The following is a 55,799-nucleotide window of genomic DNA, read 5'->3' on the forward strand; positions in this document are numbered from 1 at the left end:
CTTAACAGAAGAGCGCGCTGAGAAAATGGGCGTTAAGCTTGGTACAGTTAATGAGATCGCTGCTCAAGCGGATTTCATTACGGTTCACACACCACTTACGCCAGAAACGCGTCACCTGATTTCCAGAACACAATTCGAGCTTATGAAGCCAGGCATTCGTATCATTAACTGTGCGCGCGGCGGTATTATCGATGAGCTAGCATTAGTAGAAGCAATTGATCAAGGCATCGTTGCAGGAGCTGCATTCGACGTATTCGAAGTAGAGCCGCCTGCCAAAGATCATCCTTTCCTTAATAATCCGAAAGTGATCGTAACTCCTCACCTTGGCGCATCCACAATTGAAGCGCAAGAGAACGTAGCGATCGACGTATCCGAGGAAGTGCTTCATATTCTTCGTAACGAGCCATTTAAAAACGCTGTTAACATGCCTCCAGTACCTGCAGATGTGCTTAACAAGCTACAACCATACTTCAGTCTTGGTGAAAAAATCGGATCCGTACTTGGTCAAATCGCCCAAGGTGCTGTTTCTGAAATCGTCATTAACTATGCGGGTGATTTGATGGACGTAGATACAAGTCCTTTAAATCGCTATATCGTAAAAGGGATTTTCCAGAACCAATTGGAATCCATCAATATTATCAATGCGATGCATCTTGCTAAATCACGCGGTGTGAACATCGTCGTGCAAAAATCGAACGCATCCAACAGCTTCACTAACCTTGTTACTGTAACTGTAAAAACGAAGCAAGAAGAGAAAACTCTTGCTGGTACATTACTTGCTGGCTTCGGCGAGCGCATCGTGCGTATCGATCAATACCCAGTTGACTTCGCTGCTGAAGGTAACTTGTTGCTCATTTCCCACAACGATAAACCAGGTATCATTGGCCGCGTTGGTACATTGCTAGGAAGCAACCAAGTTAACATCGCGACTATGCAGGTTGGTCGTAAAGTGATCGGCGGATCCGCAATCATGGTATTGACGATTGATAAAACAGCTCCTGCTGAAGTGCTAGCTGATCTTACGAAGCTAGATGAAATCGTGAATGTTCGTGCCCTTACACTCTAATAAGCACAAATTGTTTCACGAACAACAAGATTTTGTCTGAATATTCTACAAATAAAGGCGAATCCTGAGTTACAACTCAGAATTCGCCTTTTCCTTGTGTCGAAATTGTGACGATTTCGAACTTATTTGTGTTCACAAGGCAACCAGATCGTAAACGTGCTGCCCTGCCCCATCGTACTTTGAACCGTTACACTGCCTTGGTGTGAATCAATGATATTTTTGACAATCGCGAGACCAAGTCCCGTCCCCCCCGAGGAGCCCCTCGTACGCGCTTTGTCCGCCTTGTAGAAGCGTTCAAAGATGAACGGCAGGTCCTCGGCAGGGATCCCCTGCCCCTCGTCCGCAATCTCAATGCGGATCGCTGGTCGATCCTTGTAGAGGCCCGGCTCCGCCTTCAGCGCGATATTCGCGCTTGCAGGCGTATGCCGGAACGCATTGTCGAGCAGGTTCGTCAGCACCTGCTCCAAACGATCCTCATCCGCGCGACGCAGGATGAGCGGATCTTCCGGCAGCGCCACGCTTAGCGCGATGCCGCGCTCTTTGGCCAGCACCGAGAACTTGCGGTGCATGCGTTTCACCAGGGAGTCGATCTCGACCTCCCTGAATACAAGCTCGAGATGGCCGGCTTCCATCCGCGCCAGATCGAGCAGGTCACGGACGAGGCGCCCCATGCGGAGCGACTCGTCGTGAATGACCTGCACGAGCTCCACGCGTTCCTCCGGCGTGGAGGGAATATCATCAAGCAGGGCTTCACTGTAGCCCTGCAGCATCGAAATCGGCGTACGCAGCTCATGCGAGACGTTCGCCACGAAATCTTTGCGCAGCTTATCGAGACGTTCTTCCTCCGTGACATCACGGAGAACGGCTACAGCGCCGCGCACCTGGTCTCTGGAGTAGAGCGGTGTCATCGCTACGGACCACACGCCATTTTGAACATGAAGCTTGGTAGCTGCATCTGCCGACTCGTCGACCACAGCTTCAAAAAGCGGAATCAGCGGCACAGGAATCGGACTCGAGGATGACGGATAGTTAAAGCTCATCAATCCCCAATCACCAAGCGATGTATCCTGCTGCGGGAAGCGTCTTGGCGTCCCTTCATCCTCTGACCATTCGATCGTGCTCCACTCTTGAATGATCTTCTCCCCTTGCGGGTTGCTGAGCATAACTGAACCATTCACATCGAGTGTGATGACGGCATCAGTCATACTGCGCAGGATGCTGGAAAGATGTTCCTTCTCTTGGCTAAGCGCATGAATACTTTCCTGCACCTTCTCGCCCATGTGATTAAACGTTTTGGCAAGCTCACCAATCTCATCTTTGGAAAGAATAGGGACACGCGTACCATATTCTCCATGTGTGATAAAATCAGCCGCTTTCTTCAATTGCTGCAGCGGTCTCGTAATTTGCGAGAACAAGAAGAAGGCGAAGAAGGTTGTCATGAGAAACCCTACGATCGAAACATAAACAAATAATCTCAACATGTACGATTGCGTTGCTTCTAAGGATTGCAAAGACTGATACAACAAGGTGGAGCCAACAATGCCGCCTTCCATATTGAATAGAGGAACTGCGACTACGAGAAATTCCGTCCCCGATTTAAAACGGCCTGTTCCTAACTTGTTCACTTGCTTCCAGATCGTTTGCCCTTCAAAGACCGGTTTCAGCTCCGCAGCTGTGTAAAAATCCGATACATGAAAGTCTACGAGTTCGCTGCCTTTCGTCTCAGGAATGATCATTTCTTTCATATCTGTCGAAATGACGAGCATACGAGAATCTTGAAAACTGAGTAACTCATTGCTGAGCTCATAAAACTGCTCATTGTACATGTGCTGCGAGGCTTCTTCGGAAAATTTGTTCGCCATTTTTATCATATTTTCCGTTTGATCCGTTGCCTGCGAGAAATAATTTTCCATATAATTGACAAGGAAAAAGCCTAGTATGAGCAAGATAACCCCAACTAGGCCAATAATCGTTAACCACAACTTACCTACGACACTTCTGAAAATAAACACTTATTTAGGCACCTCTAGCTTGTAGCCTACACCCCATACGGTCGTAATCATCGCTGCAGCATCCGGGGATACTTTGTTTAATTTTTCACGGAGTCTTTTCACATGCGTATCAACGGTACGTAAATCACCGAAAAATTCGTAGTTCCATACATCCTTAAGCAGCTCTTCACGAGAGAACACTTTATCCGGAGAAACCGCCAAGTAGTGCAGCAATTCATATTCCTTTGGCGTTAGGGCAACTTCCTGACCACCAGCTGTAACACGATGTGCATCATGCTCAATGATCAAGTTTGGGAACACAATATTATTGCTGGAGCTTGCATCCTTGGACAGATAAGCTGTTGCCGAAGAGCGGCGAAGAATGGCTTTCACGCGATAAATTACTTCACGAGGTGAGAACGGTTTGACTACGTAGTCATCAGCTCCTACCTCAAAACCACTCACACGATTCGTCTCTTCGCCTTTGGCTGTCAGCATAATGACTGGCGTCGATTTCACTTGACGAAGGCGCGCACATACTTCAATCCCATCGATACCTGGCAGCATCACGTCAAGCAAAATGAGATCAAAGTCGGATTCCGTGGCCATCCGCAAAGCAGATTCGCCATCTTCTGCTTCTTCAATGAGATAGCCTTCTTTTTCTAAATACATGCGGAGCAATCGGCGAATACGTTCTTCATCATCTACAACGAGTATACTTGGCTTCAATTCCATGGAGCGTCACATCCTCTTTATAATGTACGTGCATAATTTTAAACCCCTGCATAAGAATGCAGACCTGCTATGACTAAGTTCACACCTACTAATGTAAACATAACGACAATAAATCCAATAACGGTTAACCATGCGGATTTCTTACCTTGCCAGCCTTTGGAGAGACGAAGATGCAGGAATACAGCATAGAATAACCAAGTGATCAATGCCCATACTTCCTTCGGATCCCAGCCCCAGAAACGGCCCCAAGCTTCCTGCGCCCAAATCATGGCGAAGATTAGTGCTCCAAGCGTAAAGATCGGGTAACCAATCGCGATAGCGCGATAACTGATCTCATCCAGATCCTCTGCATCCATTCCTTTCACAATCGGACCAATCGCAGCCCCTAAAGGTTTACGAGCGACTAGACGAGCCAACCAATAAAGAATTAGACCGCCAAGAATGGACCAAATAACGGTATTGAGTTTACGTCCAGCGGCTGCCCCTTCCATCCAGGATGGCGCTGTAAATAATGGCTCGGACATGCCTAGGAAAGACTTCATTTCTACGACTTTTGTGTCATACGGCTGCACAATCGGCGGCAATACGTACGTTTCGGTAGTCGTATTCGTTTCCTGCACACCTTGTGCGTTTGTGACGATGACATCTTTGGAGAATACGGCTTTGTACCCTGATCCATTGAATGTAAAGATCGACGCGATAAATGCGACAAGCATAAGGATAAAGAACAAGGTAAGCTCGACACCGCGTTGTTCCTTCTTATCCGTCTTCGACGTTCCCTTGTAATCGACAGATCGCAGCAAATACATCAAGCCACCGGCAAAACCAACGGCGAAGAAAGCTTCCCCTGTCGCTGCAGTGGTGACGTGAATTTTGAGCCAATAGCTCTGCAAGGCAGGAATTAACGGCTGTACTTCACTCGGGAAAACAGAGGCATAAGCGATAATGATAAATCCAACCGGCAACGCGAATACGCCAAGAACCGGTGTCCGATAAATGAGATACACGACCAAGAAGGCACACATGATCATCATCCCTAAGAAGGTCATGAACTCATACATATTGGACGTTGGGATATGACCCCCTTCTGCCCATCTGGTAAAAAAGAAGGTCACATGACAAGCAAAGCCGACGACAGAAGTAAGGAAAGCGACAAATCCCCACTGTCTCGTGTGATCTTCCGGCTTTCGGTTACTCCATCTTTTACCGGTAATCGATAGGACAAACAGGAAGAATGCTAGCAAGTATACAAAAAAAGCGATAAGTAAAAAGGTGCTGCTGACAGAGTTTACGTTCACCCCTGGTTTCCTCCATTTGCTAATGTTTTCTGCGAAACTTCCATGCCATTTTTATTGAGCGCTGCGGCTACCTCATTGCGAAGTCCAAACCAGTTTTTGTTCGTATGACCGCCTAGTGTAAGCTTGCCTTCATCAATTCGAATCCAGATGCGGCGGTGCTGCCAGTAGAAGCCCATGATGACCCCGATCATAAAGATCGCGGAGCCAACCCAGATATAAGGCATCGCTTTATCTACACGAATGTTCAGGTACGTTGTATAATTCGCAAACTGAACACCTTCCATCGAGCCAACGGCTATTTTCAGCTTTTGGCTAATCGCGCCATTAATCGTATCTTGCGAGAAGGTTTCTTTATCTATTTGCCTTGGGAAATACAGGTAAGGTTCACCTTTCTCAGCGAGGCCCGGTCCTGTAATACTAAAAATAAACGCAGGTGCTTTCGGCTCATTCGACTTCGAAATGGGTTGCCCTTTTTCTAAGCCAAACTCTGGGAAGAAGCCTTTCAGCGTTAATTTATAAGGTCCTACCTGATATGAATCCTTCGGATTATTCATCGGTAGATCAAAGCTTCCATACGTCTCACCCGTTATTGGATTGCTAAGCGCAGGCTTAACGGAGATTAGCAACGGTGTCGCTTTATAATCAAACTGATACGCTTGCAAGCCTTTGTAATTCAGCGGATGATTCACGATGATGTCGGCTTTATGTACCTCTTCGAGTACTGGTGTTTCTGACCCATCGCCGCAGTTCGCGGTGCAATGATACAAAACGGCTTTCGTTTCATACGTTTTAGGAACGATCTGCCCTTTCGCCTTGATGCTTTCAGGAAGATCCTGCTCATCATACAAGGTGAGCGTAAATTTCTCATTTTTGATGTAATACGACGTATGAGGGATCGGCTTGGTTTCGCCTTCAAGAATGCCCATATATTGATCCATATGCCAGCCAGGAATGCTCCGCATCAATACGCCGATTAGGAAAATAATGAGTCCAATATGATTGATATAAGGACCCCAGCGGCTAAAACGATACTTCTCAGCAAGAAGTGCTGATCCGTCAGTATGTACACGGTAATTTTTCTTACGTAAAAGCTCACCTAACTTATTCGTCCAAGCGATCTCATCTGTACCTGCTGGCAAATCAGCAACATGGGTTACATTTTGCCTTACGAGAAAGTTAATATGCTTGCGTATTTGCTGCTTGGATAATGCACGATACAGCGGAAGCACGCGATCCAAACTGCATATCACGAGTGAAGTTCCAATCATGAATAACAGCGTAATAAACCACCATGAGTTGAATGTATGTGAAAAGCCAAGAGCGTAATAAATGCTTCCTAGTGCTCCGTAGTTTTCACTGTAATATTGCGATGGGTCCATATCCAGAAATGTGTTCTCTTGTGGATAAATCGTACCTACAGCCGAAGCCAGCGTTGTGATGAAAATGATCCATACCGCTATTTTGACCGAGGAGAAGAAATTCCAGACTTTATCGAGCAGGGATGGATTCGATTTCTGCGAACGTCGAGCCATACCATCGTAACGCATTTCTAGTATATCTCTGCCATCTGTATCGATCAGCGGGTTGCCACAAGATTCACATAGCGTAGTGCCAGTGGGGTTCTGATGCCCGCAATCGCATTTGGTATTGTAGAACATGATGACCTCCTATAAAACGTTGAGCATGCGCGCGAATTGCGATTTCCGAACTACGATTTTTTCACTAAACCAGACAACGTTTCATCAATGTAAGACTCTTCCATTTGGCCTATTTTTTTCACAGCGATTTTGCCATCTGTGCCAATGAAAAAGGTTGTCGGATAGTCCATAACACCATACTGTTTACGCACAACTTCATTGGCATCCAACAGCACTGGCATATTTAATTGATATTGATCCATAAAGCCTTGAACCGTTACCTTATTCTTGTCCACGTTGACCTCTAAGAAGACTACGTCCTGACTCTTATACTTGTCATACATCTTCTGAAGATCAGGCATTTCTTCTTTACAGGGTGGACAAAACGTACCCCAGAAATTCACAAGCACAACTTTCCCCTTATAGTCGGAGAGCTCGTGCGTTTTACCATCTAACCCCATCAAGGAGAAGTTTGTTGCTTTATCCCCCTGCTGTGGATACTTCTTGCCTGCGGAAGCAGACAAATTTGTAATAATCGTAAACACACCAATAATGAGCACGATTGCAAAGATCCCAATCTGTACCCATTTCTTATTACGACCCACTGTTAATCACCTTCGCTTTTTCGACAATGTTAGTTTGGAAATATCGAATTATACCCTTATTATAACGAAAAGAAGGCCAATTCTTATTGGCCTTTTTGAACGTTATGTGTCCTTAGAGCTTCGTTCCTAAGCTCTTCAACTTCTTTAGGCGTTAAGTGGCGATACTTCGCTCTTGCCAGGCCTGTTAAGAAGATCGGACCGAATTTAATCCGCTTTAATTTGATAACGGGAAATGAAATCGCCTCAAACATCCGTCTGACTTGGCGGTTTCTTCCTTCATAGATCGTGATTTGAATGACGGACTCATTCTTCTCCATGTTGACATCCGCATACTCGACTTCAGCAGGAGCTGTCATGCCGTCTTCTAACTGTATGCCCACTTTGAGCTTATCTAATAACGTGCCGTGCGGCACACCTTTGACCGTCGCTTGATACGTCTTCGGAACATGATGCTTCGGATGCGTGAGCAAATGTGCAAATTCACCGTCATTCGTCAAAATGAGCAGACCTTCCGTATCATAATCCAATCGACCGACTGGATACACACGTTCTCTAATCCCTGGCAAGAAGTCCGTAACGACCTTCCGCCCCTCTGGATCGGTTGCACTCGTAATAACACCTTTCGGCTTATTCAAAATGACATAAATCTTCTTCTGCTGACCGATGGCTCGTCCATCGACTCTAATCTCATCTTCAGCTGTATTTACTTTCACACCCAGCGTCGTGACGACTTCACCGTTCACTTGCACGCGTCCCGCTGTAATGATTTCTTCACATTTCCGGCGGGATGCGATCCCAGCTTCGGCTAATACCTTTTGCAGTCTTTCCATTATCCGCTTTCACCTCAAGCTAATGATAACGGACTTAACCGCAAATCTCAAGCGGCAACCCACAATAACTGACAGAAGGTGACAGAATGATGGCTAAGCTCTCTTTATCATGGCTAGGCAAACACTAAATAACAAATAACAAGCGAAGCTATGAAGCCCACTGCGTCCGAAATCAAGCCGACTTTAAGGGCATAGCCTGCTTTACGAATCCCAATAGCGCCGAAATATACAGTAATTACATATAACGTTGTGTCCGTGCTCCCTTGGACGGTTGAGGCAATCCGCCCGATCATAGAATCTGGACCAAACTGTTCGATGAGATCTGTTGTAAAAGCTAAGGAGCCCGCTCCCGTTATGGGGCGCAGGATCGCAAGCGGAAGCACCTCTGTTGGCACGCCGATGCTTTCGAAAAAAGGCCGCATCCAGCCGATCAGCATGTCCATCGCGCCTGAGGCACGAAACACCGAGATCGCCACCATCATGCCGACAAGGTGCGGAATTATTTTGATCGCGGTATCGAAGCCATCCTTCGCTCCCTCTACAAATGATTCATAGACGGGAACCTTCCGATAAGCCGCGTATAGTGGAATGAAAACAATCATGATTGGGATTGCCCATGCTGAAATGAGTGAAACGAGTGCGTACATGGCTGGTTCATCCTTTCAGCGGAGGGATAGGTGAGCGCGATCTGCGGTACCATCGATCCACGAATATAGCCGCTGTGGTTGAGATGATCGTCGCAATGAGTGTTGTGCCTACGATTTCTGCTGGGTTCATGGAGTTGAAATTCATACGAATCGCTATCAGTGTCGTCGGAATTAAGGTGATACTTGACGTATTGAGCGCGAGAAGCGTGCACATCGCCGTACTCGCCTCATCCTTATTTGGATTGAGCTTTTGCAGCTCTTGCATGGCTTTAATCCCCATCGGAGTAGCTGCATTACCCAAGCCTAGGATGTTAGCGCTCATATTTGACATGATATAGCCAAGTGCCGGGTGATTCTTAGGAATGCTGGGAAAAAGGAAGCGCACGACAGGCTGCAGCAGTTTGGCCAGCTTAAGTAAAATCCCCGCATCTTCCGCGATGCGCATCATCCCCATCCAGAACACCAACACACTAATTAATCCAAAACAAACCGTGACACCATTCTTCGCCCCGTCAAAGGCCGCTTGCGTAACGGATTCCACATCACCATTGATAGCCGCGACGAGGAAACCAACGACGATAAAAAACAGCCAGATCCAATTCACCATAGCTTAGCACTCCTTACCCTTAGGCTCGAAACCAATTCCCTCTATTAATCCGCCCACTTGGAGCCTGATAAATTGAACAGTTCCTGCACGAGCATCCTGCATATGTAGCTGTACTTTGTCAGCAAAGTATCCTTATACGGACTGCTCGCTTGGAAAGAAAACGTCGCTTTTTCCGGTACTTGTAGCAATGGATTTGTCTTATCATAGATCGGGATAGTCTGAATGCGTTGGTTCTTTAAGGAGATTTGAAGCGCTCCACGCTCTGCTAATCGATACTCGGTCGTCATCGGATCCAACAACGTAACTTTATGTGTTAAAGAAGCATATTCTCCTTCTGCCAATGGATAATTAAACGTTCTGCTTGCCACGTATGGCGTACCTTCGATGGTATCGCCTTTTTTCACAAGGGTTTGCAAGGGGAAATTCTTAAAGCCGTATTGAAGCAGTCTTGCATGATCCGCCCAGTCGTCACCGTCATTCAAAGTAACCACAACGAGTTGTTGTCCATCACGCGTTGCGGAGGACACTAAGCAGCGCTTAGCCAGCTTTGTGTAGCCCGTTTTTACACCGTCTGCTCCTTCAAACATGGAAAGCATCTTGTTTTTGTTCAGCCAGGAGTAATCCCAGGCTTCATTCGGATTTGGTACTTTTTTCAGTTTCGTGGACACGATGTCTGCGAAAACACTATTTTTCAACGCATAAGCGGTTAGCTTCGCCATATCATTCGGACTAGAGCGATGACCTTCGCCTTCATCGAGCCCTGATGGATTCGTGAAATGGGAGTGATCCATCCCCAGCATGCTTGCTTTTTCATTCATTAAGTAGACGAAGCCTTCGACACTTCCTCCAATATGCTCAGCGATCGCGGTTGCTGCATCATTACCCGAACGCATCATGAGTCCGTACAGCATGTCATGCAATCGCATTTCTTCTCCCAGCTTCAAGTAAATGGAGGAACCTTCTTTGCCGAAAGCGTTTTTGCTAACTCTGACCATGCTATTGAGGTCGCCTTGTTCAATTGCAATGATGGCCGTCATAATTTTCGTCAAGCTGGCGATACGCATAGGCGTGTCCCCTTTTTCGCTATACAGGACACGTCCTGATTCCACATCAACGAGAGAAGCTCCCACTGCATTCGTATGAATGCTTGGCAGCGCGGCTTCCACATAGGACCATGGCGCAATTAGCAATCCAAGTAAGGCACAGCAAATGAAGATGAACTGGACTTTAGTTTTCATCGTTTTTGTTATCCTCCTACACGAGCAAACTTGTACACTTTCCTTCAACAAACGAATCTACAGATAAAACTTTGTACAAGTATATGCGTGTGGACGAGGGATATGTCCTTGAATTAGGCAGGTCGCTGCCTAGGCATGGCAAAAGAAAAAGGAGCTCGCGAAAGGCGGCTCCCGTTTTTCTTTTATGAAATTTCATTGCACCAACTTTAGTAAGCCGTCCAACCCGCATCAGCAGTAACCACGGTTCCATTTACAAAGCTCGCATCATCAGATGCCAAGAATAGAGCTACCTTTGCAACTTCCTCCGGCTCACCAGCACGCGGATTCAACCCCATGCCTGCCATTGCTCGTTCCATACCAAATGGATTTGGCGCTGTAATCGTTGTACCAATATTCGTGCTGACTCCGCCCGGTGCGATTGCATTGCAGCGGATGCCAAGATTAGCATACTGGAAGCCGACATTTTTCGTGAAGCCAACTACCGCATGTTTGGAAGCTGTATACGCTGCCCCGGCTCTGGACCCATTTAATCCGCCGGCAGAAGCGATATTGACGATAACACCGCTTTTTCTCTCTGTAAAAATAGGAAGAACTTTACGCGTTGTTCTCATTACACCTGTTGTATTAATGGCAAAAATCCGCTCCCAAAGCTCGTCCGTCAAGTCTCCTGCAGGAACGAAGTTATCCATAATGCCAGCATTATTAATTAGAATATCGACAGTACCGTATTCCTGAACCGCTGTATCAATTAATGCCTGAACATCTTCCTCTTTAGCTACGTTAGCTGCAATTGCTAGTGCGATACCACCTTTGGCTTCAATCCCAGACACAACGGTTTGAGCCGCCTCCACGCGAAGATCCGAAACAACGACTTTAGCTCCTTCTACGGCAAACAATTCAGCAATTGCTTTTCCCATGCCTGATGCTGCACCTGTTACGATAGCCACTTTTCCAGAAAGCTTCATGTATAGTACCTCCAGTAGTTTATTCAATATGAATATAGATCTGCTAACACTTCGAGTATAATAGAGTAGGAAGAGTGGTTACAATCAGTAAAAAGCTTACGTTTGTTAGCTAACGAACAATTGGATTCGTTTTGTTCAATAAAGTCAAAAAGGAATGTGTCATTATGACAGAAAATACGAAAAAAACAGATCGTCGCATCGTTCGTAGTAAAAGTGCACTAAGAGAAGCCCTGCTTTCCCTTATGGCACACAAACCCTTTACGTCCATTTCTATTACCGAAATCGTAGAATTTGCTAATTATAATCGTGGAACATTTTATGCGAACTATGAAAGTAAAGAGGATCTGCTCGATGATATTATTCATCAATTAACTGGGCAATTGCTCCAATCCTTCCGAGCCCCCTATGAACATGTTGATGTGTTTCGTATAAATGAATTACCTGCCAAATCGGTCATGATTTTTGAACACTTTTACCAAAACTCATCCATTTACACCACGCTGATGAAAAGTGAAGTCCTTCCTAAACTGAAAGAAAAAATGTTTAATGCATTGAAAAAAATCACCCAGGAAGAATTAATCTACCCCGACAAAGATAACGATATTGATCAAGAGCTGCTAAGCATCTATTCTATTAATGCACTTCTAGGACTCATTTTCCATTGGATTGAAAGTGATTTTAAATATTCACCTTCTTATATGCAGGATCAGCTTATTAAACTGATAAACTGGCGTCCAACGTCCGCTAAAACTGTTGTAAGAATCTCACACGAGTAAACGTTGTTCCAAAGAAAAAAGCTGTCCTCCAAGGACAGCTCATAATGACCAGATGCTAGACGATAAAATTCTGATTCTCGACATTGGTTATACTGGTTGAAGCAGATGCAGGAGGCTTCGCCGACATCCCTTTAATCATGCTCTGGATTTTGTCCACAACCTGCGGTGCAGAATCGATGAGACGCTCCAGAATGTGCGTTTGATTATCCAGCGGTACGACCTTAACGCCATTCTTACCGACGACGAGGAAAGCAATTGGTGTAATCGATACCCCGCCGCCGCTACCGCCACCGAAAGGAAGAGCGACTTTGGCATTAAGCGCATCGCTTCTGTTCATTGAACCGCCTTCGATTTCAATCTCGGAGTCTGTCACAAACTCACTACCGCCTGCAGCGAAACCGAAGCCGACTTTAGAAATCGGCATGATGACACTGCCATCAGGCGTTTCGACGGGGTCACCGACAATTGTGTTTACGTCGACCATTTCTTTTATATTTTCCATGGCGACTTTCATGAGGCCTTGAATCGGGTGTTCGGACATCTTGATATTCCTCCTTAGCGTTATTCGCCAAACGAACTGGCATCGAAAGCTCAAGCATCAAAGATCTGTTCTTGGTTCAGTTCTAGAGTGCCCTTAGAGTCATGGGGTTATGTACACTCATGATGCAGGTTTAAATCTGGCTTTCGCTTTCAAAGCAAATTGGATCCAACTGCGGATACCGCCCTTCACTTTCGCCGCTCGGTACACTAAGCGAATTCCTGCTATAACGGCATACCAAACACGTATTCGACTAGCCATGCGAAACTCCGTTGCAAATTGCTTTTCATTATACTGCGGTACGACATCGATACGCGGCTTAGCTGTAAGCTTTACAAAAGGGATCGAAAACCCTAATAGCGATGACTTAATCGCCCAGATCGCTCCTGTTGTAATGGCTGTTTCCGGTGCATCCCCTACGCCCACTCGCGTAATCCATCGAAGCTCCGTACACTCTACTCTCGCTAAGGTTTGCTTCATCCAGCCATATAAATTCATCGTATGTAGAAGGACATCCTTCGCTTCTTTAAAGAAGGTGATGACTTTATCTTTTGTAATATGATCTCTCGTCTCATCTTTGAGCGTGGCGTTATGATTGGTTATTTTTTCTGACTTGATTAAAATCCCTTGGGTGAACCCTTTAAACTGAATGATTGGGATGACATACCGATATCTGACGAGCCCAAACAAACCTCGCATCTCCACGGAAAGTGTATCGTTATCTTTCACTCGGGAGAAATAAAACTCACTGCGCAAATAGCTGCATAGCACTACAATAATTGCGATGACAACAACGAACACGGCCAATCCTACCCACAGCAACACTTACGCCTCCTTAGCTAAAATAAACGGCTACGCCGTCCTTCAAGGGCGGGAGCGTTTATGGAAAAATATAGCCGACTTATTATGTGAAACATATAAATTCTAATATTTCAAAATAAACCGTCTGACTTGCCGACAATAAAAAACTCCGCCAGCAAGAATGAAACTTCTCGCAGGTGGAGTTAGTATGACCTCTAAAAGGAAATGAAATGCATGTTTGGATAAGCTTTAACCTGACGAATATCTATTCCGAATGTTCGTCACTCACATCTTCCAGCGTCAATTGTTTCTGGTCGCCTAGTCGATCGAACAGCATACGTGTTTCTTCTTCCAAATCAAAATTACCCTGGAAGTTTGTGGAGTCTGGCAATTCTTGAATGGAGCTAAGTCCGAAATATTCTAAGAATTGTTTGGACGTTCCATATAAAATCGGTCTTCCTACCGCATCCGCGCGTCCAACCTCTGTAATCAAGTCCTTGCCAGTTAACGTGGCAAGAGCACGATCACACTTCACGCCGCGGATCTCCTCAATCTCAACGCGTGTAATTGGCTGCTTATAAGCAACAATGGATAAGGTCTCTAAAGCTGCTTGTGAAAGCGAAGAACGTGATGGCGTATAGGCCAGTCGTTCAAAATAAGGAGCGTGCTCCGCAAGGGTTGTAAGCTGATACGCACCCGCAACCTCAACAATTTGGACTCCTCGTCCTTTTCGTTTGAAGTCTGTTCGCATATCCTTCAACAAATCTTTAATCACATACGCATCTAACTCCATCACTTCAGCCAGTTGCTTGAGATCCAGTCCTTCGTCGCCAGAGGCGAAGAGAAGTCCTTCAATAATCGATTTCATCTGTTGGAAGTTGAGTGTCAAGGTCCGATCCCTCCTCTTTGGCTTGAATGACGATGTCTTCAAATAGCTGATTTTGATAGCACATAATTTTTTTCATTTTCATCAATTCAAGAATAGCTAAAAAAGTAACAACAATCTCTTCCCGCGTCATCTCATAATCGAAAAGTTTAGAGAATAACAGCTTGCCGCCTTTTATTTTAAGCAAATCAACAACCTCGCGGATCCGATCCTTTACTGAGATCTCATCCCGTCTTATCCGGGCAACCACGTTACGGTTCGTTAGTTTGCGCAAAGTACGTTGAAACGCGATCAGTAGATCGGTTACATCTAAACCTTCCACCGGGTTCTCTTGAACCTCCGGCAAATAGGGTGTTAAATCTTCCGGTTCACGGGTATAAACAAGGCTGCGTTCTACCTCTTTATCACGAAGCATATCTGCAATCGATTTATATTTTCGATACTCAATCAGCTTGGCAACGAGTTCAGCGCGAGGGTCTAGCGAATCATCCATATCATCAAAATATTCGTCAAATTCAATGACAGGCGGCTTAGGTAAGAGCATTTTGCTTTTGATGGAGAGCAGTGTCGCTGCCATGACTAGAAACTCGCTCGTAATTTCTAACTCCAGCTCCTGCATCGCTTGTACATACCCAAGGTACTGATCTGTAATTTCTTTGATCGGAATATTGTAAATGTCGAGTTCATTTTTATCAATAAGATGAAGCAATAGATCAAGGGGGCCTTCAAATACTTCTAACTTGTACGTAACCTTCATGTCGTTCTTCCCCTTGTCATAGTGAATAAAGATGCATAATTGCTTGTACTGCATATGGATAAATACCTGTGAGCGCCCATTGACCTAGGGGAGTAACAAGTAAAACGATTACAAGAATAAGTGCTTTCATTTGATACCTTGCCATCCATCGCTGTTTCGAAGGAGAAACGAAGCCTTTACAAATAAACCATCCATCTAGCGGATAGAGCGGCAGCAGATGAATTAATCCTACCATTAAGTTGACGATAACGAAATATTGTAAGTATACGCGCCATTGTTCCACAACCATCGATTCGGTGGTCATATCGAGAAGCGTGGGTAAGTAAAAATATAGCCACCAGAAAAACAAGACAAGCGCGAGATTGGTGAGGGGTCCCGCGAGATAAACCAAAGTATTCGATAGTTTCTTATGCTTAGAAAAACGATTGGAATCAACTGGAATAGGCTTCGACCAGCCATAGGGTCCAAAAATAATCATCGCCAACCCCAAAGCATCTAAATGTGCCAAGGGGTTGAGCGATAATCTTCGACTGTCTCGAGCTGTTCGATCCCCCAGCCACCACGCAACGCCTGCATGCGCTGTATCATGCAGGGTCATGGCGATTAGAAAAGCGAACAGCCTGGGCAGCAAAGTTTCCAAATGGAAATAGGCAAGCATTAGGACGTGAATTGCTTCGTCAAATTCGCCATTTCAATCGCAGTTACGGCAGCTTCCCAGCCTTTATTGCCAGCTTTCGTTCCCGCGCGTTCAACCGCTTGCTCAATGGAGTCCGTAGTTAGAACACCAAAGATGGTTGGTACACCCGTTTTCAAGTTAATCGCGGATACACCTTTCGCCACTTCACTGCACACATAATCAAAATGAGGCGTTGATCCACGAATTACCGCGCCAAGCGTGATAACAGCGTCATATTTGCCGCTTTCCGCCATTTTTTGTGCGATGAGGGGAAGTTCAAATGCACCTGGAACCCAAGCGATGTCGATTTCATTCTCTTCGACTCCGTGACGTTTAAGCGCGTCTTGTGCGCCGCCAAGAAGTTTGGACGTAATGAACTCGTTGAAACGACCTACGACGATCCCGTATTTTAAGTTTTGTGAAATTAAATGTCCTTCATAAATCGTTGCCATGTGTAGAATCTCCCTTTCTGTTGAACCGTTTTGGATGATATTACTGTGATCTAGATTAAATGCCTTTGCCGACGTCTTTAAAATTCAGCATATGGCCAAGCTTCTGTTTTTTCGTTTGTAAATAATTTAGGTTGTCTTTCTTGCTCTCCATTTGAATCGGAACCCGCTCATCCACTTCAATTCCATAGCCTTCCAACCCTTTGATTTTACGCGGATTGTTGGTAAGCAGACGGAGTTTGGTGATGCCAAGATCCTTCAAAATTTGTGCACCAATCCCGTAATCACGAAGATCTGGAGCAAATCCAAGCTTAATATTCGCTTCTACCGTGTCTAATCCCTGCTCTTGGAGCACGTAGGCCTTCAATTTGTTAATTAAACCGATGCCGCGACCTTCCTGTCGCATATATAATAATACACCATTGCCCTCTTCATCAATCTGTTTTAGTGCGGCATCCAACTGCGGACCGCAATCACAGCGATGAGAATGGAACACATCCCCAGTCAAACATTCGGAATGGACACGCACCAAGGTAGGCCTGGAAGGGTCAATTGTTCCTTTAACGAGAGCTACATGCTCCTTATCATCGAGTTGATTCGTATAAGCAATCGCTTTGAATGTGCCAAAATCGGTTGGCAAATCCACCTCGACCTCACGCTTCACTAGATTCTCTTGTTGATTCCGATATTGAATCAAGTCTTGAATCGTAATGATACTAAGCTCATGCTTCGCAGCAATTTCCATCAGGTCAGGTACGCGTGCCATTGTACCATCTTCTTTGATAACTTCACAAATGACGCCTGCTGGATACGAGTCACAAAGAATCGCAAGATCAATCGCAGCTTCTGTATGGCCTGCTCTGCGAAGTACTCCGCCTTTTTTAGCGATCAAAGGGAATATATGACCTGGTCGACGGAAGTCCTGCGGTTTCGTTGACGGGTCGATCAAGCCTTGAATCGTTCTGGAACGCTCATGCGCTGAAATCCCAGTGCTTGTATCGGTATGATCAACAGAAACTGTAAATGCTGTTCCATGGTAATCGGTGTTGCGCGCCACCATCGGAGGCAGATCCAGTTCTCTTGCTCTATCTTCCGTAATCGGCGTGCAGACTAGGCCACGACCTTCTTTGATCATGAAGTTAATCACTTCGGGTGTTGTTTTATCCGCAAGGGCTATAAAATCCCCTTCGTTTTCACGATCTTCATCGTCAACGACAATAATTACTTTCCCTAATTTCAGATCCGTGAGGGCCTCTTCAATCGTATTAAATCGAATGGGTTGTGTCATATACACCTCTCCTAACTACATAAAGCCGTTATCTGCTAAAAAGCTGGCAGTCAGCGTACTTTTCTTCGTTTCCCCGCGATGGGAAGATTCAGCCGGACCAAATTTGAGCAGTCGCTCGATATATTTGCCAAGTACGTCGCATTCGATGTTGACGGTGTCTCCTGGTTTTTTATCGTGGAGAACTGTCTGTGCAAGGGTATGCGGGATAATCGATACGGAAACATCGTGTTCTGTGACATCTACAACCGTTAAGCTGATCCCATCAATCGTAATCGAGCCACCAGGGATAATATAGCGAAAAATGTATGGATTATCCGGTTCGAATCGGTAAACAACCGCATTCTCTTCAGGTGTCCGTGAAAGTATCGTGGCTGTTGTATCCACGTGACCTTGCACAATATGCCCGCCAAAGCGGCCATTCGCCGCCATAGCCCGCTCTAGATTCACGCGCGTACCGGATTGAAGCTTGCGCAGGTTCGTCTTCCGATACGTTTCAGGCATCACATCAACGGAAAAAGAATCACTATCATACGAAATGACGGTGAGACAAACGCCGTTAACGGCAATACTGTCCCCCAGATGGACATCTTCTAGTATTTTTTTGGCGCCAATGGTAAGCACCATGGCTTGCCCTCCACTATGAATGCGGCGCATGTGGCCGATTTCTTCAACAATGCCGGTAAACATGCCACTCCTCCATTCTCTAGCTCTTATACATCGGATAGCCGGTGATGCAGACATCCGGCCCGAATTGCTCGACTTGTAGTCGGTCGAGCGTAATGGCATCATCCATCTTCGCATAGCCGTCGAAGTGGATGTTTACAGGTGCTGCGTTGCCCCCGCCGATAATTTTCGGCGCAAACATCAGCACCAGCTTATCAATCAGGCGCCGCTCCAGCATGGCGCCATTCAACCGCCCTCCACCCTCGAGGAGGATGGAGCCGATCTCGCGCTCGCCGAGCTGCTGCATGGCGAGCGTCAGGTCCACCTGCGGGCCGTCCCCGCAGGTGAGGACCGTGATGCCGCGCGCTTCCAGCGCGGCACGGCGCTCTGCGGGCGCCTGGGCGCTCGCGAGCAGGATCGTCGGCTGACGATCCTGCTCCGTGAGCACGCGGGCGCCGAGCGGGACTCGCAGCTGCGAGTCCGCGATGATGCGTACCGGCTGCACAGCCGGTACGTCGCCGCGCGTGCTCAAAAGCGGATCGTCGGCGATGACGGTCTGCACGCCGACGAGGATACCCTGATGCCGGTGGCGCAGGGTGTGGACAAAGGCACGCGACGCGGGGGATGTAATCCACTTGCTGTCGCCGGTTTTGGAAGCGATGCGACCGTCGAGGGTGCTCGCGGTCTTCATCGTCACAAAAGGCATGCGTGTGACGATGAATTTGTTGAAGGCTTCGTTCAGCTTCGCCGAAGCTTCACCTAGCAAGCCAACGCTGACATCCAATCCGTGTGCGCGCAGCTTGGCAATCCCAGTGCCCGCCACCAAAGGATTCGGATCTGTCGTTGCCACAACAACTCGAGTCACACCCGCTTCGATGAGGCGATCGCTGCAGGGCGGCGTTTTGCCATAGTGGCTGCAGGGCTCCAACGTAACATAAGCTGTGCTGCCCTTCGCTTCCTCGCCCGCCATCTGCAAAGCCAAAACCTCCGCATGCCCATGTCCGCGTTTCAGATGTGCGCCCATGCCGACAATGCGGCCCTCTTTGACGAGCACACACCCTACAACCGGATTAATGCCGGTTTGTCCGAGCGCACTCTCCGCCATCTGAAGTGCAAGTCTCATATACGCTTCGTCGTTCAGCACTTGCATGGATGATCCCCGCCTTCCAAATCCAGTCCTCAAAATCTAATGCAAAAAAGCCCCTTCCGCTTTCGGATGGGGGCCAGAGATTGTTTAGATAACACGAATAAACATCAGCTATTACGCTTGTCGCATTTTTGATCAAATCAAACAACACCGACGAAGTTGCCTTTGAAGACAGACCTGCCGAATTTTTGTTAATGTGAAAAAATGAACAAGCATGCTAGCGAATTGAGATTCGCATTTTCCTTCTCCCATCCAGACTATACTGTCGGTCCCGGAATTACACCAGGTCAACCGTAGCGAAGCTGTTGTCAGGTACCGCTAGCTTCACAACGGGTCACGGACTGATCGCAACCATATACATGTACATGCTTTGCGAATCACCGCCGGTGTGGAATTTCACCACGCCCCGAAGGTTTTGCATACTATAAACAAGAAGTAATAACTAGCATTAGCTACTAATTTCTTTGTTACACAAAAATTTATCACTCACGCATGAAAATTGCAAGGTCTTTTTTCATTTTTTCTGATAAAATTAGTCGGAATTGTTGGAATTGATTATATCCGAACAAATCGCCTCTTCCTCCCAACGGGGATTCGCATACCCAGCCGGAGCATTCAGATAAGGCAACCAAGCCGCATCGTAGCCTGTTTTCTTTTTGGCTGCGACACATGCATTTAGCGGATCCATTCCTTGCGACACTCTAGTTAAACGCTCCTTCCGAAGCTGTGAAAATCGCTTAACGATTCGTTCGAACTCAGCTCCCCTCTCGGCATTTTTCCCGCCTTCTACCCATTCGCCGTCAAAAATAAAAGCATACTCCTTGTAGGAAGTCCCCTGCATGTCAGCAGCTTCCGTATAATCTCGTAACGCCTGTTCCCTGTAACCGAGCGATTCAGCCCACAATCCACTGATAAGCTTGTGATACGGGGTAGGTGATTGTGTATAGACTCTCTGGGTTCTAACAAGTGTATTCTCTCTAATCAAATACGTCTCGGTGAATTCCTGCTGCCAAGGTCCTGCTCCAACAGAATCGATTAACCCTCCTGACAGCAGCAGCTTCCCATCGCGAATTTCTGCTTTCGATACACTCGCTACTACGGCTGAACCTTCATATGTTACAAGCTTTCTATCCAACCATGCGGATACGTTATAGGTGAAAAAAGTCGTATGAGCACCACTGTTTGTAGATACCCATATAATCTCTAGTTTACTATCACCTGTCAGATCCTGAATTCCCATGATCTTAGTTCGGCCAAAATTTTGATTACTAAAATTCAAACTTTGCTCTGTAAACTTACCGTCCTTCCAAACAATTACAACCCCATAGGATTTGCGCTGCAGCACCGCACCTGTTTGCTTATCCAGCATGTCCTCGTATAGCACAACAACCCATTCATTCGAAACCCCATCCTGATCCAGATCTGTGTGGATCACATTTAACCGCTCTTTCTCGGTATCGTAAGGCAACACCAACTTCTGCAACCATTTCGTCATATCGTTCACGGGTTCATTTAACTTACTGAGCTCTAGATCAAGCTGCTCCGTTAATCGCCTTGATACTATCGTTTCTTCAGCAGCTACTTTCATTGCTACATCTGCGGATTTCCTCACTCCTTCGGACACAGTCAAAGCACAAAAAACAGAGATTAATAAACCTGCTCCTAAAACGATTTTCAAACCCTTAGTCAACGAACATCACCCTTCACTCATCCTAATAACAAATTGACGCTAAACCTGAACGATAGGTTCTGAAAACAAAAAAACTGCTCAGACCTAAGTCTGAGCAGTTTCATCCATTTTTAATTAAACTTCTACAACTTCCACTTTTTCCATCAAGTCTCTGCCTTTGAAAGCATCAACAAGTTCCATACCTTTGGAAACTTTACCGAAAACCGTATGTCCACCGTCCAAATGCGGTTGCGGTTGGTATGCGATGTAGAATTGGCTTCCACCAGTGTTACGACCAGCATGAGCCATCGCTAGGGAGCCGCGCTCATGTTTGTTAGGGTTGATTTCACAGTTGATTTGGTAGCCAGGGCCGCCAGTTCCTGTTCCTGTTGGGCAACCACCTTGTGCTACGAATCCTGGAATTACGCGGTGAAAAACAAGTCCGTTGTAGAAACCGGAGTTTGCTAGTTTTTCAAAGTTAGCGACAGTGTTAGGTGCATCTTTCTCGAAAAGATCGATGACAACTTCGCCGCCACCTGCTAGTTTAATTTTTGCTTGTTTGGCCATTGTGGTCCACTCCTTTAGGAAAATATATCTTATTTTACTATGAATGAGGGCATTACACAAACAGCAGGAGAAACCCTAGGTATCTAGGTGCCTCCTGCCGTTTCACATAAAGCGATTATACCGTCTTCGTTACTTGTTTCATTCTCGCAGGAATGACATCATTGCCTACGATTTGATCAAAGGATTCGCGTTTCACGACGAGGTCGCTTTGCCCGTCTTTGACGAAAACAACGCCTGGTCTGCGAATACGGTTGTAGTTGCTAGCCATCGAGTAATTGTAGGCACCTGTACTCGAAACAGCTAGAATATCTCCTGCAGCTACTTTCGGCAGGTTCACGTCCCAGATCAGCATATCGCCGCTTTCACAGCATTTGCCGGCAATGGAAACAATCTCAGCTGGTTGTTCCGTTGCGCGGTTAGCTAGACCCGCTTCGTACACAGCTTCGTAAAGAGCTGGACGCGGATTGTCCGTCATGCCGCCGTCCACCGCAACATATTTGCGCACGCCCGGAATATCCTTCGTTGTGCCGACTGTGTAAAGCGTAGTCCCTGCATCCCCAACGATGCTGCGGCCTGGCTCAACCCAAATTTCCGGCAACGGATAACCGTTGCTGCCGAAGTTCGTTTTGATCGCATCCGTAATCGCCTTTACATAGACAGCGACAGGAAGCGGGGTATCTTCACTCACATAACGAATTCCGAAGCCCCCGCCAAGATTAATGACCTTGAACGTAACAGCCAATTCTGTCCGAACATGGATAGCAAATTCAGCCATTTTCTCTGCTGCCATACGGAATCCTTCAACTTCAAAAATCTGCGAACCAATATGCGAATGAATGCCTAACAGTTCAAGATTAGAAAGCTGCGAAGCCTCCTGAATCGCACGGAATGCTGATCCATTCCCAAGATCGAAGCCGAATTTAGAATCGGTTTGCCCTGTTGAAATATATTCATGCGTATGCGCCTCAACACCTGGCGTAATCCGCAGCAAAATTTTCACTTTTTGGCGTTTCTCAGCCGCAATGGCATTTAACATTTGAAGCTCGATAAAGTTATCTACAACGAAACAGCCAATTTTGGCGTCGATGGCCATTTCCATTTCGGAAATGGTTTTGTTGTTGCCATGGAAATGGATACGTTCTGCCGGGAATCCTGCTTGCAGCGCAGTATACAGCTCCCCATCGGAAACTACGTCCAGAGACATGCCTTCTTCTTCGACAATTCGGCACATTGCCATGACGCAGAATGCTTTGCTTGCATAAGCCACTTGAAACTTTAATCCAGATTGCCCGAAAGCATCTACGAATTCACGGCAACGCTGACGCACAAGCGCCTCATCAAATACATAGAGAGGTGTGCCATATTCGGCAACCAACTGAGTTGTATCCACACCGCCAATTTCGAGGTGGCCTTGGTCATTTATTTTACTGGTACCATGTAAATACATAGCTATATTTTCCCCTCTCCACTCCAACCTTCCCTATGCCAAATGCCGCTAAAGAGGTCGCACACATACTAATAAAAGTACCATAGTGCACGCATATTTGACAATACATGCGCCTAGATCAAACAAAAATGGGCAGGAAGTTTCCAGCCCATTTTCATACTATGATTTAGGTTGTCTTGTACCGTCAATCGGCTTTGTAATGCTAAGCCTAGTTTTGCTAGCTAATACAGGACGGCGGAGCAAAATGGAGAAAAAGCTCTTGGCATTAAAGGGAATAAACGGCCACATATAGGGTGCGTCATACGATTTCTTCGAAGCCAGCAAGATCAGCCAGAGCGTGGAGCCTATCACAAAGCCGGGAACACCAAAAATCGAAACAGTAATTAATAACGCTAACCTCACGATTCTATTTGCCAAACCTAACTCATAGCTCGGTGTAGCGAACATCCCAATCGACGCAAGGGCTAGGTACAGGATCACTTCATTGATGAAGAGCCCTGTCTTCACGGCTATGTCTCCGACCAGAATGGCGGCCACTAAGCCCATCGCAGTTGCGAGTGGTGTCGGGGTATGAACGGCGGCCATCCGCATCAGATCGATCCCGACATCAGCAATCAGGAACTGAAGCAACAGCGATAAAGTCCCTTCTTTCTGCGGTCCAAGGAATTCTAAGCCTGCTGGCTTTAAGGAAGGCTCCATCACCATGAGATACCATAGCGGCAGCAGGAAGATCGACATCATGATACCTGCAAAACGAACCCACCTCAAATAGGTGCCGATAAACGGGGTATTCCGATATTCCTCCGCATGCTGCACATGATGGAAAAAGGTCGTTGGCAAAATCATCACGCTCGGTGAGGTATCCACAAATACGCAAACATGACCTTCCAGTAAATGAGCAGATACCACATCAGGACGTTCCGAGTAGCGAACCATCGGATAAGGATTCCAACCCTTATTTACAATCATTTCCTCTAACTGTTTCTCACCTAATGGCAGACCATCGATCTCGACTTGTTCCATTTTATCTTTAATATCTTGGACAAGTGTCGCATCTGCAATGTCGTTAATATATCCGATACAGACATCCGTTTTGGTTCGTTTACCAATTTGCATAATTTCAAGCTTAAATCGCTCATCACGAATGCGGCGTCTAACGAGCGTCACATTCATTAGCAACGTTTCTACAAAACCATCTCGCGAGCCTCGTACAACGCGTTCCAGATCTGGTTCACCGATGGAGCGAATCGGATAACTCTTCACATCAATGGCGATGGCCTGAGTTTCACCTTCGATAAAGAAGGCGGTCCCGCCCATTAACACTTGTCCAACAATCTCAGACATTTTACTATAATGTTTCACTTGGATGTGAGGGATGAGCTTTTCTATGAACGCTTGCAAGGTATGATGTGCAACATCTTCCCTATCCGCATATGTAAGCCGCGTGATAATATCCGTCAGCACCGTATCTTTGGCAAAGCCATTGCAATAAAAAATGCCGACGCGTTTGGAGCCGAATACCATCTCTCTAAGAACAAGATCGAAGCTTCGATTCAAGCCAACCCGTTCTTCCAATACACGCTGCACATCGTGCAGATTTTTCGGAATATCTTCTTGAATCTTTAGCGCTTTTTCTTCCGGCGTCATGTTCGTAATCGGATTATAGACAGATAAATTGCCATCCTCATCGATAGCTAGCTTTTCTTCTTGACTAGCCTTATTCTCATTTCCTTGTGCTTCTTTATCTACTTCTCCTTGCACTTCTTGCACTTCTTGCATTTTTTCCTCGTCACTGTCTTGACCATTTCTAACAATAAATTTCAATGGGTAGCGCCTCCTTCATTCACCCGTTAATAAAATAACCATTCAAATAAGGAGCCAATGACTTTGCCGAATATCATAGCCATTAACAGCACGATCCGATAGGAATCCATTCCTACCCGCTTCGCCAATATCGGCAGCACATTCACAATTTCTGTCAGTGCCGCGGCAAGCAAACCGACGAAGCAACCAGCAAATAAGCCAAAAAAAGCGGCTCCCAATGGGAACAAATGCATATGCAAATCACTGAAATCCACCCATGTAAACGCCAAGGAGCCAAGTACGACTGCTGCTTCATATGCACGGATTTTGGAGAATGATTTTGTGATTTGCGCTAGTCTAGGAATGATATCCAGCACCACCAAAAAAGCGACCATGCCGCTGCCAACCGTGATCCCGCTCGCTAGGCCGATAAATGCGGCAAGGAATGCCTCCCCAAACAGCGTTATCACTTCGCGTCGCCTTCTTCATGGATTTTCGAGTACTCTTCTGTAATCACATAATGATTAATATTTTCTTGATACATAAACATCTCAACTTCCAATGGGCTTGGCTCTTCGTTGAATTTCTTTTTGAATAAGTGGTTGAAGAAAAGCACCATGCCTACTCCAATACCGATTGAATAGGGAATTTGCAAAATGAGCGGATGATCCACCTTTTTCCCCGTCATCAATTCATAAATTCGCTGATGAACCGTTAGCATAGAGACATCGGCATGAAAATTCATAATGGCCAGCCCTGACCCAATGAATAACAACAGCCAAACAACACCGATCAGCAACGGACTTGCTTTTTTATTATCGGTGTATATTTCGAGCAGCACATGCGGTTCTCCGAAATGTTCAACCTGCAGCTCTGGGTACAGCTTCTTCACTTTGCGAATGATTAAAAGCATATCGATAAGCACGCGATTCCCATCCTCATGCTGAGGCTGATGAATGACCAATTCGTTCAGGGCTTGTTCGTATTCGGGTTCCACAAATAGCTGTGCAATATGGTGCAGTCGCACGATATGCCCTTTGCGAACACGAGCTTTTCGGCGCAGTCGAATGTACAAATATTTGTTACCACCTACCTGGACCATGGTTCACCCCTCTCAGAGCTTAGCACTGTCTTATCTGCCTGCAAGCATCCATGTATAGGTGTAGTATGCAAAATATTACCTTGGCATAAACAAGTCGAGATTTGGTAATTTCTCCATGAATAAAGTCTGACTTGGCAAGGCATGTTAAATAAGGAATACGGATCACTTATTCCATATAAAGAAGGTGATAACATGGCAAAATTCGCGTTAACACTCGTCATCATTGGTGCGCTGAATTGGCTTCTAGTTGGGCTTTTTGAATGGGATTTAGTTTCTGCTCTGCTTGGGGGAGATTCACATCGTGAATCTTCAGGGTTAAGTCGTATCGTATATACCTTAGTAGGCTTATGCGGGGTATACTGCGTGAGATTTTATTCTTTCGACCGCTATTCGGTTCGATAGACTAAACGCAAGATCAGCTACGCGTACGCGCCGAAAAACCGTCCTCCCCTAGGAGCACGGTTTATTCAGGCTTTGACCTATTATTGTGCAATCTGATCTTTAATCGATTGCAATATCTTCTTTTCCAATCGCGACACTTGGACTTGGGAAATACCCAGTCTGCTCGCAACCTCCGACTGTGTCTGGTCTCGGAAATAGCGGAGATAGACAATGAGCCGTTCGCGTTCAGAGAGTGTCCCAATCGCTTCATTCAAAGCCAGCTTCTCGAACCATTTCTCTCCGGATTCATCCGAAATTTGGTCCATCAGCGTGATCGGATCTCCGTCGTTCTCAAACACGGTCTCATGAATCGATGAGAGTGGTTTATTCGCCTCTTGCGCGAATACAACCTCCTCCGGCGTAATCATTAGCTCCTCGGCAACCTCTTTAATCGTTGGCAGCCTTCCCAATCGCTTGGACAGCTCATCCTTCGTCTTGCGAATCTTGTTCGCGAGCTCCTTGAGTGAGCGGCTTACCTTAAGCGTCCCATCATCACGCAGAAACCGCTGGATTTCTCCAATAATCATCGGTACCGCATAAGTTGAGAATTTTACATCATACGAGAGATCGAATTTATCAACGGACTTCAGCAGCCCGATGCATCCGATCTGGAACAAGTCTTCGGCTTCGTAACCACGGTTCAGAAAGCGTTGAACCACGGACCACACCAAACGGATATTGCAGCTGACAAGTGTTTCTCTAGCGAGTCCATCTCCGGATTGGCTTAAGGCGATTAACCGTTTGACTTCCGAATCGTCTAAATAACTATGAGAAGCATGCTTCAGATCAACATCCATAGATCCTACCCCTAATTGTATAAAGCTTTTTTAGATTCAATTCGCTTCAACATGTTTATTTTCGTTCCGACTCCGACGGCTGTCACAACTTCCACTTCGTCCATGAAATTTTCCATAATTGTAAACCCCATACCTGAGCGTTCAAGCTCTGGTTTCGATGTGTACAATGGCTCTTTGGCTTGCTCTAAATCAGCAATACCTTCGCCTTTATCCTCAATTGTTAAACGAATAGTATCATCATCAATCTCAGCTGAAATGGTAATGACACCATCCGTTTTATTGTTATAGCCATGTATAATCGAATTCGTCACGGCTTCAGACACAACCGTTTTGATATCCGTCAATTCATCTAAAGTGGGATCTAATTGCGATACGAATGCAGCTACGGCTACACGCGCAAAGGCTTCATTCTCAGAGCGACTGGCAAATTGCAGTGTCATAAAGTTACGTTCACTCATAAAGCAACCTCCAGACTGGACATTGCATTACGTTCGTTATCCTGAATCGATACGATCTTGAACATACCCGAAAGCTCGAACAAACGATATACGGCTGGTGACACGTCACAGACGACCATTTTGCCGCCTTTGCTTGTGATTTGCTTATAACGGCCAAGAATAACGCCGAGACCCGAGCTATCCATGAAGGAGAGGTCCTTCAAACTAAGAATCAGGTGGAGCGTCTGCTCCTTCGCAATCGCTTCCTCCATCCTCGCCTTCACACTATCTGCTGCATGATGGTCAAGCTCGCCCTTCAATCTAACAATCAGCGCTCTTCTGCCTTGCTCAAACTCAATTTGCAGGCCCAATATGTTCACTCCCTTCAGGTCATGAACAGTAGTTTCTACAACTGAGCTGGTAATTCCTGCCCCCCGACAAAACTAGAAGAAAACCGCTAAAAGTAGCTAAATTCTACGATTTATTCGTTCTCAATTCGCTGTTTTCCACCATTAATCCGTGGTAAAAAGCTGCGACGTCGTCCGTTTAAACAGCTTCCACCAAGACGCTTTATCCACAGCTAGCGGAGACTCCAGAGGGTATTCGGCAAGCACATTATCACCGTTATAGACCATGATCTTACCGATCGGCTGGCCTAAGCTAACGGGAGCTCTGAGGCTTGGATCAAGCTGCAATTCATGTCGGATATTTGCCGTGTCTGTTCCTTTTTTCATTAAAATACTATAGTTTTGCTTCGCCACTAAAGGTACCGTCGATACTTGACCTTTATTAATTCTAAATTCACCTAAGCTATCGCCGGTTTTGAACAAAGAGTAATTCGTATATTGGGCAAAAGCGTAATCAAATAGCTTCGTCACTTCGGCATTCCGCGTTTTGGTGTTCGGTTCCCCAAGCACGACTGCCACGACCCGTAAATTATCACGTTTGGCTGTAGCGGATAGACAGAACTTGGCTTCGCTAGTATAGCCCGTTTTCAAACCATCAGCTCCGCTATAGAAGCGGACTAGTTTATTCGTATTCACAAGCCAGAATGGCTTCGGAGAATCTTTCCGTAAGTAATCTTGATAAGCGCCTGTAAAATTCGTAATGCCCTCGTGTTTCAACAGCTCACGAGACATGATTGCGATATCATTCGCCGTTGTATAATGATTCGCTACAGGCAGTCCATTACAGTTGGAGAAATGGGTATTTTTCATCCCTAATTGCCCTGCTCGTTCATTCATCATGGCCACAAAATTCTCTTCCGAGCCCGCAATTTTCTCGGCCATCGCCACAGAGGCATCGTTCCCAGAAGCCATGGCAATGCCCTTCAACATTTCTTGAACCGTCATTTGTTCGCCAGGCTCTAGGAAAATTTGCGAACCTCCCATTGAGGCTGCATATTCGCTAACGCTGACTTTTTCATCCATTTTAATGGCGCCTTTGTCGATGGCTTCCATAATGAGCAGCATCGTCATGATTTTCGTAATACTCGCTGGCGGAAGCTTGGCGTCTTTATTTTTTTCCACGATCACCGTTCCCGTATCCGCATCCATCAGAACAGCTGATTGGGCATTCGGTGTTAGATCCACCGGCTGAACCTTGGTTTCCGCAGCATAAAGCGCCGGCAGGAACAGCATCACACTTAGTTGTAAACAAATGAAACTGATTAGCCCTTTTTTTCGCATAGCAATTGTACCCCTCCTGTGATGTATGAAGTGAAAGTTTGGCATTTTGCAGCATGAATGACTGCTAATCAGTGTTGACGATTTCCCTCTAAATTATTCCATGTAGGTAGAAAATCGCGAAAGAAAAAGCACCCTCCCTTAGGAAAGTGCTTTTTCACTCAAAACCTATTCAATAACATCATAGATTAATTGTTTTGGAGCTGGCTTCGTCAATGTAATCTTGTAAGCATCTACAATCATCGCGTCGACTTCTTCCACATCCCGGCGATTCGCATGAATCGTACAGATAGATTCTCCTACTTGTACCGCATCGCCAATTTTCTTATTTAACGTCAAACCGACCGCGTAATCAATTAAATCTTCCTTCTTTGCCCGTCCTGCACCAAGCAGCATGGCTGCAATTCCGATGTTTTCCGCTTGAATTTCGTTAATGAAACCCGCTTCTTTCGCAGTTACCTCGATCTGATAAGCAGCCGTCGGCAGAAGCTCAGGCTGGTCAACGATACGTGCGTCGCCGCCCTGACTGGCTATAAAACGTTTGAACGTTTCCAACGCCTTCCCATTCATAATGATGTCACGGACAGCCTCCTGCGCCTCTTCAAAGGTGTTAAACACCTTTCCTAAGACGGACATATACGCCGCAACAGAAATCGCGACTTCGGTTAAATCTCTGTCACCCGTACCACGAAGTACATCTATCGATTCACGAATTTCATTCGCGTTACCGATTTCGCGGCCCAGCGGCTGATCCATGTCGGTAATCATCGCTATGGTTTTCCGATTCAAACGGGTTCCGATATCCACCATAGTCCGTGCAAGAACTCTAGCATCTTCCACCGTTTTCATGAACGCGCCAGAGCCTATTTTCACATCCAGCACAATCGCTTCAGCACCCGAGGCAATTTTCTTGCTCATGATAGAACTGGCAATCAGCGGAATGGAATCCACCGTTGCCGTAACATCACGCAAAGCATAAATTTTCTTATCTGCGGGAGCCAAGTTACCACTTTGACCGACAATCGCAATTTTATTGGTGTTTACCGCTTCAATAAAGGCTTCCTTCGACAACTCAATTTGGAAACCTGGAATAGACTCCAGTTTGTCTAACGTACCGCCTGTATGCCCAAGCCCTCTTCCGGACATTTTGGCAACAGGAATTCCGAGTGAGGCAACAACGGGCCCGACGATCAGACTAACCTTATCCCCTACGCCGCCAGTTGAATGTTTATCCACTTTCACACCGGCAATCGCAGATAAGTCAATCATCTCACCTGAGTTTGCCATCGCTAATGTAAGAAACGACGTTTCTTCATCCGTCATTCCGTTCAAGAATGCAGCCATCAAGAAGGCTGACATTTGATAATCAGGCACATGACCCGCGGTATATTCAGTAATGATGTATTCTATTTCTTGTTCGGTTAATGCGTCACCAACACGCTTCTTATGGATCAGATCCACCATTCTCATGAACATACCTCCTTAAAGTTTTCGTCAGAAAACTGACTTCGTTAGCATCAACTCTTTAATATAAACATTTTACATCACATTGGCACAAAAGAAAAAAGGGAGCCGTTAAGCTCCCTTTCATCTGCCTTCTATAGAGATTACTGTACAATTAGTTTGGATTTCATTTTAGCATGTCCTTCGCCACAAGGAAGAACACAATCAATTTCATATGTACCCGGTTTGTCAAACGTAATTTCCTTAGAAGGGTTTTCTTTGTCGAGTTTAATATCCAACCCAACGATTTCAACGGCATGTACGCCTTCTTTCAAAGATAACGATACCTTTGTAGGCTCACCTTTTTTGATTGTGTATTCCGGTACATCAAACTGCCAGTTAGAAGCAACTAATTTCAACTGTTGCATTTTACCAGCGGCAGCCTCAGCTTCCTGCGCCTCTTGGCGGTCAGAAATATCTTGAAAGAGGACTCCCAGCCCCAATGCGCCCGCAAGTATAAATAGTACAAAGAAAATCCACTTTTGCATGCATATCCCCCTCATCGTGTGTTCACTTCATCTATTCTACCTAACATCAGAGAATAATCCCATATCTAGTACGTGGCAAATCTTTGACTATTTCGTGACAGAATTGTGAACTGAACTCCATCTTACTATTGCCCATTCCCATGCAAATTACACGCGATTCCACCGATCACCAATTTGAAAGCCGCGTGACTCGCCTTGCGGTTTCACCGTTGGCTGCACAGGCTGTTTCGTGACTTGAACGGACCCCGTCTCTTTGAGCTGTCTAATATCACGGCTAATCCGCGTACTGCAAGCCACACACAGCTTATGTTGACGAATGGGCTCTGCACATGACGCGCATTGATAATTCAGATTTGGATAATCGGCGAGCTGCAGCTTGCCTTCCTTCATCCAAACTTGTAATTGTAAAATGGATACACCTGTCGCATCGCATACTTGCTCATTCGTGGAGCGATAGTTTCTGCGCAGATAATCCAGGCAATTTCTCAATTGATCATAAATATTGGTACTGCATGCCGTGCATTGATTGCGCAAATTTTTCTGAAACACTTTTCCGCATCGCGGACAATTCGCCACCGTAAGCCCTGGGACTGACATGCTCCAACACATCCTTGTATGGGATAGGCAATCTCTCATAGGCAGATCACCTTCGAATATAGTTCTAATTAACTATATTCTATCATGTGTCCTAGATGTTGAATAGGTCTTAAGGCGCTGAAAAGCCGCATATTTCACGGATAACCCGTTACAATTTATCCCAATTGCACTTCACGAACGAATGCTTTGACTAAGGCAATAAATTTTGGCTTCGTGCGATTCGCTACAGCCACAACCTGCTCATGTGTCAAAGGCTCGAGTTCCTCGCCGACGGCCATATCCGTAATACAAGAAATACCAAGCACTTTAAGTCCTGCATGACGCGCAGCGATCACTTCACCGACCGTTGACATGCCAATCGCATCTCCGCCAATACGCGCTAGCATGGTAAGCTCAGCAGGGGTACAGTAGGTTGGCCCTGTAATTCCGGCATACACGCCTTCCTGCAGCTTGAGAGGAACTCCGTCCTCCCCTACAACCGATGCCGCTAACTCACGAGCAAGCGCGCGATAGTCACGGCTGTACGCTTCCGACATATCCGGAAAACGAACCCCCAGCTCCGCGTGGTTCGGCCCAATCAGCGGGTTATCCCCAGTCATATTGAGGTGATCACTAATAAGCATCAAATCACCGGCTTGGAAAGAACGATTCATACCGCCTGCCGCGTTCGTCATGACAACCGTTTGAACCCCAATAGCCTTCATCACATAGACAGGGAATACAACCTTTTTCATATCGTAGCCCTCATAATAATGAGAACGTCCCTGCATGACGATAACTTGTTTCCCTTCCAGCGTACCGATAACAAACCGCCCTTCATGGCCAGCTACTGTGGACACGGCAAAATGCGGCACTTCACTATAATCAATGGCAATGGGCTGCTCCACCTGATTCGCCATATCGCCTAAACCCGAGCCTAGCACGAGTCCAATGGACGGAGATACACCGCCTAAACGAGATTGGATGAAGCTTGCAGCCTCATTAATTTTTTGTATGTAAGACAATGTCATGTTAATCTCCTTTTCTACTTAAAGCGCCTCAATAATGCCAAGGACTAGCTTCAAAAACTTAGGTTTAACTTTTTCCGTCGTTTCCATAACCTCTGCATGAGATAACGGTTGATCAAGAATACCAGAAGCCATGTTGGAAATACACGAGAAGCCCAATACTTCGATACCCGCATGACGAGCGACAATAACCTCAGGAACGGTTGACATCCCCACGGAATCTCCACCCAATGTACGGAACATGCGAATTTCAGCAGGCGTTTCGTAGTTAGGTCCAAGTAAACCAACATAAACCCCTTCTTGCAGTTTAAAATCTTGGTTAGCAGCTACATCGTGCGCTAATTTACGCAGACGCTTGCTGTACGCCTCTGACATATCTGGGAAACGAACACCTAGCGCAGCATCATTCGGCCCAATCAACGGATTGCGGAACGTCATATTCAAATGATCGCTGATCACCATGAGATCCCCTACTTGGTAGGATTCGTTAATCCCGCCCGCTGCATTCGTCACGATCAACGTTTCTACGCCAAGTTCTTTCATGACACGTACTGGAAAAGAAACCGTCTCCGCGCCATAGCCTTCATATGCATGGAAGCGTCCTTTCATGATGAGGACCTGCTTGCCTTGAATCGCCCCTACAACAAGCTCACCTGCATGTCCTTCAACTGTTGAAACCGGAAAATGCGGGATGCGGGAATAGTCAATCACGATCGGCTGCTCAATCAAATCCGCAAGAACACCGAGACCTGAACCAAGGATAAGACCGATTTGCGGGGTAATATTCGTTTCTTTTTTAATAAAAGCTGCTGCTGCTTGAATCTCTTGCATCATGGATGTACCTGACATGTCATCATGCCTCCTAATTTTAGTATGAATGATTATTTCAATAGGTGCAGGAAGCTCTCACCATGTTTGGTCGGTTCTACGCCGAAGTTCTCTGCAATCGTTGCGCCCAAATCAGCGAAGGTTCCTCGTATTCCTAAGGATACCGGCGATTGAAAGCTTGGGCTATACAGCAATATCGGCACATATTCGCGCGTGTGATCCGTCCCTGCATGGATAGGATCGTTTCCGTGATCCGCTGTCAAAATGAGCAGATCGTTCGGACCTATCCCCGCTTTTAGCTGCGGCAAGTAAGCGTCGAACTCCTCCAAGGCCCTGCCATACCCTTCGGGATCGCGTCGATGACCATAAAGGGAATCAAAATCGACGAGATTCGTAAAGGCAAGTCCCTTAAACGAGGTGCCCAACACGTCAATCGTCTGCTGAATGCCATCTAGATTGCTTTTCGTCGAAGTAGCTTTAGTAACGCCTTCACCATCAAAGATATCATTGATTTTACCAATGGCAATGACATCCCAGCCTGCATCCTTCAGTTGATTCATCACCGTAGGTGCTGGAGGCTTGACCGCATAATCGTGACGATTCGGCGTTCGTTTAAACGCACCTGGAGATCCCAGATAAGGTCTTGCGATTACACGCCCTACAGCAAACTCATCCTGCATCGTTAATCTTCTAGCAATCTCACAAGCCCGGTAGAGTTCATCTAACGGTATGATGTCTTCATGTGCTGCCAATTGGAACACGCTATCTGCAGATGTATAGACAATCCAAGCGCCTGTCTTCATTTGCTCTTCGCCTAGCTCATCTAAAATCTCCGTACCTGAAGCCGGTTTATTTCCGATAACCTTGCGTCCCGTCTCTTGCTCAAATTGCTTAATCAACGCTTCTGGGAAACCGTCTGGAAATACTTTAAACGGCGTAGAAATATGTAGTCCCATCAGCTCCCAATGGCCTGTCATCGTATCTTTACCCACAGAAACCTCTGCCATTTTACCATAATAGCCTTCTGGTGACGATACAGGCGGAATGCCCTGAATGTCGGCAATGTTCCCTAATCCCATTTGCTGCAAATGGGGCAGCGCAAAGCCGCTGACTTTTTCTGCGATGTGACCAAGTGTATGTGCCCCAAGGTCGCCAAACTGTTCGGCATCCGGTAATTCTCCAATGCCTACGCTATCCAATACGATTAAACTAATTCGTTCAAAGCGCACCGATGTCCCTCCAAATCAAACCCTAATGTTAATGATATCCACCCATCATTATCCCACTTCCAACCCGTGAATGCAAAACAGCAGCGATTCCAATTGGATGGCCGCTGCTTCCATCATAAATGAGCTCTAGGATGAGCTCGATTATAAACATCCTTCATTTTAAGCTTAGTGACCTGAACATACAGTTGTGTAGAAGAAATATCGGAGTGCCCTAACATTTCCTGTACAGATCGCAGATCGGCGCCGTTCTCAATTAAATGGGCAGCAAAGGAGTGCCTCAGCGTATGCGGGGTAATCTCATTTTTAATTTCTGTCTCTGAAGCATACCGCTTCAAAATCTTCCAGAAACCCTGCCTCGTCATTCGCGTCCCCAAGTGTCCAATAAAGAGTGCATCTTCATCTATCGACCTTTTCAAGAGCTTGGTACGGTAATTCTGTATATAAGACTCCAGCATACGGATTGCAATGCCACTTAGAGGAATCATTCGCTCCTTCTCGGCTTTCCCGATACAGCGAATGAAGCCCATCTCTAAATTAACATCGGACAAATTTAAAGAAACGAGTTCGGACACTCGAATGCCTGTTGCATAAAGCAGTTCAAGCATGGCTTTATCCCGAGCCCCATTCACCTGCTCAGATTGTGGCGCATCAAGCAGCTTCTCAACCTCATGAATGCTTAATACTTTGGGAAGCCGCTTCTCCAGCTTGGGTACCTCAATGTAAACTGAAGGATCCGAATCAAGATGGCGTTCTTTCACCATATATTGAAAAAAGGAGCGTAATGAAACGCGAATTCGTGACAGTGTAGCTGTAGCTCGTCCAAGTGTTTTTAATTGAGCAAGATAACCTGCTAGATGCATTTTCCCAGCATCTTTCCAGCAAGAAATGCCTTGCAATTCGAGATAAGAAACAAATTGAAGAAGATCCCTTTCATAGGATTGAAGCGTATTCCTTGAAAGACCTCGTTCATTTGTCACAAATCGGATGAAGGATTGTAGCTCACTCGTCATTATGTCAGTCTCTCCCTCGTTTACTAGCTATTACTTCCAACGTATAGCATTCAACGATACTAGGAGATATTCCTTTATTTTTCGCTTTATTCACCATACCAGTAAAATAATCGCAAACGTTCGCTCATCGAATTCGAGTCAAAGGAGATATGCTCACTTTGACCGAATACTTTGACCGAATTTCCTGTTGGTGTTTTATACTTGTTAACGGGCTGAATCCAACCGGAAACTGCCATCATGACTTGATAGAGAACGACCGTCAACGCCACAAATACTAAAATATACTGCAAGCGAACAATTAATTTCCGATAGGAAAAAATCATAGCCCGTCCTCATTTCTCATTCCTTCTTTGGTAACTCTTAGGAACAGAATATGAGGCTCGGACGATGTTTATGTCAGGTCAATCAATTTGGTGTATGGCATGCCGAGCGCTTCTGCAACCGCCGGATGGGTGACACTGCCCTTATACGTATTCACACCTAGCTGCAGTGGATAATTCTCTGCCAAGGCTTGGGTGAAGCCTTTATTCGCCAGCTCCAACGCATAGGGCAAGGTCACATTCGTCAACGCCAGCGTTGACGTTCGTGGCACAGCCCCTGGCATATTGGCTACCGCATAATGCAGCACACCGAATTTCTCATATGTCGGTTCACTATGTGTTGTTACGCGATCGATCGTCTCGATGGATCCTCCTTGATCGACGGCAACATCCACGATCACCGCTCCTGGCTTCATACTCTGAACCATAGCGGCTGTTACTAACCGCGGCGCTCTCGCTCCTGGTATGAGTACCGCGCCTATCAGCAGGTCTGCTTTTTGGACTGCGCTCGCGATATTGTACGGATTGGACATCAAGGTACGGAGATGACCTCCGAAAATGTCATCCAAGGCGCGCATACGGTCAGCACTGCGCTCGATGATCACAACGTTCGCACCAAGACCCAGCGCCATTTTCGCTGCGTTCGTGCCCACGATACCACCGCCTAGTATGATGACATCCGCCGGTGGAACGCCGGGAACTCCGCCAAGCAGAATGCCTCGGCCGCCATAAAATTTCTCTAGAAAATGAGCGCCTATTTGTACGGACATCCGTCCAGCAACTTCACTCATAGGTGTCAACAAGGGCAATGAGCCGTTCGGCAATTGAATTGTTTCATAGGCAATCCCTGTTACTTTTTTCTCTATTAACTGATCTGCCAAATCCCCAGCCGCGGCTAAATGCAAATACGTAAACAGAATCTGTCCTTCTTTGAAATAGCCATACTCCGCAGGCAACGGCTCTTTCACCTTCATAATCATATCGCTTTGTGCCCAAACATCCTCAGCACGCGCAATAATTGACGCCCCTTCTTGCTTGTAATCCTCGTCAGAAAAGCCGCTGCCAATGCCCGCTCCAGCCTCCACAAGCACGCGATGACCAGACATTTGCAGCATTCCTGCCCCACCTGGGGTTAACGCGACACGGTTTTCATTGTTCTTAATTTCTTTCGGAACACCAACGACTAGACATGGTTTCGTCACAAACGCCACCCTCTTCCTTTGGTTCATACGTCTATAATGTACCCAGACTCCCTTGCCAAATATGTGATGCGCTGCGAACACCTTGCTAGTAGTAGCATATGTAAAAATCACAAAAATGCCTGTATGCATCTGGCTCGCATACAGGCATTTTCATAATGAGAACAGCATCCTGGTGGAAGCTGTTACTGGGATTTCTCCAATGAGTCCGGCTTCCCTCGTTCGGTACAACGATAGCATATACCTTGAAAATCAAGTCGATGATCCAGCACTTGAAAGTGAAATTCAGTCTCTAACCGTTCTTCGAAAGGTCCGAGCCAATCTTCCATGATCTCATCTACGGCTCCGCATTGCACGCAAATTAGATGATGGTGATGATGACGTGAGTTGTCGTCACGAAGATCGTAACGGGCTACACCGTCGCCAAAATTCATTTTCTCCAAAACATGCAGCTCGCTTAGAAGCTCTAATGTACGATAAACGGTTGCTAAACCGATTTCTGGAGCTTTATCTTTGACAAGCATAAACACATCTTCTGCACTGAGATGATCTTGTTCATTCTCCAACAAGACGCGAACTGTCGCTTCCCGTTGTGGCGTAAGCTTGTACCCTTGGGATTGTAGTTGTTGTTTAATTTTCTCGATCCTTGCTTCCATATGCCTCCCCCTCAGAAAGGTGGGCATCCTAGCCCATTTTTAGCCACTCTTCTCATTATAGGGGGAGCTTACCGACAAAGTCAAACAGAATCACAAACCATTTTATTACCCATAAACCCCCACCAGCATTGGGGTTACCCATTTCATCATGTATTGGGAAAAGTAACCTTCTAATAATGCTGCCGCTAATAGGAAGCCGCCCATCATTAACGTGATCGTTGTATATCTCATGAAAGGCTGGTAAATATTACCGCTGCGACTCATGATTCTGTGCTTGATCATATAAATGGAGAATGACATTGCAGCCACGCTGCAAAATAAAATAGCTGGAATGACGATTAAATTTTGGGGAACAACCGCCACAAGCGCAAAAAGCATACCCTTCCACGACAACTGCCCGACAAGGTAGCCAACCGTGAAACCGATCAGCACCCCTTTTAGAAAATCCAATACTAAAATTAAAGGCAGCCCAATAATCGACAAGCCAAACAGCCAAATCAATAAGATCCATTTCATATGCATGCCAAAGGCTTGCGAGAACGATTGCTGGCTGTCGATCACGACACCATCGTTAATCTCATGGAAAAAACTACCTAAGTGACGTGTCATTTCGGTTCTCTGCTCCAAAGAAAGAGCATTCACCATAACAGCACCAAATACAACGCCAATCACAAAGAGCACAGCGACGAATATAAATAACGGCAAATTATCCTTCATATATTGTTTCATCGTTAAGTTCCTATTCACACTCGCCACTCCCTCCTTGTACAACCTCTACAAAGACAAGCTTATGAGCGAACTTCTGAAACTATGAATGATTTTTAACTTTACCGTATTTTCCTCCGCCTCCAACCTCCAGGGTTAGAGTCCCTTCACGCGCCTTCACAATATAGCTGGCGATTTCCTCGCCAACAACTGCTGCAAGCTCTTCAGCTGTGGTCCGATGCAAGACGTGCATCTCCGTTCCGAATCGTTGCAGAAGCTGCTCCATCTTCTTAGGACCTAACCCCGGAATATATTCCAAGGGGACTTGAAAATGGTAAGGCGGGCGATGCGGCGGTTGATAGGATGTTTCCCGATCAGCGATGGCCATGATGCGATCCATGACACCGCGAACAATTTTGGGACTGCCGCAATTCACACAGCGCTCTACAGCTGTATCTCCGTCATCTAGGACGGCCTCACATACGCTGCAATACGTGCGATGATATTTGCCTAATCGCGAATTTAAGCCGTAGTTGGCTGTAACACCACGACCCTCTTGGCGCTGAAGCGCTTTGACCAGCTCTTCAAAAGTCGGAGCACCAAGCTTCATTTGGTTGTATTCGCGACCTATTTTCGCTAAGGAATGGGCATCTGAATTGGTCACATAGGTGAAATCATCCAGCTCTGATATGAATCCGGCCATCTCAGAATCGGCACTCAAACCAAGTTCCACAGCCGGTATTCGCCTCACATCCAGCAGGTCATTCATCGAGCTTGCAGCGCTGCCGTACACGCTTTTGTGCGGTGTGAAGATATGCGCAGGGATCAGGATGCCTCCCCGGCCCAGAACCTCCTCTTGAAGCTCACGTGCAGGCACATAGATGCGCTGAGAGCTTAGCTCTACATTTTTCATGTAGCGACGCATCCAAGTCGTAAAGTCCTGCATGACTTGCAGCGTAGGCATATAAGCCAACACGTGTGCTGGCCCCATACCAGCGTCTCTCACTTCGATTTCGCTGCCTAGAATGATCGACGTATCCCCGTATCGAATACCGCCGCCCTCGAGTTCCACCATCTCACCCTTATCCAAGTACATCATAATCTCCTCTTGGACAGAGGGGGAGTGGGTATCGATGATTGAGATCATCTCCATCCCTTTACGGTTCGCAGCTTCATGCGCAATATTGAAAAACGTGAGATTGTTGGCTGCGCTAATTTTGACAGCTTGCCCCTTTTCTGTACGGCCAATATGAATATGAAGATCTACATAATAATCTTTCAGCATTTAGATTTGCCCAGTTAACTTGTATAGCTGCCAAGCGTAAACAGCCATAATTGTCTTGGCATCACTGATGCGTCCTTCACGCATATACTGCTGCGCTTGCTCTAATGTAATGGCTTCACAATCCAGGAATTCATCTTCATCCGGGTTCGCTGTGCCTTTTATCAAATCCTCGGCGATATAAAGGTGAATAATCTCATCTGCAAAGCCTGGCGATGTGTAAAAAGAACTGACCAATCGTACATTGTCCGACCGGTAGCCCGTCTCCTCTTCCAGCTCGCGCAAAGCCGCTTTTAGAGGCTCCTCACCGCTGTCTAGCTTGCCTGCAGGGATTTCTACCTGACTCTTCTCCAGCGGCTTGCGATATTGCTCTACGACGATCATTTTGTCTCCTAGGAGTGGAATAACCGCGACTGCCCCTGGATGCTTGACGATCTCTCGGGAAGCTGTCCCTCCATTTGGCAATGTCACTTGATCCACCTGTAGTGAAATGATTTTACCCTTGAAAATCATCTCGCTGCTCGTGGTTACTTCTTCAAATTTCTTATGATTCGTCATCTCGGCACCTCTTCTTATGTATGTTGGTCTAACTTGTCCACGCTGTGCATATCGTTCATTATAGCAAATATTTTCCTGAAAAGAGGGACTCCGATATGAAGAGCTATGTGAGTGATAAGCAAATTCGACTTGTAGGCAAGGCATGGGAGATCAAGCACCAGCTTCAGCTCATGCTTCAACAAAGCGATCCTACCGTTACCGTCATTGATTATTTGCAAGGCTTGTACACGGCTCAGAAGCCTGCCTCACACAGTCCCAGATCCCGGATCGTCCCTTTTCCCGTTGCAAATTCATGAGCTTCGCTATATAAACGAAAACCGATTAGCCGCGCCATATGGCGAGTTAATCGGTTTTTTTATTGTCCAGCTATTAGCCCTTCGCTGCTTCTTTCACAAGTGCAACGACCAGTTCCGCTGTTTTGACGAGATCGCTAATCGCGATACGCTCTTTGACCGTGTGGATCTCTAAATAACCAACAGCCAAATTCACAGTGGGAATGCCCATTCCGTTAAAAATATTAGCGTCACTTCCGCCACCGGAGTGGAACGTTTTCGCTGTTAGGCCAATCGTGCTCATAGCACGTGATGTCAGTTGAACGATTGGTGCTGAATCATCATGCATATAGGATGCATACACAATATCCGCATTGAACTCGCACGTAGTGCCTGCTTCCGCAGCAGCGGATTCACAAGCTTGTTTCATCGCAGCAATTTGCGCTTCCAGCTTGTCCTGAACAATACTGCGCGCTTCCGCTTCCATCTTCACTTTATCGCAGACGACGTTAAGCGGACCTACACCGGAGAAGCTTCCGATATTAGCTGTCGTTTCATTGTCAATTCTGCCTAATGACATGCGTGAAACGGCTTTGCTTGCTACTTGGATGGCACTGATGCCATCTTCCGGGTTCACACCAGCATGAGCTGATTTGCCATGGAAAATGATTTCAATTTCCGCACGTCCTGGCGCTGCTGTAGCGATATCTCCCAGATTCCCGTTGGAATCCAGCGCGAAGCCGTAAGCCGCTTCCATGGAGCTGCGCTCCATGGCGCGAGCGCCCTTCAAGCCGCTTTCTTCCCCAGCGGTAATGACGAATTGGATACGGCCATGCGGGATGTTTTGTTCTTTCAGAACTTGAATCCCTTCAAGCATCGCGGCAATCCCTGCTTTGTCATCGCTGCCTAGGATCGTCGTTCCATCCGAGCGAATGAAGCCATCTTCGCCGATTTGCGGCTTAATGCCATTCCCTGGAGCAACCGTATCCATATGTGACGTGAAGAAAATGGTAGGGATGTTTGGGTTTGCATCTGTCGCTTCCAATGTGCAGATCAGGTTGCCTGCGCCGTGGCCGCTCTTGGCCATCGACTCATCCTCAACAACTTTTAAACCTAAACTGCTGAATTTTTCTTTAAGAACGACACAAATCTCTTGCTCGAACCTAGTCTCACTGTCCACCTTAATAAGAGAGATGAACTCTTCAATCAAACGATCTTGTTGAATCATGTACTTTCCTCCGATACACACTTTGAGTTACAATAAAACGGTACAAGCTTGGACGAAAAAGGAGTGAATCCCGTGCTACAGAATAAAAAATGGTTTAAATTCGTTATTTACATTATGCTCATCGTTATGCTGTTATCCAGTTTATTGTTTACAGCCGGATTATTTTTCACATCATAAGTCATTAGTAAATTTTAGTATCCGCGTTGTAGCTTTCTAAGTTCTCTTTCACTCTCTGCAGGAACCTTCCACAGATCACACCGTCTAGAATACGATGATCCAAGGACAAACATAGGTTAACCATGGAGCGCACCGCTATCATATCTTGAATCACGACAGGCTTCTTCACGATCGATTCGAACGTCACAATCGCCGCTTGCGGGTAGTTAATGATTGGGTACGACAGAATCGAACCGAAGGAGCCTGTATTATTAACGGTAAACGTACCGCCAACCATATCTGTCAGCGCTAATTTCCCCGCACGTGTCTTCTTGGTTAACTCGTCAATTTCTCTTGCCAGCCCCGCAATATTTTTCTGATCCGCTTTTTTAATGACCGGTGTCATAACCGAATCTTCGGTACCGACAGACAAGGAAATATTAATATCCCGTTTGACGATAATTTTATCTACAGCCCAAACGGAGTTGATGATTGGGTAATCCTTGATTGCGTTGACGACGGCTTTCAGCATGAACGCCAGGTAAGTTAAGTTAATGCCCTCGCGGCGCATGAACTCGTCCTTCACCTTGTTCCGTAACACAACTAGATTGGTCACGTCGACTTCAATCATCGTCCAAGCATGCGGAATTTCCGTAACGCTTTGACGCATTTTTGTCGCAATGGCATTACGCATTGGCGTTACATCAATGAAATGCTCATTACGCGCATCTAGGTTATGCCCTTCTGCTTCGATCAGCGGCGTTTGTGGACTCGCGGATAAATGGATACCCGAGCTGCGCACTGGCTGACTTGCAGGCTTTTCAGCAGCTACAGGTGCCACCGGGGCTGCTACTGCTGGCGCCGCAGCTTGAACGGCCGCTGGGGCCGCATTCGCACCGCCTGAGGCGATGAAGGTCTCCACGTCCTTGCGGGTAATACGACCGCCAAGGCCTGTCCCTGCAACGCGCGACAAATCGACGCGGTTGTCTTGCGCTAGTCTGTGAACCGCAGGTGAGTAGCGCCCGCGCATGCTTTGATCCGTGTCAGCGGAAATGATCGAAGCTTCGGATGCAGCGATTGGCGCCGCGGATGTGCTCGCTGAAGCGTCAACAGGCTCTTCAATGACGCAAATCGCTTCGCCGACTGCAGCCGTTTCGCCGTCGCCGACAATGATTTTGATTAGCTTACCCTCGATCGGGCTGGGCATTTCTGTATTTACTTTCTCTGTAAACATCTCACAAAGAACGTCATATTGTTCGATATAATCGCCTGGCTTTTTCAGCCATTTGCCTATGGTAGCCGAAACGAGACTTTCCGCTAAATGCGGAACAGTCACCTCGGTGAGGCGGCCGGTTTGGTTCATATGAGTACCTCCTAAATTCGGAAAGATCACAGGAAAAATGTGAGAAAACCTCTATCGAGGCCATTCAAGGATGAGCGACCGCGTTTAAGCAGAGAGACTTTGGTCTCCGACCAAAGATCCCTATAAATGGTTTTATCGCCAAATAGAAAGGTATTTTCGGGGACCGAAAACTTATACTTTCTATTGTGGTTAGAATAAAGCCAACTGACGCATAGCTTCCTTCAGCTTATCGGCATTCAGCAGGAAAAACTTCTCCATCGGAGGATTGCTGCCTACCGCTGGAACATCTGGACCGCATAGTCTTGCGATGGGTGCATCCAGTTCGAACAGCAGTTCTTCCGCGATAATCGCAGATACTTCCGCACCGACGCCGCCTGTTTTATTATCCTCATGTGTGATGAGCACTTTGCCTGTTTTTCTTGCTGCTTCTAGAATCGCTTCACGATCAAGCGGCTGTAAGGTACGCAGATCAAGTACGTGTGCGGAGATGCCTTCCTTGGCCAATTCCTCAGCCGCTTGGAGCACATAGTTCACAACCATTCCATAAGCGATGACTGTAATATCCGTCCCTTGACGCTTCACATCTGCTTTGCCAATCGGAACGATATAGTCTTCTTCTGGCACTTCAGCAGATAGCGCTAAATAACACTTCTTATGTTCAAAGTAGAGAACAGGGTCCGCATCGCGAATCGCGGCCTTCAATAGTCCCTTGGCATCATAAGGATTCGATGGTGCAACGATTTTCAAACCAGGTGTGCCGAAGAATACGGATTCCGGACACTGGGAATGATACAGCGCGCCCGCCCCAGTAGCGCCATATGGCGCACGAATGACAATCGGGCAGCTCCAGTCATTATTCGAGCGATAGCGAATTTTCGCGGCTTCGCTAAGGATTTGGTTCGTTGCCGGGAAGATAAAATCGGCAAATTGAATTTCTGCAATCGGCTTCATGCCATACATCGCCGCGCCGATCGCTACACCTACGATTGCCGATTCGGCAAGCGGCGTGTCCATTACGCGCTCTTCGCCAAACAAATCGCGAAGGCCCTTCGTTGTGTTGAGAACGCCGCCTTTGCCGACATCCTCACCAAGGACGAATACGTTGTCATCCTTATGCATTTCTTCCTGCATCGCAGAGCGAATTGCTTCCAAATAAGTAATAGTTGCCATGATTAGTTGCCATCTCCTTCCGCATAAACATGAAGAAGCGTATCTTCCGGCTTCGGATAAGGGGCAAGATCAGCATACTTCGTTGCATCGTTAACTTCTTGCTTTAAACGATCTTGAAGCTCTTGATCCTTCTCTTCGCTCCAAAGGTCGCAAGCCATTAAATATTCCTTAAATTTCACAATGCCATCCTTCTGGCGATTCTCGTCCACTTCCGCTTTTGTCCGGTATAGCATGTCATCATCGGAAGTTGAGTGCGGCATAATGCGGTACGTCATCATCTCGATCAATGTCGGACCTTCGCCACGAACGGCTCTTTCTCTCGCTTCTTTCATTACACGGTACATTTCCAAAACATCGTTGCCATCGACTTGAATGCCTGGGAATCCATACCCCATCGCACGGTCGGCAATTTTGCCTGCTACCTGTTTATGAAGCGGTACTGAAATGGCGTACTGATTATTTTCACAGACGAAAATAACCGGCAGCTTATGTACACCCGCGAAATTACAACCCTCATGGAAATCCCCTTGATTACTGGAGCCTTCTCCGAAGGATACGAATGTCACGAAGTCTTGTTTTTTCATTTTGGCTGCCAAAGCGAACCCCGTTGCATGAGGAACTTGCGTTGTAACCGGGGATGATCCCGTGACGATATGATTTTTCCGATCACCAAAATGACCAGCCATCTGTCTGCCGCCGCTATTCACATCTTCTGCTTTACAGAACACTGCAAGCATAAGATCCCTTACGGTCATACCAACGGAAAGAACGAATGCATAATCACGATAGTATGGCAAAAAATAATCCTTCTTCGGCTGCATCGCGAAAGCCATACCGACTTGTCCGGCATACTGTCCCGCTCCTGATACATGAAACGGAATTTTACCCGCGCGTTGAAGCATGAAGGCACGCTCATCAAATTTAGCTGCAAGACTCATGACCGTATACATACGTACGGCTTCATCGTCGGATAATCCTAAACTTCTGTGCTTATATAGCTGACCAATGGACATGGAGGTTGCCTCCTTAGTGAGATTAAAATGGCTACTAAAACTTATTACCTGGTCCTAGTACTTGACTCTATAAGCATATTATAAACGCAAACGTTTATGATTACAATTTTTATCCGCTAATTGCTATCCCATCAACAGCCAACATCGCTTCACCTAGTGCTTCTGACAACGTCGGATGCGGATGAATCGTCTGTCCAACCTCCCATGGTGTTGCGTTCAACACCTGAGCCAGCGCAGCTTCTGTGATACTGTTCGTGACATGAGGACCGATCATGTGGACCCCTAGAATATCATTCGTATCTTTATCTGCGATAACCTTCACAAAGCCATCGGAATCCCCATAAACTAGAGCTTTCCCTATTCCTTTGAAACTAAATTTGCCAACTTTCACTTGATGCCCCTTCTCAATTGCTTGTTGCTGGGTCCAACCAACACTGGCAATTTCAGGTCTTGTATATGTACATTTGGAGACGAGATGTGCTTGAAGCTCATCCGGCTGATGGCCAGCAATATGCTCCGCTGCAACGATACCTTCGTGGCCTGCCATATGCGCCAGCATGAGTCCGCCAATCACATCACCAACAGCATAAATGTGTGATTCCGTTGTTTGCATAAAGCGATTGACGCGAATGGCGCCTTTTTCGATTTTAACATCCGTATTTTCTAGGCCCATTGCTTCCACATTCGCCACACGGCCGACCGAAATGAGCACACGCTCCGCAGATAGCTCCTGCACCTCTCCCTGCTTGTCCACTTGCATAGTAACGCTACCATCGACCACTTTCACAGTCTCTGGCAGCACTTTCGTGCCTGTCATGAGTTTAATGCCGCGCTTTTTGAATAGACGCTCTAACTCTTTGGAAACATCCTCATCTTCGAGGCTGACTAGGCGCTTATCCACTTCTACAATAGTTACTTCTACGCCAAAATCACGAAGCATCGATGCCCATTCTACGCCAATGACGCCACCGCCCACAATGATGATGGACTTTGGCAGGCTTTCCATTCTTAGTGCATCCTCACTCGTCATGATGGTGGTCCCATCAATTTCTAGCCCAGGCAAGCTGCGTGGTCTCGAGCCCGTTGCAATAATCAAATTGTTCGAGAGAAGTGTTTCAATATCGCCGTCTTCCTTCTCAACGGAAACAGCACCGCTGCGCGGCGAGAAAATCGAGGGTCCGATAATGCGTCCATTCCCATGGTGAATCGTAATCTTATTCTTTTTCATCAAGAATTGAAGCCCTTGGTGTAATTGATCAACGATGCGCTGCTTACGACCAAGGACCTGATCAAAATTCAACGAGATAGATTCAGCAGAAATGCCATAATCCTCGCTATGCGTCATCGTGGCATACACTTCCGCACTCCGCAGCAATGCTTTGCTTGGAATACAGCCTTGATGTAAGCAAGTTCCGCCCATTTTATCCCGTTCGACGATCGCTACCGTTTTCCCTAGCTGTGCAGCTCGAATAGCAGCGGTATAGCCACCAATTCCTCCACCCAATACCACCACATCATATCTATATTCACTCATGTAGTTTAGCCTCCTATGAAACAATTGCTTGTTCTATGTATACGTGCGTCTCTATTATATTACCCTTTTTTGGGATCGAAGTCATAGTCTTATTTGTGAATTAGACACGCTGGCGGATTCCGAGTATGATGTAGAATATAGAGTTATTTTGTCAGGTAAGGAGTCAATATGAAAGCAACCGTCTATCGTTTTATCGCCATTCTTCTTCTCGTTATTCCCGGCATTACTGCTACGTATGGTTTTCTCGCTATGAAGGATGCCTTCTTTGCACAATTCGACACTACGACGAACACTGGCATGTTATGGGGGAAATTTTTCTTAGGTTTGATTTTATTTTTGCTCGGTGTTGCTTTTATCGGCGGTTGGACTTTTTTCAGAGACCGCAAAAGGAACTATCTTGCCCCTAGATTTAAGGCAAAACGCAATAAATAGACCGGACATGATGTCCGGTCCTTTTTTTTGAATTTGATTTTGAGCCCCCTAGGAGCCGCCAAATTAGAGCGACTAAGTCGATTTTTTCGACTTAGGGAACCCCAAGTGAGCCCCAAAGCCTCAGCTCTCCCCAACAAGCTTCCACACAACATGTGCCGCGCGCTTCATAATCCAATGCAGTTGAAAGAAACTAAGCCCGATAAACGCACCTGAAAGCAGCAAGGTAGAAATCGCTTCTTTTCCCCAATGATGGGATGGAATCGTCAACGATTGTAAGCTTTTGAAATCCACGAGCCGTTCACCGACTTTCATTCGTACCAGCAAAGCGCTTCCCATATCCTCATAGCCCTTAGCTAGAAAATCATTCATATGTGATTGTACCCCAACCGTTATAAGCCATTCTCCACCTTTTTCATACGCTAGCAATAAAGCGGCATCCTCACTGTTACCGAGGCAAGGCAGCACATGCGTATCGACACTGGATGAAGAGAAACCTTCGATATCTTCTTGATTGCGCGAATCCGTATGGATAATAATTTCCGCACCACTCTGCCATATTTTACGCGAGATTTGATTAGCCTTCGCAATCACAATATCCGGCAGATACCCATCAGCAAGCAACGCATCTGCCCCTTCCCCAACGCCTAGTAGAATGGGCTTAATCGCGGTAATGATCCCTTTCGCTGCTCGCAAGTCCTTCTTATAGCCTTTTCCAGCTCCCACCACCAAGATATGTCTACCTTCTAATGAGGTGCGCAGCATCAAGTTAGGCAAGGGGTTACGCATAGCCTGCTTATCTCGCATCGCAACCGCTAAGGTGAGTTCGATGAAAGCATCCCAACGTTCTAACGCCTGTGCATTCGCAATTCGTTGTGCCGTCAGCCAGTCTTCTCGCGTAAAGATTCTACATGGCAAAGCTAGCCCGGACACATGAATCGCATCGGGATATATAAACATTTCTGCATCAGGCAGCAATTTATCGAAATTGCTTGCGTCTACTTCGCAGATTAAAATCTGCTGCTGTAAAAGCAAGAGCGGTCCTTGCGTCGGGATGACGCCAGACATGACGGGTCCACAGTGTACAACAGCCTTGACTCTTCGGTCGATAAGCTCCTGCGCATGTTCTTCATCAATGTCTCCCTGTGTGACCACAACAATACGACTTAGCGAAAGCTGCCGAACGGATTCATACGTTGTTGCTATCGTTATTTTCCCTTTGCAAAGCGGATTCGGTTTCGCAGCAAATAAAGATAAGGAAGACCAATTCAAGGAAGACACCTGACTTTCTTAACATCGTCTTAGGGCCTACCTAATTTACCCGATACCACAAAATTCTATGTATATTTTAAGCCGTGGATGGCAAGCATTGGTTTATATTCTTTTCGAAAGGAGGGGAATTTATTATGGAGCTAAACATGAGCGCAGATGAAGTGTTAGGCCAAATTGTGCAGCTTCACAGCACAGGAGAGTCACTAGCCAAAAAAAGTGTGAAGAAATCACATCCTGATCTTATGAAAAACGCCTTGTATTACTACCCAAGTTGGGAACATGCGATACAGAAAACTGGCGTGGACAACATTGTTCACTAAACATACATAGGTTGACTATTAAAGCTCCGTTGGGCATGTCCCTTCGGAGCCGTTTTTATGATTCGTCGATTACTTCCCACTCCACACGGACCATCCGATCCAGCCAGGTTCGAATGTTCACTTCGATCGCTTGTTCGATCTCTTCGTCCGTCATTTCACCCAGTTTATGCTCAGCGATTTCGAGCACATCCGTCTTCTTCATTTCGCCATCGACCGTTAATTGGACTTGTATACGCAACCTGATCACCCTTTTTGAATAAAATAAAACTTTCCATTGCCTCTACCCTATCACGTGTTAAAATAAAAGTACTAACTTATATGAAACGAGGGAATGCATATGTCTCGATCTCAAGCACAAAAATTGCGTCAACGAAGTATACGTGAAGGTAAATTAGATCCAATGATGAACCGATTGCACTGGCACGGTTTGAATCCTGTAACCAAAACAACGCCTACACGACTAGAACTGCAAAACAAACAACAAAATAAACACAAGTCAAGGAATTTGAACCATTCGGTACATGGTGATAATTCCTTTTCTATTTGCAGCTAATCTAAACGAATGGTCATTCCCTGTTGAACTGCATATTGAATCAATTCTTCCTTCTCCGCGGGACTAAAACTATATTTGCAATCAAATCCATTAAAGAATAACTGCCAACGCTTCACGACGCCTTGTTCGTCCGCCTCCAGCTCCGCGACATACAAGGAATCAGGCTCATCCTCAAACTGCAGACCGATGTGAAGAAGTGTCTGGCCCTCTGATTTTTCCTGTTCACAATAGTCCATAATCATGTCTAGATGGCCTCCTATTGAATAAAATCTTTTTTATTTATATAATATACTAATGCAACTTAGCAAACAAAGAGAAAAGCATGTTAATTTATGAATTTGCGATGCAGTACGCTATGCTGAGCAAACTCTTTAGGAGGAAATACATATGGCCTACGATCCGCAGGTAGTTGATGCAACAATAGTGAGCGATAATAAAAAGAATGGTCTATTCGAAGTTGTAGTATCCTTGAAAGACCGCAATAAATGCCGTCTTTTCTTTGAAAGAGATGCTGAAACGGGTATCGGCCGCGTGACCGATTTGAACCGTTTGATGAAAGAGCCTTGCCCGATTTGCCGCAAAGATTACCTTTGCAACTGTCTGGATCGCTACAAGCATTCTATTGCTGATCAAGCCCTATCGTTCATTAAGTAATATTCAAAACATGACGAACCCCCTGAGCCATCGGCTGAGGGGGTTCATTGTTGTTCGGCATCATGATCTATACGTACGGCACTAACTATTCATAAATAGCTCGATAGAGCCCTTCTAGCAAGCTCTGATAATTTCTAGGATCATACGTAATCTCTGCAAAAGAGACATGAATAACCTTGTTACTGGTCTTCACAATAAAGAAGCTATCTGCGGTAATGTCTGCATCAATATAGGTATAGCACTCCAACTGATTGCTCCCTGTTTGCTTCCGCAGAAACGCTGTCGCTTCCTCGCTCACATTCGCGAACTTCGGCATACCGCCCACCTCCCAACCAGAATACATCTATGACGATACAGTCTTCTTTCTCTTGAGAGCAACATATCCACCTAAGAGTGCCACAGGTACGATTGCAACAAGCCCAATTAACTCATACCATAACGGAATGATATCATCTGTGAGTAAGGAATCGAACCCAATGCCTGCGCCAATCACACCAATAATCGCTGCATTAAACAGCTCGCCACGCTTGGCCACCTTAGCAGTGACATAACTACCCAGAAACGTACAGAACAAGCCTACTACTAGAAATACGAGCAGCAGAGCAGCGTTCGAGTAGAGCGCATTAATGTCTTGCTCCTGCACGGTCCCGCTCCCAAAATATAAACTGCCAATCAAAGCTGATGATAACATTGTCCCAATATTATCAATAGCTATTCCCAGCAAAACAGCCAGAAATTGAAATTTGCGAACACTTTTTTGTTCCGACATAGACGCTTCTCTCTCCTGATCACTTCTGTCTATTAACCTCATTCATAATACCATGCGGAAGCGCTTGTATCCAGTTCAGCTGTATCTATTACGAATGTTGAAGCCACCAATTCGCATTTGGATAGCTGACAATCTGTGATCCTTTTAACGTAATTGTTTGACCAATTGGCGGGGTTACGAGGGTTACACCCTGTTCCCGAGCAGCTTTCGCGGCACGAGCAACGGGGTCATTCCAATCATGGATAGCTAACGTAAAGGCGCCCCAATGTATGGGCAGCATAACTTTTCCTCTCACATCCAGATGCGCTTGAACCGTTTCTTCAGGCATCAGATGAATATCAGCCCATCGCTCATCATATTGCCCGCATTCCATCAAGGTCAGGTCGAAAGGACCGTATTTATCACCAATTTGTTTAAAATGAGGCGTATACCCGCTATCACCGCTGAAAAAGACGCTGGACTGCTTGCCCTTGATGACCCAAGAACACCATAATGTTGCTCCGCGATCATTGACGCTGCGCCCCGAGAAATGATTGGCTGGGGTGCACGCAAGCTGTAGACCTTCATACATCAGCTCCTCCCACCAATCGTGCTCCTCAATCTTGGCTGCCGGTACTCCCCAGCGGATTAAGTGAGCGCCAACGCCTAGAGGCACAATAAAACGATTTACTTTGTGCTTAATTTTCAAAATCGTGCCATAATCCAAATGATCATAATGATCATGGGATAAAATAACCGCATCAATGTGCGGCAGCTCATCTATTTCAAAGGGGATTCCCCCGCTGTATCTGTTTTTACCTATCCAAGGAAACGGAGAAGGTGTTCGTCCGAACATAGGGTCTAACAGCAAAGCCTTGCCATCGATCGTAAGCAAACTCGCGGAGTGCCCAAACCACGTGACGCTAGTATCATCATTTACACGAAATTGCGGTGTACTCATAGGCAACGGGGCTGTTGGACGTCGATGCGGACTACCTTTAATCATATCACGCAGTATACCGAGCGTTGTTGAAAAGTTCATATTCATCATCGCTGGAACTGGATTTTCAAACTTGTCCTTTGCATACTGGGGAGACTCCTTAAACCGCCGTATATCCTCCTCAGAGGGCTTTCTACCGAAAACCGGGTAAGTACTCATAAACAGAAAATAAACACCAACCATAACCACTACAATCACTAATGCAAGTAACATCCTCGCTGCCTCCATGCTATCTTTAATTCTGCCCTCACGCTTCTCCTGCGAAAGAATAAGCTATGTTGTTATAACGTAATAACTTATCCCTTGGTTCCAAGTTTTCATTTATCGCATTTCCTTACAAATAAAAATATTTTAACGGACAGGGACACTAGCACAATCAGTCGTTTCGCCCAAACATTCCGCGAAAATAGTCATAAGCTATCTCGAAACACAAACCAAATAACCATTGGAGGTTGATTCGAATGAGTTGTGGAACTGGGTATGGTACTTCTGCAGCAGCTGTTTTGGTACTTTTCATCTTATTGGTTATTATCACTAGCGCTTTCGTTTGGTAATAACAACAAAATACAGAGGGACTACCTAGACTGTCTAGGTAGTCTTTCTGCTTCTCATGCGATCCATACCGCTTCTAAAATAGAAAAAGAACGCTCAGCGATGAGCGTCCTCCACCATATCTGTTTTACAAAGATACTAACCCTCTCAAGAAACCTTATGCTCAATTCTGAGCTTATCCGCCACCATCGCGATGAACTCGGAGTTCGTCGGCTTAGATTTCGAGATATTAATCGTATAGCCAAAAATAAAGGAGATGCTGTCGATGTTGCCGCGCGTCCAAGCGACTTCAATCGCGTGGCGAATCGCACGTTCGACGCGGCTTGGCGTCGTTTTGTACTTTTCAGCAATAGCTGGGTAAAGCGTCTTCGTGATCGCGCCAAGAATTTCGATGTTGTTGTACACCATCGTGATCGCTTCGCGCAAATACTGATAACCTTTAATATGAGCAGGTACACCAATCTCATGAATAATGCTTGTGATATTGGCATCCAAGTTTTTGCCTTTAGGCATATGTACAACATTTGCACGCGGTGTGGATGTCGTAGTAGTTGTTGTTGACGGATTGCCAGCAAGCTGACGAATACGGTTCGTAAGGGTTTCCATATCAAATGGTTTAAGGATGTAGTAAGAAGCGCCTAGCTGAACTGCTTTTTGCGTAATATTTTCTTGGCCAAATGCAGTCAACATAATGATTTTAGGCTGTGAAGGCAAGTTCATTTCACGCATTTTTTCCAGAACACCGAGACCATCTAGATGAGGCATAATAATATCTAAAATGAGAACATCAGGCAGTTCACGTTGCTGCTCCAGAAAACGAAGGACCTCGTTACCGTTGTAGGCAACGCCCATAATTTCCATATCTTCTTGCTCACCAATGAACTCTGACAATAAATGGGTGAATTCGCGATTATCATCTGCAAGTAATACCTGAATTTTTTGCAACTGAATTTCCTCCTTTAGCTACTAAAACAAGATGGGATTTTTCTCTCTTAACTACTTATTCGACAGCTCTTTTTAAATTCCTTCTGTCGAATAATATATTTCTTTTCTTTTGTTTGACTTTCTTATATAATGAAATATTTATCTTCTGATTACAACATTATTCGACATGAAGTCACGAAACTCGCTATTTTTATGTAAAATGAGGTAAAAAAGAAACAAAGAACGAAAGGCGTTTAGCTCACCTTTAGTTCTTTGCCTGTGTTCCCAGATGTTGGACGAAGAATGATGCCAGAGTCCTGCAGCATCCATTCTATGAAGCAGCCATAGCCGCTGGTCGGATCATTCACAAACACATGTGTGACCGCTCCGATCAATTTACCATTTTGAATAATTGGGCTGCCGCTCATCCCTTGAACAATGCCGCCTGTTTTATCTAATAAACGTGGGTCTGTTATTTTGATAACCATGCCCTTAGTACCCGGTACATCTTGTTTGGATACATGAACGACTTGAATATCAAATTTTTCAACCTTCTGCCCTTCGAGCACGGTATAAATTTGTGCCGGTCCTTCCTTCACTTCTTCCGCGAAAGCAACTGGAATTGCTTCTTTATCTAAGCTGTGATCAGGAGCGCCATACATTTTACCGAAAATGCCGAAGGCCGTATTCCGTTCAATATTGCCGATAACTTTACTGTCTTTGTACAGCGTAGCGTGTTTCTCGCCAGGGTCGCCATTATGACTTTTGGAAATCGAAGTCACATTGGAGTACACAATATCACCATCACCAACAACAATAGGTGTCTGAGTGTCCATATCGGTAATAACATGTCCAAGTGCCCCATAGACGCCTTGATCTGGCGCGTAGAACGTTAATGTGCCCACACCTGCCGCGGAATCGCGAATGTACAGCCCTAGACGATAAGACTTATCTACAATGTCATAGACAGGCTGCAGCTTGACAGTGATCTCTTGATTGTTGCGTAAAATTTGCAGAACGAGCGGATTTTTGCTTTCGCCGGATTTGGCTACTAGCTCCGCGACCTTGCTAACATCCTTCGAATCTTTGCCGTTGATTTTCATAATCAAATCGCCAACTTGAATTTTAGCTTCTTCCCCAGGTGAAACTTTTTGCTCTGAGGCAACAGTTACCAAATGATGACCTACCACCAAAATGCCGGCAGACTTAATTTTCACACCGATTGTTTGGCCCCCTGGGATTACTTTTAAATCAGGTACAACATTCACTTTGACTGTCTTGATGGGAATGGCTCCGAACAGTTTGAGCTTCATTTCCGTTTGTCCGGAATGGTCGGATTGCAAAGAGATAGGTTCGTTTAAATTAACTTGAAATGAGTGCTCGGCGTTGCCGTTAACCTTCACAATATCCGTATCCTTGACCGTCACCTGGGCACTGACCGGCATCGTTAATTGAAGCTGCTTCCCTTGTCCGCTGAACAGTCGAAGTTCTTGGGGAAAGGAAGCAAAGCTCTGAAAAGGCGGGGACACACTGACCAAGCAAACGAAGAAGACGAGCAAGAGTCCGAACAATCTTTTTCTTTTGTTGGATTGCACTATCAACACGCTCCTTCAAAATTCCTTGAGCCCTGACGATGAACTCGTCAATTGCGTACCTATAAGTTAACCCCAGTCCCCTTCTT

Annotated in this window: 65 protein-coding genes and 1 riboswitch (1 of these 66 only partly in view); of the genes, 10 read left to right on the forward strand and 55 right to left on the reverse strand. The window is 46.0% G+C overall.

Translation table 11 applies throughout. The annotated features are described in order from the left end of the window. On the forward strand, positions 1 to 1,066 hold the 3' portion of the coding sequence (gene serA / locus AC58UX_RS22705; protein ID WP_497256919.1) for a phosphoglycerate dehydrogenase. Its footprint begins 515 nt before the window's first position; 1,066 of the gene's 1,581 nt are visible here — the last part of the coding sequence; its start codon lies beyond the left edge, outside the window; its stop codon occupies positions 1,064 to 1,066. A 122-nt stretch (positions 1,067 to 1,188) separates the two neighbouring features. On the opposite strand, the gene AC58UX_RS22710 is transcribed toward serA, so the two are convergent. From AC58UX_RS22710 to AC58UX_RS22755, 10 genes are all read right to left on the reverse strand, one after another. Beyond that, positions 1,189 to 3,078 carry an ATP-binding protein gene (locus tag AC58UX_RS22710; protein WP_497256921.1) on the reverse strand — a complete coding sequence of 630 codons (1,890 nt, stop codon included), beginning with the start codon at positions 3,076 to 3,078 and terminating at the stop codon, positions 1,189 to 1,191. Beyond that, positions 3,079 to 3,792: a response regulator transcription factor gene (locus AC58UX_RS22715; protein WP_068670403.1), complete on the reverse strand. Its 714-nt coding sequence runs from the start codon at positions 3,790 to 3,792 to the stop codon at positions 3,079 to 3,081. Positions 3,793 to 3,830: 38 nt separating this feature from the next. Next, positions 3,831 to 5,090: a cytochrome c biogenesis protein CcsA gene (ccsA, locus tag AC58UX_RS22720; protein ID WP_497256924.1), complete on the reverse strand. Its 1,260-nt coding sequence runs from the start codon at positions 5,088 to 5,090 to the stop codon at positions 3,831 to 3,833. After that, on the reverse strand, positions 5,087 to 6,748 hold the full coding sequence (gene resB / locus AC58UX_RS22725) for a cytochrome c biogenesis protein ResB (RefSeq protein WP_497256926.1): 1,662 nt from the start codon (positions 6,746 to 6,748) through the stop codon (positions 5,087 to 5,089). Before resB ends, ccsA begins: the two co-directional genes overlap by 4 nt. A gap of 50 nt (positions 6,749 to 6,798) precedes the next feature. Continuing rightward, positions 6,799 to 7,332 (reverse strand): redoxin domain-containing protein, encoded by a 534-nt coding sequence (locus AC58UX_RS22730; RefSeq protein WP_497256928.1) that lies wholly within the window; start codon positions 7,330 to 7,332, stop codon positions 6,799 to 6,801. Positions 7,333 to 7,415: 83 nt separating this feature from the next. Continuing rightward, on the reverse strand, positions 7,416 to 8,162 hold the full coding sequence (locus AC58UX_RS22735) for a pseudouridine synthase (RefSeq protein WP_497256930.1): 747 nt from the start codon (positions 8,160 to 8,162) through the stop codon (positions 7,416 to 7,418). 113 nt (positions 8,163 to 8,275) lie between these two features. Continuing rightward, positions 8,276 to 8,809, reverse strand: coding sequence for a spore maturation protein (locus AC58UX_RS22740; protein ID WP_497256932.1), 534 nt, complete (start codon positions 8,807 to 8,809; stop codon positions 8,276 to 8,278). A 7-nt stretch (positions 8,810 to 8,816) separates the two neighbouring features. After that, positions 8,817 to 9,416, reverse strand: a complete 600-nt coding sequence (locus tag AC58UX_RS22745) for a nucleoside recognition domain-containing protein (protein ID WP_497256934.1) — start codon at positions 9,414 to 9,416, stop codon at positions 8,817 to 8,819. A gap of 44 nt (positions 9,417 to 9,460) precedes the next feature. Beyond that, positions 9,461 to 10,654 (reverse strand): D-alanyl-D-alanine carboxypeptidase family protein, encoded by a 1,194-nt coding sequence (locus tag AC58UX_RS22750; RefSeq protein ID WP_497256936.1) that lies wholly within the window; start codon positions 10,652 to 10,654, stop codon positions 9,461 to 9,463. A gap of 206 nt (positions 10,655 to 10,860) precedes the next feature. After that, positions 10,861 to 11,619: an SDR family oxidoreductase gene (locus AC58UX_RS22755; RefSeq protein ID WP_497256938.1), complete on the reverse strand. Its 759-nt coding sequence runs from the start codon at positions 11,617 to 11,619 to the stop codon at positions 10,861 to 10,863. Positions 11,620 to 11,783: 164 nt separating this feature from the next. On the opposite strand from AC58UX_RS22755, the gene AC58UX_RS22760 reads away from it, so the two are divergent. After that, a complete protein-coding gene (locus AC58UX_RS22760) occupies positions 11,784 to 12,395 on the forward strand; it encodes a TetR/AcrR family transcriptional regulator (protein ID WP_497256940.1) in 612 nt (203 codons plus the stop codon). Between the two features lie 55 nt (positions 12,396 to 12,450). Here AC58UX_RS22760 and ytfJ read toward each other — a convergent pair whose 3' ends face one another. The 15 genes from ytfJ to AC58UX_RS22835 form a co-directional block, all read right to left on the reverse strand. Continuing rightward, complete coding sequence (gene ytfJ, locus AC58UX_RS22765; protein WP_497256942.1) at positions 12,451 to 12,936, reverse strand: GerW family sporulation protein; 486 nt, start codon at positions 12,934 to 12,936, stop codon at positions 12,451 to 12,453. A gap of 117 nt (positions 12,937 to 13,053) precedes the next feature. Continuing rightward, positions 13,054 to 13,758 (reverse strand): DUF2953 domain-containing protein, encoded by a 705-nt coding sequence (locus tag AC58UX_RS22770; RefSeq protein WP_497256944.1) that lies wholly within the window; start codon positions 13,756 to 13,758, stop codon positions 13,054 to 13,056. A 241-nt stretch (positions 13,759 to 13,999) separates the two neighbouring features. Then, entirely contained in the window at positions 14,000 to 14,602 is a 603-nt protein-coding gene (scpB, locus tag AC58UX_RS22775; RefSeq protein ID WP_497257264.1) for an SMC-Scp complex subunit ScpB, read from the reverse strand. Then, complete coding sequence (locus AC58UX_RS22780; RefSeq protein ID WP_497256946.1) at positions 14,586 to 15,377, reverse strand: segregation and condensation protein A; 792 nt, start codon at positions 15,375 to 15,377, stop codon at positions 14,586 to 14,588. The genes scpB and AC58UX_RS22780 overlap by 17 nt, the downstream gene beginning before the upstream one ends. A gap of 16 nt (positions 15,378 to 15,393) precedes the next feature. Continuing rightward, a complete protein-coding gene (locus AC58UX_RS22785) occupies positions 15,394 to 16,035 on the reverse strand; it encodes a site-2 protease family protein (protein ID WP_497256948.1) in 642 nt (213 codons plus the stop codon). After that, positions 16,035 to 16,505 carry a 6,7-dimethyl-8-ribityllumazine synthase gene (ribH, locus tag AC58UX_RS22790; RefSeq protein WP_497256950.1) on the reverse strand — a complete coding sequence of 157 codons (471 nt, stop codon included), beginning with the start codon at positions 16,503 to 16,505 and terminating at the stop codon, positions 16,035 to 16,037. Before ribH ends, AC58UX_RS22785 begins: the two co-directional genes overlap by 1 nt. Before the next feature lie 55 nt (positions 16,506 to 16,560). Next, positions 16,561 to 17,790, reverse strand: a complete 1,230-nt coding sequence (locus AC58UX_RS22795; protein WP_497256952.1) for a bifunctional 3,4-dihydroxy-2-butanone-4-phosphate synthase/GTP cyclohydrolase II — start codon at positions 17,788 to 17,790, stop codon at positions 16,561 to 16,563. A gap of 15 nt (positions 17,791 to 17,805) precedes the next feature. Then, complete coding sequence (ribE, locus tag AC58UX_RS22800) at positions 17,806 to 18,477, reverse strand: riboflavin synthase (RefSeq protein ID WP_497256954.1); 672 nt, start codon at positions 18,475 to 18,477, stop codon at positions 17,806 to 17,808. Between the two features lie 16 nt (positions 18,478 to 18,493). After that, complete coding sequence (gene ribD / locus AC58UX_RS22805; protein WP_497256956.1) at positions 18,494 to 19,603, reverse strand: bifunctional diaminohydroxyphosphoribosylaminopyrimidine deaminase/5-amino-6-(5-phosphoribosylamino)uracil reductase RibD; 1,110 nt, start codon at positions 19,601 to 19,603, stop codon at positions 18,494 to 18,496. Positions 19,604 to 19,836: 233 nt separating this feature from the next. Further along, positions 19,837 to 20,018: riboswitch (FMN riboswitch) on the reverse strand. A 114-nt stretch (positions 20,019 to 20,132) separates the two neighbouring features. Beyond that, on the reverse strand, positions 20,133 to 21,278 hold the full coding sequence (locus AC58UX_RS22810) for a hypothetical protein (protein WP_497256958.1): 1,146 nt from the start codon (positions 21,276 to 21,278) through the stop codon (positions 20,133 to 20,135). A gap of 126 nt (positions 21,279 to 21,404) precedes the next feature. After that, the gene (locus tag AC58UX_RS22815) at positions 21,405 to 21,836 is read right to left on the reverse strand and encodes a peptidylprolyl isomerase (RefSeq protein ID WP_497256960.1); all 432 of its coding nucleotides are present in this window, start codon (positions 21,834 to 21,836) and stop codon (positions 21,405 to 21,407) included. Between the two features lie 115 nt (positions 21,837 to 21,951). Then, a complete protein-coding gene (gene lysA / locus AC58UX_RS22820) occupies positions 21,952 to 23,283 on the reverse strand; it encodes a diaminopimelate decarboxylase (protein WP_497256962.1) in 1,332 nt (443 codons plus the stop codon). Between the two features lie 159 nt (positions 23,284 to 23,442). Further along, a complete protein-coding gene (locus AC58UX_RS22825; RefSeq protein WP_497257266.1) occupies positions 23,443 to 25,062 on the reverse strand; it encodes a spore germination protein in 1,620 nt (539 codons plus the stop codon). Between the two features lie 71 nt (positions 25,063 to 25,133). After that, complete coding sequence (locus AC58UX_RS22830; RefSeq protein WP_497257268.1) at positions 25,134 to 25,547, reverse strand: stage V sporulation protein AB; 414 nt, start codon at positions 25,545 to 25,547, stop codon at positions 25,134 to 25,136. Positions 25,548 to 25,552: 5 nt separating this feature from the next. After that, entirely contained in the window at positions 25,553 to 26,188 is a 636-nt protein-coding gene (locus AC58UX_RS22835) for a stage V sporulation protein AA (protein WP_497256964.1), read from the reverse strand. Between the two features lie 192 nt (positions 26,189 to 26,380). Here AC58UX_RS22835 and AC58UX_RS22840 point away from each other — a divergent pair, with 192 nt between their 5' ends. Continuing rightward, positions 26,381 to 26,590 carry a DUF378 domain-containing protein gene (locus AC58UX_RS22840; protein WP_497256966.1) on the forward strand — a complete coding sequence of 70 codons (210 nt, stop codon included), beginning with the start codon at positions 26,381 to 26,383 and terminating at the stop codon, positions 26,588 to 26,590. An 80-nt stretch (positions 26,591 to 26,670) separates the two neighbouring features. Here the strand turns inward: AC58UX_RS22840 and sigF are convergent, their stop codons facing one another. The 17 genes from sigF to AC58UX_RS22925 form a co-directional block, all read right to left on the reverse strand. Further along, a complete protein-coding gene (gene sigF, locus AC58UX_RS22845) occupies positions 26,671 to 27,426 on the reverse strand; it encodes an RNA polymerase sporulation sigma factor SigF (RefSeq protein ID WP_028554229.1) in 756 nt (251 codons plus the stop codon). Positions 27,427 to 27,437: 11 nt separating this feature from the next. Further along, positions 27,438 to 27,884 carry an anti-sigma F factor gene (spoIIAB, locus tag AC58UX_RS22850; protein WP_497256968.1) on the reverse strand — a complete coding sequence of 149 codons (447 nt, stop codon included), beginning with the start codon at positions 27,882 to 27,884 and terminating at the stop codon, positions 27,438 to 27,440. Then, on the reverse strand, positions 27,881 to 28,234 hold the full coding sequence (gene spoIIAA / locus AC58UX_RS22855; protein WP_497256970.1) for an anti-sigma F factor antagonist: 354 nt from the start codon (positions 28,232 to 28,234) through the stop codon (positions 27,881 to 27,883). Before spoIIAA ends, spoIIAB begins: the two co-directional genes overlap by 4 nt. Positions 28,235 to 28,375: 141 nt before the next feature. After that, the gene (locus tag AC58UX_RS22860) at positions 28,376 to 29,551 is read right to left on the reverse strand and encodes a D-alanyl-D-alanine carboxypeptidase family protein (protein WP_497256972.1); all 1,176 of its coding nucleotides are present in this window, start codon (positions 29,549 to 29,551) and stop codon (positions 28,376 to 28,378) included. 165 nt (positions 29,552 to 29,716) lie between these two features. Next, positions 29,717 to 31,018, reverse strand: a complete 1,302-nt coding sequence (locus AC58UX_RS22865; RefSeq protein ID WP_497256974.1) for a pyrimidine-nucleoside phosphorylase — start codon at positions 31,016 to 31,018, stop codon at positions 29,717 to 29,719. 137 nt (positions 31,019 to 31,155) lie between these two features. Continuing rightward, complete coding sequence (locus AC58UX_RS22870) at positions 31,156 to 31,539, reverse strand: cupredoxin domain-containing protein (RefSeq protein ID WP_497256976.1); 384 nt, start codon at positions 31,537 to 31,539, stop codon at positions 31,156 to 31,158. 147 nt (positions 31,540 to 31,686) lie between these two features. Beyond that, entirely contained in the window at positions 31,687 to 32,136 is a 450-nt protein-coding gene (locus AC58UX_RS22875; protein ID WP_497256978.1) for a flagellar protein, read from the reverse strand. A gap of 155 nt (positions 32,137 to 32,291) precedes the next feature. Continuing rightward, positions 32,292 to 33,146: a purine-nucleoside phosphorylase gene (locus tag AC58UX_RS22880; protein WP_497256980.1), complete on the reverse strand. Its 855-nt coding sequence runs from the start codon at positions 33,144 to 33,146 to the stop codon at positions 32,292 to 32,294. 18 nt (positions 33,147 to 33,164) lie between these two features. Beyond that, positions 33,165 to 33,992 carry a purine-nucleoside phosphorylase gene (locus AC58UX_RS22885; protein ID WP_497256982.1) on the reverse strand — a complete coding sequence of 276 codons (828 nt, stop codon included), beginning with the start codon at positions 33,990 to 33,992 and terminating at the stop codon, positions 33,165 to 33,167. 32 nt (positions 33,993 to 34,024) lie between these two features. Further along, the gene (gene deoB / locus AC58UX_RS22890) at positions 34,025 to 35,200 is read right to left on the reverse strand and encodes a phosphopentomutase (RefSeq protein ID WP_497256984.1); all 1,176 of its coding nucleotides are present in this window, start codon (positions 35,198 to 35,200) and stop codon (positions 34,025 to 34,027) included. Positions 35,201 to 35,313: 113 nt separating this feature from the next. Then, entirely contained in the window at positions 35,314 to 36,210 is an 897-nt protein-coding gene (gene xerD / locus AC58UX_RS22895) for a site-specific tyrosine recombinase XerD (RefSeq protein WP_497256986.1), read from the reverse strand. 86 nt (positions 36,211 to 36,296) lie between these two features. After that, positions 36,297 to 36,533 carry a DUF4227 family protein gene (locus tag AC58UX_RS22900; protein WP_497256988.1) on the reverse strand — a complete coding sequence of 79 codons (237 nt, stop codon included), beginning with the start codon at positions 36,531 to 36,533 and terminating at the stop codon, positions 36,297 to 36,299. 68 nt (positions 36,534 to 36,601) lie between these two features. After that, positions 36,602 to 37,732: an alanine dehydrogenase gene (gene ald / locus AC58UX_RS22905; RefSeq protein ID WP_497256990.1), complete on the reverse strand. Its 1,131-nt coding sequence runs from the start codon at positions 37,730 to 37,732 to the stop codon at positions 36,602 to 36,604. A 182-nt stretch (positions 37,733 to 37,914) separates the two neighbouring features. After that, complete coding sequence (fur, locus tag AC58UX_RS22910; protein WP_497256992.1) at positions 37,915 to 38,385, reverse strand: ferric iron uptake transcriptional regulator; 471 nt, start codon at positions 38,383 to 38,385, stop codon at positions 37,915 to 37,917. A 105-nt stretch (positions 38,386 to 38,490) separates the two neighbouring features. Further along, entirely contained in the window at positions 38,491 to 39,114 is a 624-nt protein-coding gene (gene spoIIM, locus AC58UX_RS22915; protein ID WP_497256994.1) for a stage II sporulation protein M, read from the reverse strand. Positions 39,115 to 39,193: 79 nt separating this feature from the next. Next, the gene (locus tag AC58UX_RS22920) at positions 39,194 to 40,375 is read right to left on the reverse strand and encodes an endonuclease Q family protein (protein WP_497256996.1); all 1,182 of its coding nucleotides are present in this window, start codon (positions 40,373 to 40,375) and stop codon (positions 39,194 to 39,196) included. After that, complete coding sequence (locus AC58UX_RS22925) at positions 40,376 to 40,930, reverse strand: NUDIX hydrolase (RefSeq protein ID WP_497256998.1); 555 nt, start codon at positions 40,928 to 40,930, stop codon at positions 40,376 to 40,378. A gap of 95 nt (positions 40,931 to 41,025) precedes the next feature. On the opposite strand from AC58UX_RS22925, the gene mciZ reads away from it, so the two are divergent. Then, positions 41,026 to 41,226 (forward strand): Z-ring formation inhibitor MciZ, encoded by a 201-nt coding sequence (gene mciZ, locus AC58UX_RS22930; RefSeq protein WP_497257000.1) that lies wholly within the window; start codon positions 41,026 to 41,028, stop codon positions 41,224 to 41,226. 73 nt (positions 41,227 to 41,299) lie between these two features. Here mciZ and AC58UX_RS22935 read toward each other — a convergent pair whose 3' ends face one another. Further along, positions 41,300 to 42,430 carry a M20/M25/M40 family metallo-hydrolase gene (locus tag AC58UX_RS22935; protein WP_497257002.1) on the reverse strand — a complete coding sequence of 377 codons (1,131 nt, stop codon included), beginning with the start codon at positions 42,428 to 42,430 and terminating at the stop codon, positions 41,300 to 41,302. Between the two features lie 72 nt (positions 42,431 to 42,502). Here AC58UX_RS22935 and prli42 point away from each other — a divergent pair, with 72 nt between their 5' ends. Beyond that, positions 42,503 to 42,607, forward strand: a complete 105-nt coding sequence (gene prli42 / locus AC58UX_RS22940; RefSeq protein ID WP_436237184.1) for a stressosome-associated protein Prli42 — start codon at positions 42,503 to 42,505, stop codon at positions 42,605 to 42,607. A gap of 4 nt (positions 42,608 to 42,611) precedes the next feature. Here prli42 and AC58UX_RS22945 read toward each other — a convergent pair whose 3' ends face one another. The 4 genes from AC58UX_RS22945 to lpdA form a co-directional block, all read right to left on the reverse strand. Continuing rightward, on the reverse strand, positions 42,612 to 43,949 hold the full coding sequence (locus tag AC58UX_RS22945) for a dihydrolipoamide acetyltransferase family protein (RefSeq protein WP_497257005.1): 1,338 nt from the start codon (positions 43,947 to 43,949) through the stop codon (positions 42,612 to 42,614). Positions 43,950 to 44,138: 189 nt separating this feature from the next. Continuing rightward, complete coding sequence (locus AC58UX_RS22950) at positions 44,139 to 45,119, reverse strand: alpha-ketoacid dehydrogenase subunit beta (protein ID WP_497257007.1); 981 nt, start codon at positions 45,117 to 45,119, stop codon at positions 44,139 to 44,141. Between the two features lie 2 nt (positions 45,120 to 45,121). Further along, on the reverse strand, positions 45,122 to 46,132 hold the full coding sequence (locus AC58UX_RS22955; protein WP_497257009.1) for a thiamine pyrophosphate-dependent dehydrogenase E1 component subunit alpha: 1,011 nt from the start codon (positions 46,130 to 46,132) through the stop codon (positions 45,122 to 45,124). A 109-nt stretch (positions 46,133 to 46,241) separates the two neighbouring features. Further along, complete coding sequence (gene lpdA / locus AC58UX_RS22960; RefSeq protein WP_497257011.1) at positions 46,242 to 47,666, reverse strand: dihydrolipoyl dehydrogenase; 1,425 nt, start codon at positions 47,664 to 47,666, stop codon at positions 46,242 to 46,244. Between the two features lie 168 nt (positions 47,667 to 47,834). On the opposite strand from lpdA, the gene AC58UX_RS22965 reads away from it, so the two are divergent. Next, positions 47,835 to 48,098, forward strand: a complete 264-nt coding sequence (locus tag AC58UX_RS22965) for a DUF2627 domain-containing protein (protein WP_497257013.1) — start codon at positions 47,835 to 47,837, stop codon at positions 48,096 to 48,098. 120 nt (positions 48,099 to 48,218) lie between these two features. On the opposite strand, the gene steA is transcribed toward AC58UX_RS22965, so the two are convergent. Continuing rightward, entirely contained in the window at positions 48,219 to 49,367 is a 1,149-nt protein-coding gene (gene steA / locus AC58UX_RS22970) for a putative cytokinetic ring protein SteA (RefSeq protein ID WP_497257015.1), read from the reverse strand. Between the two features lie 134 nt (positions 49,368 to 49,501). Between steA and AC58UX_RS22975 the strand changes: the two genes are divergently transcribed. After that, complete coding sequence (locus AC58UX_RS22975; RefSeq protein WP_497257017.1) at positions 49,502 to 49,687, forward strand: hypothetical protein; 186 nt, start codon at positions 49,502 to 49,504, stop codon at positions 49,685 to 49,687. Between the two features lie 55 nt (positions 49,688 to 49,742). On the opposite strand, the gene AC58UX_RS22980 is transcribed toward AC58UX_RS22975, so the two are convergent. Then, the gene (locus AC58UX_RS22980) at positions 49,743 to 49,925 is read right to left on the reverse strand and encodes a hypothetical protein (protein WP_497257019.1); all 183 of its coding nucleotides are present in this window, start codon (positions 49,923 to 49,925) and stop codon (positions 49,743 to 49,745) included. A gap of 99 nt (positions 49,926 to 50,024) precedes the next feature. Between AC58UX_RS22980 and brfA the strand changes: the two genes are divergently transcribed. After that, entirely contained in the window at positions 50,025 to 50,240 is a 216-nt protein-coding gene (brfA, locus tag AC58UX_RS22985; RefSeq protein WP_497257021.1) for a ribosome rescue factor BrfA, read from the forward strand. Here brfA and AC58UX_RS22990 read toward each other — a convergent pair. After that, positions 50,237 to 50,482 (reverse strand): hypothetical protein, encoded by a 246-nt coding sequence (locus tag AC58UX_RS22990; protein WP_497257023.1) that lies wholly within the window; start codon positions 50,480 to 50,482, stop codon positions 50,237 to 50,239. The two genes, brfA and AC58UX_RS22990, sit on opposite strands and share 4 nt — an antisense overlap. A 145-nt stretch (positions 50,483 to 50,627) precedes the next feature. Here AC58UX_RS22990 and AC58UX_RS22995 point away from each other — a divergent pair, with 145 nt between their 5' ends. Further along, the gene (locus AC58UX_RS22995) at positions 50,628 to 50,894 is read left to right on the forward strand and encodes a hypothetical protein (RefSeq protein WP_497257025.1); all 267 of its coding nucleotides are present in this window, start codon (positions 50,628 to 50,630) and stop codon (positions 50,892 to 50,894) included. 85 nt (positions 50,895 to 50,979) lie between these two features. Here the strand turns inward: AC58UX_RS22995 and AC58UX_RS23000 are convergent, their stop codons facing one another. The 3 genes from AC58UX_RS23000 to AC58UX_RS23010 form a co-directional block, all read right to left on the reverse strand. Then, positions 50,980 to 51,210: a hypothetical protein gene (locus AC58UX_RS23000; RefSeq protein WP_497257027.1), complete on the reverse strand. Its 231-nt coding sequence runs from the start codon at positions 51,208 to 51,210 to the stop codon at positions 50,980 to 50,982. A gap of 27 nt (positions 51,211 to 51,237) precedes the next feature. Continuing rightward, the gene (locus AC58UX_RS23005; protein WP_497257029.1) at positions 51,238 to 51,663 is read right to left on the reverse strand and encodes a hypothetical protein; all 426 of its coding nucleotides are present in this window, start codon (positions 51,661 to 51,663) and stop codon (positions 51,238 to 51,240) included. Between the two features lie 88 nt (positions 51,664 to 51,751). After that, positions 51,752 to 52,855, reverse strand: coding sequence for an MBL fold metallo-hydrolase (locus AC58UX_RS23010; protein WP_497257031.1), 1,104 nt, complete (start codon positions 52,853 to 52,855; stop codon positions 51,752 to 51,754). Between the two features lie 248 nt (positions 52,856 to 53,103). Between AC58UX_RS23010 and AC58UX_RS23015 the strand changes: the two genes are divergently transcribed. Further along, positions 53,104 to 53,196, forward strand: coding sequence for a YjcZ family sporulation protein (locus AC58UX_RS23015; RefSeq protein ID WP_082595420.1), 93 nt, complete (start codon positions 53,104 to 53,106; stop codon positions 53,194 to 53,196). 145 nt (positions 53,197 to 53,341) lie between these two features. Here AC58UX_RS23015 and spo0A read toward each other — a convergent pair whose 3' ends face one another. Both spo0A and spoIVB read right to left on the reverse strand, forming a co-directional pair. Next, positions 53,342 to 54,139 (reverse strand): sporulation transcription factor Spo0A, encoded by a 798-nt coding sequence (spo0A, locus tag AC58UX_RS23020; RefSeq protein ID WP_497257033.1) that lies wholly within the window; start codon positions 54,137 to 54,139, stop codon positions 53,342 to 53,344. Positions 54,140 to 54,372: 233 nt separating this feature from the next. Further along, entirely contained in the window at positions 54,373 to 55,713 is a 1,341-nt protein-coding gene (spoIVB, locus tag AC58UX_RS23025) for a SpoIVB peptidase (RefSeq protein WP_497257035.1), read from the reverse strand. Between the last annotated feature and the right edge of the window lie 86 nt (positions 55,714 to 55,799).

The organism is Paenibacillus sp. J22P90, assembly GCF_059692195.1.

What these genes read in the sequence shown, in the direction of transcription:
- AC58UX_RS22825 (WP_497257266.1), bottom strand. Translation starts at nt 25,062, where the DNA reads ATGCAAGAAGTGCAAGAAGTGCAAGGAGAAGTAGATAAAGAAGCACAA.
- AC58UX_RS22785 (WP_497256948.1), bottom strand. Translation starts at nt 16,035, where the DNA reads ATGCTTGCCTATTTCCATTTGGAAACTTTGCTGCCCAGGCTGTTCGCT.
- AC58UX_RS22925 (WP_497256998.1), bottom strand. Translation starts at nt 40,930, where the DNA reads ATGACGAATCATAAGAAATTTGAAGAAGTAACCACGAGCAGCGAGATG.
- AC58UX_RS22750 (WP_497256936.1), bottom strand. Translation starts at nt 10,654, where the DNA reads ATGAAAACTAAAGTCCAGTTCATCTTCATTTGCTGTGCCTTACTTGGA.
- scpB (WP_497257264.1), bottom strand. Translation starts at nt 14,602, where the DNA reads ATGAAATCGATTATTGAAGGACTTCTCTTCGCCTCTGGCGACGAAGGA.
- lysA (WP_497256962.1), bottom strand. Translation starts at nt 23,283, where the DNA reads ATGTATTTACATGGTACCAGTAAAATAAATGACCAAGGCCACCTCGAA.
- spoIIM (WP_497256994.1), bottom strand. Translation starts at nt 39,114, where the DNA reads ATGAAACAATATATGAAGGATAATTTGCCGTTATTTATATTCGTCGCT.
- AC58UX_RS23010 (WP_497257031.1), bottom strand. Translation starts at nt 52,855, where the DNA reads ATGTTACTTGCATTAGTGATTGTAGTGGTTATGGTTGGTGTTTATTTT.
- sigF (WP_028554229.1), bottom strand. Translation starts at nt 27,426, where the DNA reads ATGGATGTTGATCTGAAGCATGCTTCTCATAGTTATTTAGACGATTCG.
- AC58UX_RS22835 (WP_497256964.1), bottom strand. Translation starts at nt 26,188, where the DNA reads ATGGTCCAGGTAGGTGGTAACAAATATTTGTACATTCGACTGCGCCGA.
- AC58UX_RS22760 (WP_497256940.1), top strand. Translation starts at nt 11,784, where the DNA reads ATGACAGAAAATACGAAAAAAACAGATCGTCGCATCGTTCGTAGTAAA.
- spoIIAB (WP_497256968.1), bottom strand. Translation starts at nt 27,884, where the DNA reads ATGAGTGAACGTAACTTTATGACACTGCAATTTGCCAGTCGCTCTGAG.
- AC58UX_RS22795 (WP_497256952.1), bottom strand. Translation starts at nt 17,790, where the DNA reads ATGACACAACCCATTCGATTTAATACGATTGAAGAGGCCCTCACGGAT.
- AC58UX_RS22945 (WP_497257005.1), bottom strand. Translation starts at nt 43,949, where the DNA reads ATGAACCAAACCGGCCGCCTCACCGAGGTGACTGTTCCGCATTTAGCG.
- AC58UX_RS22950 (WP_497257007.1), bottom strand. Translation starts at nt 45,119, where the DNA reads ATGGCAACTATTACTTATTTGGAAGCAATTCGCTCTGCGATGCAGGAA.
- lpdA (WP_497257011.1), bottom strand. Translation starts at nt 47,666, where the DNA reads ATGAGTGAATATAGATATGATGTGGTGGTATTGGGTGGAGGAATTGGT.
- AC58UX_RS22870 (WP_497256976.1), bottom strand. Translation starts at nt 31,539, where the DNA reads ATGCAAAAGTGGATTTTCTTTGTACTATTTATACTTGCGGGCGCATTG.
- AC58UX_RS23000 (WP_497257027.1), bottom strand. Translation starts at nt 51,210, where the DNA reads ATGCCGAAGTTCGCGAATGTGAGCGAGGAAGCGACAGCGTTTCTGCGG.
- AC58UX_RS22780 (WP_497256946.1), bottom strand. Translation starts at nt 15,377, where the DNA reads ATGAAGGTTACGTACAAGTTAGAAGTATTTGAAGGCCCCCTTGATCTA.
- AC58UX_RS22735 (WP_497256930.1), bottom strand. Translation starts at nt 8,162, where the DNA reads ATGGAAAGACTGCAAAAGGTATTAGCCGAAGCTGGGATCGCATCCCGC.
- AC58UX_RS22745 (WP_497256934.1), bottom strand. Translation starts at nt 9,416, where the DNA reads ATGGTGAATTGGATCTGGCTGTTTTTTATCGTCGTTGGTTTCCTCGTC.
- AC58UX_RS22865 (WP_497256974.1), bottom strand. Translation starts at nt 31,018, where the DNA reads ATGAGAATGGTGGATCTGATCCATAAGAAGCGTGTTGGTGACGCATTA.
- ribE (WP_497256954.1), bottom strand. Translation starts at nt 18,477, where the DNA reads ATGTTTACCGGCATTGTTGAAGAAATCGGCCACATGCGCCGCATTCAT.
- AC58UX_RS22995 (WP_497257025.1), top strand. Translation starts at nt 50,628, where the DNA reads ATGGCCTACGATCCGCAGGTAGTTGATGCAACAATAGTGAGCGATAAT.
- brfA (WP_497257021.1), top strand. Translation starts at nt 50,025, where the DNA reads ATGTCTCGATCTCAAGCACAAAAATTGCGTCAACGAAGTATACGTGAA.
- xerD (WP_497256986.1), bottom strand. Translation starts at nt 36,210, where the DNA reads ATGACGAGTGAGCTACAATCCTTCATCCGATTTGTGACAAATGAACGA.
- AC58UX_RS22880 (WP_497256980.1), bottom strand. Translation starts at nt 33,146, where the DNA reads ATGACATTGTCTTACATACAAAAAATTAATGAGGCTGCAAGCTTCATC.
- AC58UX_RS23005 (WP_497257029.1), bottom strand. Translation starts at nt 51,663, where the DNA reads ATGTCGGAACAAAAAAGTGTTCGCAAATTTCAATTTCTGGCTGTTTTG.
- AC58UX_RS22875 (WP_497256978.1), bottom strand. Translation starts at nt 32,136, where the DNA reads ATGTCAGTCCCAGGGCTTACGGTGGCGAATTGTCCGCGATGCGGAAAA.
- AC58UX_RS23015 (WP_082595420.1), top strand. Translation starts at nt 53,104, where the DNA reads ATGAGTTGTGGAACTGGGTATGGTACTTCTGCAGCAGCTGTTTTGGTA.
- ribD (WP_497256956.1), bottom strand. Translation starts at nt 19,603, where the DNA reads ATGCAAGTGCTGAACGACGAAGCGTATATGAGACTTGCACTTCAGATG.
- fur (WP_497256992.1), bottom strand. Translation starts at nt 38,385, where the DNA reads ATGGAAGCAAGGATCGAGAAAATTAAACAACAACTACAATCCCAAGGG.
- AC58UX_RS22860 (WP_497256972.1), bottom strand. Translation starts at nt 29,551, where the DNA reads ATGCGAAAAAAAGGGCTAATCAGTTTCATTTGTTTACAACTAAGTGTG.
- AC58UX_RS22975 (WP_497257017.1), top strand. Translation starts at nt 49,502, where the DNA reads ATGGAGCTAAACATGAGCGCAGATGAAGTGTTAGGCCAAATTGTGCAG.
- mciZ (WP_497257000.1), top strand. Translation starts at nt 41,026, where the DNA reads ATGAAGAGCTATGTGAGTGATAAGCAAATTCGACTTGTAGGCAAGGCA.
- AC58UX_RS22715 (WP_068670403.1), bottom strand. Translation starts at nt 3,792, where the DNA reads ATGGAATTGAAGCCAAGTATACTCGTTGTAGATGATGAAGAACGTATT.
- ribH (WP_497256950.1), bottom strand. Translation starts at nt 16,505, where the DNA reads ATGGCAACGATTTATGAAGGACATTTAATTTCACAAAACTTAAAATAC.
- AC58UX_RS22935 (WP_497257002.1), bottom strand. Translation starts at nt 42,430, where the DNA reads ATGATTCAACAAGATCGTTTGATTGAAGAGTTCATCTCTCTTATTAAG.
- AC58UX_RS22815 (WP_497256960.1), bottom strand. Translation starts at nt 21,836, where the DNA reads ATGGCCAAACAAGCAAAAATTAAACTAGCAGGTGGCGGCGAAGTTGTC.
- AC58UX_RS22755 (WP_497256938.1), bottom strand. Translation starts at nt 11,619, where the DNA reads ATGAAGCTTTCTGGAAAAGTGGCTATCGTAACAGGTGCAGCATCAGGC.
- ytfJ (WP_497256942.1), bottom strand. Translation starts at nt 12,936, where the DNA reads ATGTCCGAACACCCGATTCAAGGCCTCATGAAAGTCGCCATGGAAAAT.
- AC58UX_RS22885 (WP_497256982.1), bottom strand. Translation starts at nt 33,992, where the DNA reads ATGTCAGGTACATCCATGATGCAAGAGATTCAAGCAGCAGCAGCTTTT.
- resB (WP_497256926.1), bottom strand. Translation starts at nt 6,748, where the DNA reads ATGTTCTACAATACCAAATGCGATTGCGGGCATCAGAACCCCACTGGC.
- AC58UX_RS22840 (WP_497256966.1), top strand. Translation starts at nt 26,381, where the DNA reads ATGGCAAAATTCGCGTTAACACTCGTCATCATTGGTGCGCTGAATTGG.
- AC58UX_RS22955 (WP_497257009.1), bottom strand. Translation starts at nt 46,132, where the DNA reads ATGTCCATTGGTCAGCTATATAAGCACAGAAGTTTAGGATTATCCGAC.
- AC58UX_RS22990 (WP_497257023.1), bottom strand. Translation starts at nt 50,482, where the DNA reads ATGATTATGGACTATTGTGAACAGGAAAAATCAGAGGGCCAGACACTT.
- AC58UX_RS22740 (WP_497256932.1), bottom strand. Translation starts at nt 8,809, where the DNA reads ATGTACGCACTCGTTTCACTCATTTCAGCATGGGCAATCCCAATCATG.
- AC58UX_RS22920 (WP_497256996.1), bottom strand. Translation starts at nt 40,375, where the DNA reads ATGCTGAAAGATTATTATGTAGATCTTCATATTCATATTGGCCGTACA.
- AC58UX_RS22900 (WP_497256988.1), bottom strand. Translation starts at nt 36,533, where the DNA reads ATGATTTTTTCCTATCGGAAATTAATTGTTCGCTTGCAGTATATTTTA.
- AC58UX_RS22965 (WP_497257013.1), top strand. Translation starts at nt 47,835, where the DNA reads ATGAAAGCAACCGTCTATCGTTTTATCGCCATTCTTCTTCTCGTTATT.